Consider the following 45,659-nt stretch of genomic DNA (forward strand, 5'->3'; position numbering starts at 1 on the left):
CGAGGTCTGCCACAGGACTTCACCGCGGTCCGCTACCACTCGCTGGCCGTGTCCGAGCCGCTCCCGGAGACGCTCGAGGCCACCGCCTGGGCCGAGGACGGGGTGCTGATGGGGCTCAGACACCGCAGTCGGCCGCTGTGGGGCGTGCAGTTCCATCCGGAGTCCGTGCTCACCGACTACGGCCACCGCATGCTCGTCAACTTCCGCAACCTCACGGCGGAACGGGCCCGCAGGACACGGACGAAGAACACCGCCGTGCCCCCGACCGAGGCGGCGGTCCCCCGGTCCGCGTCGATCATTCCGCGCCCTCGGCGAGCCACCCCCGCCTACCGGCTGCACACCCGGCGCATCGCCGGCGCAGTCGACACGGAGGCCGCGTTCACCCGGATGTACGCGGCGTCGCCGCGGGCGTTCTGGCTGGACAGCGCTCTGGTCGAGGAGGGGCGGTCACGGTTCTCGTTCTTCGGTGACGACAGTGGTCCGCTCGCGGAGTTCGTCCGCTACGACGTCGAGAGCGGCCGGTGCGAGATCGAGCGGGAAGGGCGGCCGACGCGAAAAGTCGCGGCGAGTGTCTTCGACTATCTCGGACGGCAGTTGACGAGCCGTCGGGTGGACGGTTCAGGACTGCCCTTCGACTTCACCGGGGGCTACGTCGGCTACTTCGGCTACGAGACGAAGGCCGACTGCGGTTCTCCGAACCGGCACACCTCCGAAGTGCCGGACGCCTGCTGGCTGTTCGCCGACCGGCTGATAGCCGTGGACCATCTGAAGAGGTTCACCTACGCGGTCTGTCTGGCCGAGGACACCCCGCAGGCCGCGCTGGAGGCCGAGGACTGGCTGGAGGGCGCGCTGGCCCAACTGACCTTCGTCGCCACCGAGCCCGACGGGAACCCCTTGCCCGACGGTGCGCCGATGTTCGGCGGTGGGGCGTCGTCGGGCGGTACGGCGTTGCCCGGCCGTACGGCGTCGTCCGCTCGGCAGACGGTGTCCGCGCGGTCCGCGCTAGATCTCGGCGCCGCCGAGCCGTGGCTGGTGCGGGACCGGGCGGCCTATCTCGCCGACATCGAGTCCTGCGCGCGTGAACTGCGGGCGGGTACGAGCTATGAGATCTGTCTGACGAACGCGGCGCGGTTACCCGCCCCGCCGGACGCATACGAGTTCTACCGGACGCTGCGGCGCGTCAATCCGGCGCCCTACGCGGCGTTTCTGAGGTTCGGGGACGTCGATGTGGCAGGTTCCTCGCCGGAGCGGTTCCTGCGGATCACCGGGGACGGGGTCGCCGAGGCCCGGCCCATCAAGGGCACCGCGCCGCGTGGGGCAGGGCCGGAGGAGGACGCCCGGCTGCGGGACGCGCTCGCGGCGGACCCCAAGACGCGCGCCGAGAACCTGATGATCGTCGACCTGCTCCGCAACGACCTGGGGCGGGTATGCCGGACCGGGTCCGTGCGGGTGACACGGCTGATGGCCACGGAGACGTACGCGACCGTGCACCAGCTCGTCTCGACCGTGGAGGGGCGGCTGCGCGAGGGGATCGACGCGGTGGACTGTGTGCGCGCCTGTTTTCCGGGCGGCTCGATGACCGGGGCGCCGAAACTGCGCACGCTGGAGATCATCGACTCCCTGGAGACCGAGGCCCGCGGTGTCTACTCCGGCGCCCTCGGATACCTGGGGTGCGGAGGGGGCGCGGATCTCAACATCGTGATCCGCACGGCCGTCTTCGCCGACGGGCTGATGCACCTGGGCGCCGGGGGCGCCATCGTCCTCGACTCCGATCCGGACGCCGAGTACGACGAGATGCTGCTGAAGACGGCGGCCCAGATGAGAGCGCTGCATCTGCACACCGCAGACCGGACAGCGGAGCAACGACAGCAGCAGAGGGTCCGCGGGGGACATACCGCCACTGAGGAGCCGGCCCGATGACGATTCCGCGAACCATGCCGCCACCGCCCCCGTCTCTGTCACCGCCTCCTGCGCCGTCTCCCTCACCACTTCCCTCACCGTCTCCTTCGCCGTCACCGGCCGGCTTCGACGCACCCGGCAACCTTGCCGCCCAGCTGGCCGATCTCGCCGAGCGGCGTGGCTGGGTCGACCGGCCCGCATTCCATCAGGGCCACCGGGCCTGGACCCACGGCGAGGTGCACGCGCTCGCGGCCAGGGCGGCCACCGTGCTCGCCGGTCATGGCGTCGAGCCGGGCGACCGGGTGGTGCTGGCGCTGCCGGACGGGATCGCGTGGGTGACGGCCTTCCTCGGCATCGCGCGTCTTGGGGCGGTCGCCGTTCTCGTCAACCCCGAACTCCCCGCGGCGGACCACGCGTTCATGGCAGCGGACACCGGGGCCGCGCTGTGTGTGACAGGACCGGGACTCGAGGACCGGTTCACCGACCGGGCCCGGCTCGGTGCCGACCAGTTGCTCGCACTCACCTCCTCCGCCGCGCCGGCCCCCGCCCACCCGGTCGACGCGCACAGCCCGCTCTACGTGCAGTACACGTCCGGTACGACAGGCCGGCCCAAGGGGGTCGTGCACACGCACAGCGATCCGAAGGCGTACCACGACCTGATCGGCAGGCGGCTGCTGCGGATCACCGGGGACGACGTGGCCCTGTCGGTGTCGAAGCTGTACTTCGCCTACGGATTCGGGAACGCGTTCGTCTTCCCGTTGTTCTCCGGCTCGTCCGCGGTGCTGGTGGACCGGCGCCCCACCCCGGCCGCCGTGGACGAGCTCGTGGTCCGGCACCGGGTGACGCTGCTCTACTCGGTGCCGTCCGCGTACGCCGCGCTGGTGGCCGACCGGGGCCGTGGGCACGAGGCCTGCTTCGCCTCGGTGCGGGCCGCGGTGTCGGCCGGTGAGGGACTGCCGGAGGAGCTCGGCGGGCGGGTCACGGAGCTGCTCGGCGCGCCGGTGCTGGAGCAGATCGGCTCCACCGAAGCAGGTCACGCCTTCTGCGCCAACAGCTTCGACCACAACCGGCCCGGCACCGTCGGCCGTCCCGTGCCCGGCTTCGAGGTGGAGCTGCGTGACCGCGCGGGCACACCGGTTCCGGACGGAACGGAGGGCGAGCTGTGGGTGCGCGGACCGACGGTGACCCCCGGTTACCTGAACCGGCCCGACGAGACCGCCCGCACCCTGGTCCGCGGCTGGCTGGCCACCCATGACCGGGCGGTCCGCGAACCCGACGGCACCTACCGGCATTTGGGCCGCGCCGACGACATGGAGATGGTCGGGGGCATCAGCGTCTCCCCGCTGGAGGTCGAGGCCGTACTGCGCACCCACCCGGCGGTGAAGGAGGTCGCGGTCGTGGCCGTCACCGACGGGGCCGGGGTGAGCCGGCTGCGGGCGTTCGTCGTACCCGCGGCCCAGGACGGCACCGTTCTCCAGTGCCTCCAGGAGGACCTCCTGCGGCTCGCCCGCGAGCACCTGGCCGCCTACAAGGTGCCCAGAAGCGTCAGCCTCGTCCCGTCCCTCCCCCGCACCCCCACCGGCAAGCTCCGTCGCCATCTGGTCCGCGGAGGCGCCTGGTGACCACGGCGAGAACACCCCACAAGAACGCAGAAGACGCACCGCGCAAGAACCGCAGACGCACCGCAGAAAGGAACGGCCCCATGCGAGAGCAGCAACCTCCCTTCGCCGACCGGGGGTTCTACCTGGGCCCGGTGTTCCGCCGGGCGGCCGACCGGCACGGCGCCGTCTTCGTCACCCTGGACCAGCCCCTGGACACCCATCCCGCCCTCGGGGTCGACCTCACCTACCCGGCGCTGGCGGACGTCGTCGAGGAGCTGTCCGGACAGCTGTGGGAGGCGGGCGTACGGCCCTCGGAGCAGGTCGTCGTACACAAGACGGACAACGTCGACATCGTGCTGCTGACCTGCGCGGTCTCCCGTATCGGCGCGGTGCCGGTGCTGCTCTCCCCCGGTCTGGCCGGTGAGGTGGTCGGGGAGCTGGTCGAGCGGCTCAGGCAGCCGTGGCTGGTGACGGACCGGGCCAAGCTGGAGGGGCCGCTCCAGGGCGTCGGGCTCCGGGTGCGACAGGTCCTCTCCGTGGACGACGGGCCGGGAGCCGAGCCCCTGTCGAAATACTCCGGCGCCGAACCCCCGCCCGCTGTGCGCCTGCATCCGCGTGAACCGGCCCTGATCACCCACAGTTCGGGTACCACCGGCCTTCCCAAGCTGGCCGTGCACTGCGCGAACACCATGTGGAACCGGCTCGTTCCGCAGAAGGCGATGGGCTGGCCGACGCGTGGGGAGACGGCGGCGCTGCACATGTCGTTCGTGCACTCGCGCTTCTACCATCTGCTCGGCGTCCTGCTGCACTTCGGCAGCCCGCTGGTGCTGATCACCGACCCGGACCCGGCCGCCGTGGGACCGCTCCTCACCAGACACCGGCCCGGCATCGTGGAGACGCACCCCAACACCTTCGTGCTGTGGGAGGAGTTGGCCGACGCGCCCGGGGCGCCGCTGTCGCGGGTGCGGTCGTACGGCTCGACGTTCGACGCGATCCATCCGCGCACGGTACGGCGGCTGCTGGACGCCTCGAAACGCCGTACGCCCTGGCTCATCCAGTTGTACGGGCAGAGCGAGACGGGGCCGGTCGCCTTCCAGTGGTTCACCCGGCGCAGTGCCGCACGCGCGGACGGGCGGCGGGTCGGGATCGGGATACCAGGCTTCACGCGTGTGCGGGTCACCGGGCCCGACGGGCGGCCCGTCCCGGCGGGCCGGACCGGGCGGATCGAGGCCCGGACCAGGGGCCGCATCCTCACCTATCTCGGCATGCAGGACCGCTACGACCGTCAACTCCACGACGGCTGGTGGGAGATGGGCGACATGGGCTACCGAAGCCGTCTCGGCGGCCTGCACCTGATCGACCGGGAGATCGACCGGATCGACTCCGTGCACAGCAACCTGGAGGTCGAGGACACCCTGATGGAGCGGCTGGAGGAGCTGCGGGAGGTGGTCATCGTGCCGGGCGCCAACCGGGAGCCGGTGCCGGTGGTGTGCGTGCGCGGGGAACAGCCGCTGGACCCGGAGCGCTGGCGGGACGCGACGGCCGATCTGCCGGCGATGGCCGAGCCCCGGCAGTGGCGGTTCGAGGAGCTGCCGATGACGGCGACCTGGAAGGTGAAGCGGGTCGAGATCACCCGGATGCTGGCCGAGGGTGCGCGCGCGTGACACCGGTGGTGGTGGTCGGTGCCGGGCCCGTGGGCCTGTCGGCGGCGCTCGCGCTGCGGGCGCGGGGACTGCCCGTCGTGCTGCTGGAGGCGGATCCGCGGGACCGTGAACGGCCGGGCAGCCGGGCCCTGTTCGTGCACCGGGAGACCCTCGCGCTGCTCGACGGGATGCTGCCGGGGCTGGCCGACGAGATCACCTCGTACGGGCGGACCTGGCAGACCCGGCGGACCCTGTACCGGGGGCGCGAGGTGTACTCCCGCACCCATCCGCCGAAGCCGGGCCCACCGCCCTTCACCAGCCTGCGCCAGGTCGACACCGAACGCTTTCTGCGGGCCGCGTGCGAGCGGGCGGGCGTGGAGTTCGAGTGGGAGGCGCGGGTGCTGGACGTCCGCGCGACGGCGACCGGAGTCCGGCTGACCTGCGGGGACGGACGGGAGTGGAGCTGCGCGTACGCCGTGGCCGCCGACGGCGCCCGGTCCGCCGTCCGGGGCGTGCTGGGCATCGCCATGGAGGGCGAGCGGGGCGAGGGCTTCCACGTGGTCGTCGACGTGGCCGATGCCCCCGGTGCCGGGCTGCCGCTGGAGCGGGTCTTCCACTACGAGCATCCGGGTGTCGGCGGGCGCAGTGTGATGCGGGTGCCGTTCACCGGGGGCTTCCAGGTGGACCTGCAGTGCCGGGACGGCGATCCGGAGGAGGAGTTCGGGACCGAGGAGGCCGTACGGCGTTGGCTGCCGGGGGTCGTGGGCGAGGGGTACGGCGAGCGGATCCTGTGGGTGTCGACGTACCGCTTCCTGCGCAAGGTGGCGGCCTCGTTCACCGATCGGCACCGGCGGGTGCTGCTCGTCGGGGAGGCCGCGCACCTCTTCCCGCCGTTCGGCGCGCGCGGCATGAACAGCGGCATCGCGGACGCGGTGGCAGCGGCGGAGGCGATCGCCGGTGGAACGGCCGGGACGGTCGAGGCGTTCGCAGACGTACGGCGGTCCGCCGCGCTGTTCAACAGTGCCGCCGCCGGTGCCGCGTTGGACCATCTGCGGCCCCGGCGCCGGATCGTCCGGGCCGGACAGCGGGCGGCGGCGGCGCTCGCACCCGTGCTGCCGTGGTGCGGGTCGTGGCTGGAGCACGCGCCGTACGGTCCACGGCACGGAGCGCCGGTGAACGCCGGCGGCAAGTACTGAGGGAGAAAGGAACGGCTGTGACACAACCGGTCGTCGCGGAGGGCCTGTTGGCATGGTCACCGAGTCGGGGGATGACCCCGTCCACGGAGCCGACGGCACCCCTGCTGGTCGCGGATTCCTGGCTGGTACGGGACGGCAGGGTGCGCGGTCTCGAACGGCACCGGGAGCGGTTCCTGAGGTCCTGCGGCGAGGTGGGCGGACCACCGTTGCGCCGGCTGCTGGAGTTCTGGCGGGACATGACCGGCACGCTGCCGCGCACGGGCGAGTGGTTCCCGAGGGTCGAACTCGCGCCCCGTTCGCTGGAGTTGCGGCTGCTACTGCGGCACGCGCCGCCGCTCGGGGCCGGCGTTCGGGTCTGGGCGGCGGGCCAGTCCGATCCGCGGACCGTGCCCCGGCGCAAGGGACCGGACCTCCCCACCCTCGCCCGGGTACGCGAGCGCGCGTCCGGACAGGGCGCGGAGGAGGCGGTGCTGGTCGCGCCCTCCGGCACCGTGCTGGAGGCGGCCACGGCCAGCGTGCTGTGGTGGGAGGACGACACCCTGTGTCTTCCCCCGCCCCGGCTGCCGGTCCTGCCCGGAGTGACCGTCGCCCTCGTTCAGGAGCGGGCCCGGCGCGACGGCATCACCGTCGCCCACCGCGAGCGGACCGTGGCCGAGCTGGACGGCCGTGAGGTGTGGCTGGTGAACGCACTGCACGGAATCCGACCGGTGACGGAATGGGCCGGCGGGCCGCTGCGGGCGGCGCCTGCGAGACGCGCCCCGGAATGGCGGGCGTGGCTGGACGACATCATGGAGCCGCTGCCGAGCTACTGAATTCCCTCGACGGAAATACCGATGGAAATACACCGATGAAAATGCGCCGCGTCGAACAGGACGCGGCGCATTTGGAGCTGACTGCATTCAGGTCATTTTCTGGTCTTCAGCTCTTCGGCTTCGGCTGATAAGCCCCCGGTACCATTCGGGTCGCGATGGCGATCCGGTTGTACGCGTTGATGACGGTGACCGCCCAGATCAGTGCGGCGATCTGCGTCTCGTCGAAGACCTCCGCGGCCTCGGCGTAGACCGCGTCCGGCACATGACCGTCGTGCACGAGGGTCACGGCCTCGGTCAACGCCAGTGCGGCACGTTCGCGGGCGGTGAAGAAGGGGGTCTCGCGCCAGGCGTTCAGGGCGTAGACGCGCTGTTCGGTCTCCCCCGCCGCGCGGGCGTCCTTGGTGTGCATGTCGAGGCAGAACGCGCAGCCGTTGATCTGTGAGGCGCGGATCCGGATCAGTTCCAGGAGTTCCGGTTCGACCTTGGCGTCCTCGGCCGCGGAAACAGCGGCGCCATGCAGGGAGCCCATGGCCGCGGACACCTCGGGGGTGACTTTCTTCAGGGCCACACGGGATATGGATTCACTGTTACTCATGAGGTGACTCTATCCGCGCGAATGCATTTCGGAACAGGAAACTACTGAAACAGGTCCGCGTTATTCGGGCAGCACCGCGCACAGCGCCTTGAGCGCTCCCGACCAGGCGTGGTCCGGCGGTGTCCCGTAGCCCACGACGAGCGCGTCGCATCGCTCGACGGTCGCCTCGGGGTGCTGGTAGCGGTGCAGGCCGTGCACCGCGAGGCCGTGCCAGGCCGCCGACCGCAGCGTCGCCTGTTCGGTGCCCGGCGGCAGCCGAAGCACCACGTGCAGGCCGGCCGCGATCCCGGTGGCGTGGACCTGCGGGACCCGCCGTGCGAGTTCGGCCATGAGGGCGTCGCGGCGGCGCCAGTACCGCAGCCGGGCGGCGCGCACATGGCGGTCGTAGGCGCCGGACGTCAGGAACTCGGCGAGGGTCAGCTGGTCCAGGGAACCGCAGTTGTCGACGCCGCCCTTGGTCCCGAGCACCTCCGCCATGAGGTCCGGCGGCAGCACCAGCCAGCCCAACCGGAGGCCGGGGGCGAGGGACTTGCTGGCCGTTCCCGCGTAGACCACATGATCGGGGTCCAGGCCCTGGAGGGCGCCGACGGGCTGACGGTCGTAGCGGAACTCGCCGTCGTAGTCGTCCTCCACGACCAGGCCGCCCGTGCGGCGCGCCCAGTCGACGGCGGCCGCCCGACGGTCGCGGTGCAGGGTGCCGCCCATCGGGAACTGGTGGGCGGGGGTGAGCAGTACCGCGCCCTGATCGGTCAACTCCCCCGGATCCGTGCCGCGTTCGTCGAACGGCAGCGGCACACTCCGCAGACCTGCGCCCGCCAGCAGGTTCCAGTGCGCGTCGAGGCCGTACGACTCCACGGCGACCGTGCTCGCACCGCGGGCCCGCAGCACCGCGCCGAGGAGGCGCAGCCCGTGCGAGAACCCGGCGCACACCAGGATGCGGTCGGGGTCGGCGCGCACACCGCGGGCACGGGCGAGGTAGTCGGCGAGGGCGGTCCGCAGCTCGATGCGGCCGCGCGGGTCGCCGTAGTCGAAGGCCTGGTAGGGAGCGGTGGCGAGAGCACGGCGGGCCGCCTTGAGCCACTGGGTGCGGGGGAAGGAGGCGAGGTCGGGGGTGCCGGGGACCAGGTTGTAGGCGGGCCCGGTCGGTGGGTCAGAGACCGAGGAGGCGGATGCAGGCACCGGTGGCGGACCGGACACCGAGGAGGCAGATGCAGACCTCGGCGGCGGGTCGGCCGGGGCCCAGAGGTGCGAGGTGGGCCCGGGGGGCAGCGTGACCGTGCGTTCGGCGACCCGGGTGCCCGAGCCCTGGCGGGCCGTGAGCCAGCCCTCGGCGACCAGGTCGGCGTAGGCGTCCGCGACCGTGTTGCGGGCGATGCCGAGGTCGGCGGCGAGGGTGCGGGAGGAGGGCAGCCGGGTGCCGGGGGTGAGGCGGCCGGTGCGGACGGCCTCGCGCAGGGCGTCGGTGAGGCCCCGCCGGATGCCCGGCCCGCGAGGTTCCAGGTGCAGGTCGACACCGAAAGTGGCCCAGGATTTCGCCATGGAAGTGGACCATACTCCTGGGCTGCCTGGCTCCTAGGGTCGAGACATGACCACTGAGGAGACCGTCCGTCACGCCCCCGAACACACACCCCGTCTGGCCTGGGCCCAGCACGCCCCCGAGGTCTACAAGGCGATGCTGCGCCTGGACACGGCCGCCCGGAAGGGCCTCGACCCGAGGCTCCTGGAGCTGGTGAAGATCCGGGCCTCGCAGCTGAACCACTGCGCGTTCTGTCTCGACATGCACTCCAAGGACGCCCTCGCGGCCGGGGAGAGTGTCGAGCGGATCATCCAGCTCGGCGCCTGGGAGGAGTCGAGGCACTTCTACACGGAGAAGGAGGCCGCGGCCCTCGAACTGACCGAGGCGGTCACGGTCCTCACCGACCGGTTCGTGCCCGACGACGTGTACGCGCACGCGGCCAAGTACTTCGAGGAGGCCGAGCTGGCCCAGTTGATCGCCGCGATCACGGTGATCAACGCGTGGAACCGGTTCGGCGTGACCTGCCGTATGGTCCCGGGCCACTACGAGGCCGGGAAGCACCAGTGAGCCGTACGGACCTCCTCGACCCCGAGGTCGGACGAGCCCTGTCCGCGCTCAGCGCGGCCGCGAAGAAGGGACTCGGCGACCCCGCCCTCGCCGAACTCGTCGTCATCCGGGCCTCGCAGCTCAACCACTGCGCGTTCTGCCTGGACATGCATCTCGCGATCGCCCGGGAGCACGGGGTGAGCGAGCAGCAGCTGGACCTGCTGGCCGCCTGGGAGGAGGCCGAGGGCGTCTACGACGAGCGCGAGCGGGCCGCGCTCGCGCTGACGGAGGCGGTGACCGTCCTGACGGAAGGCTTCGTGCCGGACGCGGTCTACGCCAGAGCCGCCCGACACTTCGACGACCGTCGACTCGCCCATCTCATCGGCCTGATCGTCGCCATCAACAACTGGAACCGGGTGATGGTCAGCCGCCGCATCCCACCAGGGGGGCGCACGCCATGAGGAAAGTGGACGTCTTCCGCGCCCTGCACCGCAAGCGCCTCCCCGGCGACCCCCTCGTCCTGCCCGGTCCCTGGGACGCGTCGAGCGCGCGGGTGATGGAGGAGGCCGGGTTCCCGGCGCTCGCCACGCCCAGCGCGGGGATCGCGGCCTCGCTCGGGTACGAGGACGGGTCCACGCCGGCCGACGAGATGTTCGCTGCGGTGGCGCGCATCTCACGGGCCGTGGACATCCCCGTGTCGGCGGACGTCGAGGGCGGGTACGGGCTGGCGCCGAAGGAGCTGGTGGAGCGGCTGCTGGAGGCCGGGGCCGTCGGCTGCAACCTCGAGGACTCCCACGCGGGTGTCCTCAAGGACCCGCACGAGCACGCCGAGTGGCTCGCCGAGGTGCGGCACGCGGCCGGTGACCGGCTGTTCGTCAACGCGCGCGTGGACACCTTCTCCTACGGCGACGGCGACCCCGAACAGGCCATCGAGCGGGCCGCGCTGTACGTCGCCGCGGGCGCCGACTGCGTCTATCCGATCGACGCCCCGGCGGACGTACTGCCCCTGCTGCGGTCCGGTGTGGAAGGGCCGGTCAACGTCTTCGGGCACCTGAACGGCGAGGGCCCCTCGCCCACCGCGCTCGGTGAACTCGGGGCCACTCGCGTCACGTTCGGGCCGGCCCTGCAGCGCCGGGCGGCGCGGGCGCTGCGCGGGACGGCCGACGAACTGAGGCGCTGAACGCGGTCAGGACAGCCACGTCTTCCAGGTGGACGCGTGGCTGTCCACCCACTTCTTTGCCGCCTTCTCCGGCGTCAGCTTCTGGTCGGCGATCATCAGGGAGACCTGGTTCTGGTCCTCGGTCGTCCACTTGAAGTTCTTGAGGAAGGCGGCCGCCTTGCCGCCGCTCTTCGCGAAGTCCGTGTTGAGGTACTTCTGCAGCGGGGTGTGCGGATAGGCGCAGGTGATCTTCGCCGGGTCCGCGTCGCAGCCCTCCTTGTAGGCGGGCAGCTTCACCTCGGTCATCGGGACCTTCTCGAACAGCCACTGGGGGGCGTACCAGTAGGTCAGGAAGGGCTTCTTCTCCTTGGCGAACTGTTTCATCTGGGTGATCTGCGCGGCCTCCGAACCGGCGAACACCACCTGGTAGTCCAGGTCCAGGTTCTTCACCAGCGCCTTGTCGTTGGTGACGTAGGACGGGGAGCCGTCCATCAGCTGGCCCTTGCCGCCGCTCTCGGCGGTGCGCAGCTGGGAGGCGTACTTGTTGAGGTTCTTCCAGTTCGTGACGTCCGGGTGCTGCTTGGCGAAGTACGTGGGGACGTACCAGCCGATGTGCCCGGTCACGCCGAGTCCGCCGCCCGGCGTGATCGTCTTCTTGTCCTTGACGTACCGCTGTTCCTGCTCGGGGTGGCCCCAGTCCTCCAGGATCGCGTCGACGCGGCCCTGGCTGAGCGCGTCCCAGGCGGGGACCTCGTCGACCTGGACGGTGTCGACGCGGTAGCCGAGCTTGTGTTCGAGGAGGTACTGGGCGACGGCCACGTTGGCCTGCGCGCCGACCCAGGACTGGACGGACAGGGTCACCGACTTGGCGCCCTGGGCGTTGGCGAAGGGCGAGGCCTGCTTGGTCATGTCGGCGGCTCCGCAGCCGGTGAGCAGCAGCAGGGCGCCGCCCACGGCGATCGCGCGTGCGCGCATGTCAGGCTCCCTTCCTCGTGCGGCGTTCGGTCGGCTGGGTGACCCGGTCGAGCATCAGGCCCAGGCACACGATGGCCGCGCCGGCGACCAGTCCGGTCGCCAGGTCGCCCTGGGCGAGGCCGAAGACGGTGTCGTAGCCGAGCGCGCCTCCGCCGACCAGGCCGCCGATGACGACGACGGCGAGGACGAGGACCACGCCCTGGTTGACGGCGAGCAGCAACGCGGGCCGGGCCAGCGGGAGTTGGACCTGCCGAAGCTGCTGCCAGCTGGTCGCGCCGAGCGACCTCGACGACTCCATGGCGGCCGGGTCGACCTGGCGCAGGCCCTGCGTGGTGATGCGGACGACGGCGGGCAGCGCGTAGACGACGGCCGCCGCGGCGGCGGGCGCGCGGCCCACGCCGAACAGTGCGACGACCGGGATCAGGTACACGAACTGAGGCATCGTCTGGAAGACGTCCAGGACGGGCCGGAGCAGCCGTTCGACGCGGTCGCTGCGGGCCGCGGCAACGGCGGTCGCGAAACCCAGGACGAGGGTGACGGCGACGGCCGCCAGGACCTGCGACAGAGTGTCCAGCGCGGGCGTCCACACCCCGAGCACGCCGATCGCGGCCATGGCGAGGACCGCGGTGAGCGCGGTGCGCCAGGTGCCGATCAGCCAGGCCAGGGTGGCGACGATGAGCAGGACGGACCACCAGGGCAGCCCCTGCAGGCCGTCGCGGACCGGGTCGAGGATCCAGGTGGTGAAGTGGGCCGCCCAGTCGGCGGTGCCACCGATCACGGGAACACCGGAGTAGAGGTGGTCCGTCATCCAGTCGACGGCCCGGTTGACGGGCTCGGCGATGTTCAGGGTCCAGGAGCCGGGCCAGTCGAGGCGGCCCACAAGGCGTCCGACGACCGCCACGGCCACGGCGGCGACGAGGGCGTACGCCCATCCCGCGCGCCCGGGCCGCTCGATCCCGTCGCCCGCCGCGGCCGTCACCCGGTCCAGGACGACGGCCAGCAGCACGATCGGGATGCCGGCCGCGAGGGCCGCGCCCACGTCGACCGAGGCCAGCGCCTGATAGACGCGGTCCCCGAGGCCGCCGGCGCCGATCACGGACGCGATGACGGCCATCGAGAGGGCCATCATGATCGTCTGGTTGAGGCCGAGGAGGAGTTCCTTGCGGGCCAGCGGGATACGAGCGGTCAGCAGCCGCTGCCGGGCGGTGGTGCCGAGCGACTCGACCGCTTCCAGCACCTCCTTGTCCGCACCCTGCAGGCCGAGCGCGGTGAGACGGGCCATGGGCGGGGCGGCGTAGACGACGGTCGCGAGGACGGCGGCCGGGACGCCCATGCCGAAGACCAGGACCACCGGGAGGAGGTAGGCGTAGGCGGGCATGACCTGCATGGTGTCCAGGACCGGGCGCAGGATCCTGTCCATACGGCCGGACAGTCCGGCGGCGAGCCCCAGCAGGGCGCCGACGACGACCGAGGCGAGCACGGCGACGACCATCAGGGCGAGGGTCTGCATGGTCGGGACCCACATGCCGAGCAGACCGCAGGCGAGGAACGCCGCCGTCGTGCCCAGGGCGAGCTTGACGCCGGCGACACGCCAGGCGACGAGGGCGCCGAACGCGGTGACGCCGACCCAGCCCGCGCCGAGCAGGACGAGGTACACGGCGTGCACGGAGAGCACGACGGCGTTGCTGACGTAGCCGAAGAAGTAGAGGAACAGCGGGTGGCTGTCCCGGTTGTCGATGATCCAGTCGCTCACCCTGCCGAGCGGACTGGTGAGGTCGACGGTGAGAGCGTCCGGCCAACTGCCGCTGGCCCACTGGGCGTTGGCGAGCGGGACGAGAACGGCCGCGGCGAGGGCGATGAGCAGCAGCTTGTGGACCGCCCGGTGCTTCAGCAGGCCGGTGGGAAGGGTGCGCGGTGTGGACGCGGTGACGGTCGCCATCAGACGGCCTCCTTGCGGAGCTCCGTTCCGGCCACGACGTCGATGAGACGCTCGTGGTCGACGACGCCCAGACAGCGCCCGTTCTCCACGACGCACACCGGCCGGCCGCTGCGGGCGACGACCTTGATCGCGTCGGCGACCACGGCGTCCGGGGCCAGCGCGCCCGGGTGGCCCGGGCCCGCGCAGCCGCCCGGCCGCATGGCCCTGCGGACCGTCATGACCTGCTCGCGCGGCACGTCCCGGACGAACTCGCGGACGTAACCGTCGGCCGGGGAGCCGACGATCTCCTCCGGGGTGCCCAGCTGGACGACCTTGCCGTCCCGCATCAGGGCGATACGGTCGCCGAGCTTGAGAGCCTCGCTGAGGTCATGGGTGATGAAGACCATCGTGCGGCCCTCCTCACGGTGCAGGCGGACGACCTCCTCCTGCATGTCCCGCCGGATCAGCGGGTCGAGCGCGCTGAACGGCTCGTCGAAGAGGAGGACCTGCGGGTCCACCGCGAGCGCCCGCGCCAGGCCCACGCGTTGCTGCTGGCCACCGGACAGCTGGGAGGGCTTGCGCTGTTCCATGCCCTCCAGGCCGACCTTCGTGACGACCTCGGCGGCCCGCGCCCGGCGCTCGGCCCTGCCCATGCCCTGGATCTCCAGGCCGTACGCCACGTTGTCGAGGACCGTGCGGTGCGGGAGGAGACCGAAGTGCTGGAAGACCATCGCGGCCCGGTGGCGGCGCAATTCGCGCAGCCGGGACTTGTCCATCGCGCGGACGTCCTCGCCGTCGATGCAGATCGTGCCGGCCGTCGGCTCGATGAGGCGGGTCAGACAGCGCACCAGCGTGGACTTGCCGGAGCCGGACAGGCCCATGACGACGAAGACCTCGCCCTTGCGGACATCGAAGCTCACGTCGCGGACGGCCGCCGTGCAGCCCGTCTGCGCGCGCAGATCGGCGGGGTCGAGGGCAGACAGCTCGGCGTCCTCCGGAACGCGTTCCGCCTTGGGGCCGAAGACCTTCCACAGGCCGTCGACGGAGAACACGGGATTGTCCGTCGTCGGCGGCTTCTCCATGGTCGCGGTCGTACTCATCACGCACCACCTCCCAGCAGGTCTACGGCTTTCTCGCCGACCATGAGCACCCCGATCATGGGGTTCACGGCGGTCATGGTCGGGAACACGGACGCGTCGGCGATCCGGATGCCGTCCAGCCCGCGGACCCTCAACTCGGGGTCGACAACGGCCTGTTCGTCCTCGGCGGCACCCATGCGGCAGGTGCCGGCCGGGTGGTACACGGTGTGCGCGACCTTGCGGGCGTACTCGCTCAGCTCCTCGTCACCGGTGACGTCGGGGCCCGGGCACACCTCCCGCTTCAGCCAGCCGGCGAGCGGTTCGGTCCGCGCGATCTCGCGGGCGATTTTGATTCCGTCGACGAGGGTGCGGCCGTCGTAGTCGTCCTCGTCGGTGAAGTACCGGAAGTCGAGGGCGGGCTTGACCTCCGGGTCCGCACTGGTCAGGTAGAGACGGCCGCGGCTCTTCGGCTTGGGGATGTTCGGGGTCATCGAGACGCCGTACGCCGGGCGTTCGTAACCCAGACGTTCAGGGTTGTCCGTGAAGGGGACCTGGTAGAAGTGGAACATCAGGTCAGGGCCCGCGTGATCGGGGTCGCGGCGCACGAACAGGCCCGCATCGGAGTCCATCGCGGAGTTCTCGGGGATCGGTCCGTTCGTCTCCCAGACGATCACCGACTCGGGGTGGTCGAGAAGGTTCTCGCCGACGCCCGGCAGATCGTGCACGACGGGGATGCCAAGCGCTTCGAGGTCCTCGCGGGGGCCGATGCCCGAGTGGAGCAGCAGCCGGGGCGAGTCGACCGCGCCCGCACACAGGACGACTTCGCGGCGGGCCCTGATCAGGGTCTCCTCGCCGTCCTTGGCGCGCACGTGCACGCCTTGCGCGCGCGTGCCGTCGAGTTCCAGCCTGTAGGCCCAGGTCTCCAGCAGGATCGTGAGGTTGGGCCGCTCGTCCATCACCGGGTGCAGATACGCCACCGACGCCGAGGAGCGCTTGTTGTTCTCCGGGTGGTAGGCGAGGTCGAAGAAGCCGACGCCGTCGTCGAACGGCTTCTTGTTGAAGCCCTCGACACGGGGGACGTCCAGCGCCTTCTGGGCCGCGTCGACGAAGTCGCGGGCGATGGCGTTCCGGTCCTTCTCGTCGACCGGGACGATGTTGTTCTTCAGCCGGGCGTAGTACGCCTCCATCGGCACCGCGCCCCAGCCCTTGGCGCCGGCCTCCTCCCACTCGTCCCAGTCGGAGGGCAGCGGCTTGAAGGCGATGAGGGTGTTGTGGGAGGAACAGCCGCCCAGGACCCGGGCGCGGCTGTGCCGGATGTGGGAATTGCCGCGTGGCTGCTCGGTGGTGGGGTAGTCGTAGTCGAGCTCGCCGCCGAGGAGGCCCATCCAGCGGCGCAGGGTGAGGACGTCGTCTCTGCCGACGTCGCTGGGGCCGCCCTCGATGACGGCGACGGTGACGTCGGGGTTCTCGGTGAGGCGGGAGGCTATGACGGAGCCTGCCGTTCCGCCGCCGATCACGACGTAGTCGTATTCGTTCTCGTGCATGGGGGGTACTCCAGGAGGTCTCGCGTGGGGGGAGACGGTTCGGTGGGCCAGCGGCTGGGTGGCTTGAAGGCCCGGTGGCTTGGTGGCCCGGTGGCTTGATGGACGATTGGCTCAGCCTCTGTACCGACCGGCGTGTTTGGCGGCCGAGTGGCTGGGTGGCCGAGTGGCTCAGTGGCTGACTGGCCCAGTGGCTGACTGGCTCAGTGGTCGACCAGCCAGGTGGCGGACCGGCCAGGTGACCAACAGGCCGGGTCACCGGCCGACCAAGTGGCCGACTGGCTCAGCCTCCGAACCACCGCACCGGCTTCGGCGCCAGGTTCTGGTAGACGTGCTTGGTCTCGCGGTACTCGGCGAGCCCGGCGGGACCGAGTTCGCGGCCCACTCCGCTCTTGCCGAAGCCGCCCCACTCCGCCTGCGGAAGGTAGGGGTGGAAGTCGTTGATCCAGATGGTCCCGTGACGCAGCCGCCCCGCGACCCGGCGGGCGCGTCCGGCATCGGCGGTCCAGACGGCGCCGGCGAGGCCGTACTCGGTGTCGTTGGCGAGGGCCACGGCCTCCTCCTCGGTCCGGAAGGTCTCGACGGTGAGAACCGGCCCGAAGACCTCCTCCCGGACGACCCGCATCTCGCGGTGGCAGCGGTCGAGGACGGTCGGCTCGTAGAAGTAGCCGGCGTCGGGGCGTTCCGGGGCCGGCTTGGGCCGCTGACCGCCGGAGCGCAGCACCGCGCCCTCCTCCAGTGCGGAGGCGACATACGACTCGACCTTGGCGCGCTGCTGCTCGGAGACCAGGGGCCCGCACTCGACGCCGTCCTCGGTGCCGCGGCCGAGGCGGATCCGCCCGGCCCTGAGCGCGAGTTCGGCGACGAAACGATCCCGCACGGACTCCTCGACGATGAGGCGGCCGCCCGCCGAGCAGACCTGGCCGCTGTGGATGAACGCGGCGTTCAGGGCCTGGTCGACGGCGGTGTCGAAACCCTCGGGGGTGGTGCAGGCGTCGGCGAAGACGACGTTGGGGTTCTTGCCGCCGAGTTCGAGGGCGACCTTCTTGACGCTGGGGGCGGCTGCCTGGGCGACCTTGGTGCCGCTGATCAGGCCACCGGTGAAGGAGACGAGGTCGACGTCGGGGTGCTCGGCGAGCCGGGCGCCGACAGTGTGGCCCGGCCCGGTGACGATGTTGGCGACACCCTCGGGCAGACCGGCCTCGGCCAGCAGCTCGATGAGCGCGATCGTCGTCATCGGGGTGATCTCGCTCGGCTTCACCACGAAGGTGTTACCGGCGGCGAGCGCCGGGGCGATCTTCCAACTGGCCTGGAGAAGCGGGTAGTTCCAGGGGGTGATCAGCGCGCACACGCCGACGGGCTCGTGCACGACGACGCTGTGGATGTCGGGCGAACCGGCGTCCACGACCCGGCCGGGGGCCTCGGCGGCGACGAGGTCGGCGAAGTAGCGGAAGGCGTCGGCGACACAGTCGATGTCGACCCGGCCCTCCTCCACGGTCTTGCCCGCGTCCCGGCTCTCCAGCAGACCGAGTTCTTCGCGGTCGCGTACGAGAAGATCGGCGACGCGGCGCAGCAGCGCGGCGCGTTCGGCGACCGGAGTCAGCGGCCAGGCGCCCTGGCCGCCGTCGAAGGCCTGGCGGGCTGCGGCGACCGCCAGGTCGGTGTCCTTCTCGTCGCCCTCCGCGACCACGGCGAACGGCCGCGCGTCGGCGGGGTCGAGGATCTCACGTGTGGCTCCGGAGACGGCTGCACGCCATTCGCCGCCCGCGTGGATGGTCTGCGGCTCCTGCCGCGCCTGCTGTCCGGCCATGATCGATGTTGCCTTCCGTTCCAGTTCAGTGCCCCTGCGTCACAGACGTGTCACTCACCGGGACCGTCATCGCCTGCCCCCGACCCTCCATTGCATGCGCAATCGATGGCCGAAAGTGTGCTGAGTCACTGAGCATGCGGCCAAATGGGGTAAATCGTACGCTGGTCGTGGCCCCATGGAGGTGACGCCATGGCACGGAGAGCGCTGCTCCGCACGGCGGTGAGTGCCGCCACCCTGCTCCTGCCACTGCCCCTCGTCCCGGTCGCCGCTGCCGCTGCCGCTGCCGCTCCCGATCCCGATCCGAGCGCACGCCGGCTCGCCGACCAGGCGAAGAAGAACCTTCTCGCCACCGAGTCCGTCCATCTGAAACTGACGGACCGCGGTGCGGACACCAAGACCAGCAAGACGCAGCCCACCTCGATGGACCTCACCCTCGACCGGGACGGCAACTGCACCGGCTCGATGAGGATGGGCTCCGGAGGCGGCAGCGTCGCGATCATCAAGCGGGGCGACGAGGTGTGGATGAAACCGGACACCGCGTTCTGGAAGGCGCAGGTGCCGGGCGGGCAGGGCGCCGCGGTGGCCGAGCTCTTCAAGAACCGTTACATCCACGGCTCCACGAACGACGCCATGCTGCGGGGCATGGCCGACACCTGCGATCTGACGTCCTTCCAGAAGGACATCACCGCCGACTCCTCCGACGAGGGGCGGCTGACGAAGGGCAAGGAGACGAGGGTCGACGGTACGGACGTGATTCCACTGAAGGGCACGTCGGAGGGCAACCACGTGGTCCTGTACGTCACTTCGGACTCACCGCACCGGCTGGTGCGGGCCACGCAGAAGGGTGCCGGGACCGACACGACCCTTTCTCTGTCGGACTACGGCGAACCGGTCCCGTCGAAGACTCCGTCGGCGGGCGACAGCGTGGACGTGGGGAAGCTGCAGGACGAGTTGCAGGGCGTGTGACGCGGCCGGACGCCTGCGCTTCAGTCGATCACCGCGGGGTCGCAGGCGTACGGCACACAGAAACCCGAGAGCGCGGTGGTCAGGTCACGTCTACGGCGATCACCGGTTCGGCAAGCGGCTGCGAAGACTCGCGCACTATCGCGTTTCGCCGGAAACGAGTACTGTCGCGTTCGGCCCGTCACTGAACCAACCGCCCCGGACCGCATGCGAGTTGACCCGAGGAGCCGCTGTGCCCTCCCTCCTGAACCCGATCGTCGGCCTGCTGATGCTCCGCGCGCGCATCGAGGACGACACCGTCGCCGGGCCCGACGTCCGCACCGGACGAACCGGACGACAGGTGAGCGCCCTGGCCGGTCACGGCTCCGGCTCGATCCGTCGGCGTACTCCCCGTGTCGCCACGGCCCTTCCGGTGCCGTCGAGTTGTGTGCGCCGGTACACACCGGGGCGGCGCGGGGCCGCGAGGCCGCGGTCGACGGGCAGGTGCGCCTCGGCAGACCCGGGGTGCGTTCGCGCTCCGCCCCGGCACCGCCCACCACGTCTGCGTGAGGGTGGCGACGCCTCACCGGAAAGAGGAGCCGGGTTCAGTCGCACTCCGTTTCGGCCGGGCAGAAGGAACCCAGCGCCCTGGTGAGCGGCTCGCGCACCAGGGCGGGCGTGAGGGACGCGGGGCCGGTGGCGCGGATCGCGTACAGCGTGCCGTCGGCGGCCTCGAAGCGGTGGTCGACGACCTGGCGGGCCCCGAGGTCGGAGTCGTCGTAGCGGTAGGCGAGTTCGGCCCAGGTGGTGCCGGAGGCCCGGTCGAGGACCTGGTAGCCGGGCTGACGTGAGAAGCCGTAGCCGGGGTCGTTCTCGGCCAGGTCGAGGGAGCGGGCCGGGGTGTCCTCCGCGAGCCGGAAGATCTGCAGCCGTCGGCCGTCGGCGGGGGCATCGTAGACGACGACGGGAGCGAGTTGCCCCTGCTTCTCGGTGCGGGTCCAGCCCTTCGGGACGTCGATCGTGTAGCCGACGGGGTCCTGGGCGCGGCGGTACCCGGTGGCCGTGGACGAGGAGGAGGCCGTAGAAGAGGAAGAAGGCGAGGGGGACGGGGACGAGGCGGCTGTGACGCTCGGGGTCGGACCGGCTCCGGAGCCGAGGCCGGAGCCGAGGGAGGTGTCCCGGATGAGGAACCAGACTCCGACACCGACCGACACCCCGACCAGGACGGCCACGACGAGGGCACCGAGCACGCGTCGGACCCGATGAGGCGCGGGCGGCACCCCGGGCGGAGTGGGCGGGGCCGTTCCCCAGGGAGACACCAGCGGCGACGCCTGCGTCGGCGCCGAGGACCACGGCGGCGCGACTCCCGCCCGGGGCGGGACGAACGAGGTCTGCGTCTGCGCGGACGCCCACGGCGGTGCGGTCCCCGTCTCCCCCGAGCTCCAGACCGCCCGGCCTCTCTCCTCGCTCGGTTCGTGTTCCGCTCCGGAACCGGAGCTGTCGCCGTTCCAACCGTTCATCGCGAAACCCCCGAATCACCCCACCGGGTACGGCTTCGACCGTAGGGCGAAAAACGGCCACGGGCCCCGCTCCGGAAGGAACCGGAACAGGGCCCGCGCAAGGTCGTGACAGAGCCGTCGAGAAATCTCGGTGGCGAGAACTGCTCGGTGGCGCGAACTGCTCGGTGGTGAGAACTAGATGAGGCCGAGGGCGCGGACCGCCTCGCGCTCCTCCTCCAGCTCCTTCACCGACGCGTCGATGCGGGCGCGGGAGAACTCGTTGACGTCCAGGCCCTGGACGATCTCGTAGACGCCGTCCTTGGTGGTGACGGGGAAGGACGAGATCAGGCCCTCCGGGACGCCGTAGGAACCGTCGGACGGGATGCCCATGGAGGTCCAGTCGCCGTCCGCGGTGCCGTTGACCCAGGTGTACACGTGGTCGATGGCGGCGTTGGCGGCGGACGCGGCGGAGGACGCGCCACGGGCCTCGATGATCGCGGCACCGCGCTTGGCGACGGTCGGGATGAACTCCTCGGCCAGCCACTTCTCGTCGTTGACGGTCTCGGCGGCGTTCTTGCCGGCGACCGTGGCGTGGAAGATGTCCGGGTACTGGGTGGCCGAGTGGTTGCCCCAGATCGTCAGACGCTTGATGTCGGCGACCGTGGTGCCCGTCTTCTTCGCGAGCTGGGTCAGCGCGCGGTTGTGGTCGAGGCGGGTCATCGCGGTGAAGCGCTCGGCCGGTACGTCCGGGGCGGCGGCCTGGGCGATCAGCGCGTTGGTGTTCGCCGGGTTGCCGACGACCAGGATCTTGACGTCGTCCGCGGCGTTGTCGTTGATGGCCTTGCCCTGCGGCTTGAAGATGCCGCCGTTGGCGGAGAGCAGGTCACCGCGCTCCATGCCCTTGGTGCGGGGGCGGGCGCCGACGAGCAGACCGACGTTGGTGCCGTCGAAGGCGACGTTCGGGTCGTCCGTGATGTCGATGCCCGCCAGGAGCGGGAAGGCGCAGTCGTCGAGCTCCATGGCGGTGCCCTCGGCGGCCTTCAGCGCGGGGGTGATCTCCAGGAGGCGGAGCTTGACCGGCACGTCCGCGCCGAGCAGCTGGCCGGAGGCGATGCGGAAGAGCAGGGCGTAACCGATCTGGCCGGCCGCGCCGGTGACGGTGACGTTCACGGGAGTGCGGGTCATGGCGTTCTCCGTATGACAGCTGGCGGTGGGGCGTCCCTGCCCCGGACGTTTGATCGATCTCTTGGCGTCAAGAGAGATCCAGCGGTCAGGCTATCGCGCATCCGGCACCCCGGACGTCCGGGTCCGTGTGGCCCAGCCCACAGACCCCTGTGAAAGAGGCGGCCGCCCGTCCGGGAGAGGGGGGACGAAGGCGGCCGCCGTATGGGGGTGCCGATTTTCCGGACTCCCGTGGGGGTAACGGTTCGCCTGCCCCCGATCCGGGAGTCCATGCGCACTCCCTGAAGTTTTCACCGCCCGCGGGCGCGGGGGCGTCCCGTCAGCCGGTGCACCCCTGCTGCCCGGAGGCCAGCGTCACGCATGCCTTCGCCGCGCCCGCGGCCTTCACGGCGACCATCGGCGTGTAGGCGATCGTGTCCCCGACCTCGGTGATGCTCCCGCTCTGTTCGGACACCTTCCCCGCGCTGACCTCGACCTTGTCGCCCTGTCCGGCCTGGGTGATCCGCCCCCAGGCCGCTCCGCAGGTCTTGCTGTACCGCACCTCGACGACGGTCGCGCCCACGGTCGCGGTACTGGCGGTGGTCACCAGATCCCCGCTGCATCCCATGGCCTCGGCGTCCTTCCCGGTGCATCCGGCACCACTGCACTTGACCCCGGCGGGCAGCGGGACGGACGCGCTGGCGGACGGCGACGGGGACGTGTCGGCCCGCTGGTTGCCCTTGTCCCGGCCCGGGTCGGTCAGGTAGAACACGCCGGCGACCACCACCAGCACCCCGACGACGCCCGCGAGGAACATCGTCAGCCGCCGCTTCCCCGAGCCGCCGGAACCGTCACCGGGACGCGCGTCCTGTGGTTCGCCGTACGGCCCCGGCGTCCCCGGCGTCCGCCCCGGACCGTCGGAGGAGACATCGGAGGAGACGGACGGGGGCGCAGGCGTGGGCGTGGGCCCAGCGGTCCCCGACGGCCCCTGGTACCCGGCGATGCCCCAGGAGTTGCCGCCACCGGAGGAGCCTGCGCGTGCCTCGGCGCTCTCGGCGTCCCGAGCCGGCCGGGTCTGCGCAGACGCCGCTTGCGGCGGCACCGTGGGGGCGACTCCCGCCGGCCCCGCCACCCCGGGTGTCGCCGTCGCGCTGCCGCTTCTGCGGGCCGTCCTGCTGCCCTTGGCGTTCGCGGGCGGTGCCCCGAACTCGCCGAGCGCGGCCCGCGCCTGGGAGATCCGGATGGCCTCCATGGTCATGTCGTGGCGCATCTCCGAGCGGCTCCAGGCGCGTTCGGCGAGCTCCCACATCGTGGTCAGGTGAACGGGATTGGTGCCGGTCACCTCGGCCAGGGCGACGATCGCACCCTTCGGCGCGAGCAGCCGGCCGTTGAGATACCGCTCCCAGGACGTCTTGCTGTAACCCGTGCGGTCGGCGACGGCCGCGATGCTCAGGCCGCTGCGGTCCACGAGCCGCCGCAACTGGCTGGCGAACTCCCTGACCTGCGGATCCAGTTCATCCGGCAAGGTCCTCCAACGAGGCATTGCTCCCCCCTCTTTTCCCCCGGTCGGTGCTGGCTGTTCCCCGCTCTTCCCCGTGCGCGGTGCCCTCTGCCGAGTCCCCGTTGTGGCTACCCACAAGGATGCGTCCCCTAAGGATCCCAGTTCCGTGGGTGGGGGGGCGCACTGGAGCATCGACGCGTTCGACACGTTAGCTTCGGCGTCGAACAGTCCCGTATCAAATACGCAAACTTGTCAATACATCACCACACGAGGAACACAGAGGAACACACCGGGAATAACGCCCGTCACGGCAGTTCCCGGCTCACCCTGAGATCACGGCCCCGGCGACCCCGACCACCAGCACCAGAAGAAGCAGCAGTACGGCGGAGAGCAGCAGCCGGTTCATCCCGCCGCCCTTCTCCGGAGGCGGCTCGTCCCACCACGGCAGGGTCGGGTCGTCCTCGTATCCCTCGCCCCCGGCGGCGGGTGCGGGCACCGCGGCCGGACGGGGCCAGGCCTGGACCGCCAGTTCCCAGCGCACGGCGAGACGTTCGGCGTCGGTGCCGTCGAGACCCGCGATCCGGGACAGTGCGGCGACGGCCTGGCGGGGCGGGGGCTGGGTGGCGTTGAGATAGCGGTGCCAGGAGGACTTGCTGTACGCCGTGCGGGCGCCGAGCGCGACGAGACTGAGCCCCGTGCGGTCCTTGAGCCGCCTGAGCTGCTCGACGAAGTGCCGCACCTCCGGCGGCAGATCGTCGGGCAGCGCCTGCCAGCCACTCATCGCCCACCTCCACGGCGTCCACACCTGTTCCCTGGCGATTGACGACGTCAGAGGGCTGATCGGTTCCTGGGACCGGGCCGGCTGTGGCAGGTCCCGCACACCGTGCCGGAACCGTCACCGCTGTGACACAGCCCAAGGGCAGCGGTTGAGCGGGCGGTTCACGGCGCGGGAGGCTGGGTGCTGCCGGCGGCCCGTCCCTCATCGGGGGTGGGGGCGGACCGCCGTCGTACCCGGCAGTTCAGTTGCTGCTGACCGTGAAGTGCAGGGTGTCCTTGAGGAAGGGGATCACCAGCCACGGGTTCGGCTGCACCATCATCGCCAGCAGGACGATCGCGGTGCCGAGCCCGCCGTAGGTGGCGATGTCGGTGAAGCGGGAGCGCACGGCGAGCATGCCGACGTCCGGCAGCAGCCAGCGCAGCACGGCACCGGCGAGCAGGGCGACGCCGATGAGGAGGGTGCCGACGCGGAACTGGTCCAGGGCGGTGAGCAGCAGGCCGACTCCGACCGCGGCGAGCACGGCGAGGATCGGCCACTGCCGGGCGGGTGCCGGCGCGTCCCGCGGTGCGGCCCGGCCGCCGCCCTCGGGCCGCGCGGTGTCCCGGGTGAACAGCGGAAAGCGCCGGGTCGCCCGGCGCGGCCGCCCGTCGACGTCGGGCGCGCTGATCGCGTCCCGTACGACGAGCTCGGCCTGCCCCTCGGGATCCTGCTCCTCGCCGACGCCTGGCTCCTGGGGCTCCTCGGCCCCGGCCGCCTCGGCCGCCTCCGTACCCGGTTCCCGGGACCCGCTCACGTCAGCCGACACTGCGCTCCGCCGCCTCGACCACGTTGACGAGCAGCTGGGCGCGGGTCATCGGGCCGACGCCGCCGGGGTTCGGGGAGACGAAACCGGCCACCTCGGCGACGCCGGGGTGGACGTCGCCGACGATCTTGCCCTCGGCGTTGCGGGAGACGCCGACGTCGAGGACTGCGGCGCCCGGCTTCACGTCCTCGGGGCGGATCAGGTGGGCGGAACCGGCGGCGGCGACGATGATGTCGGCGCGCTTGAGGTGCGAGGACAGGTCACGGGTGCCGGTGTGGCACTGGGTCACGGTCGCGTTCTCGCTGCGCCGCGTGAGCAGCAGGGGCATCGGGCGGCCGATGGTCACGCCACGGCCGACGACCACGACCTCGGCGCCCTTGATCTCGACGCCGTAGCGACGGAGCAGGGTGAGGACACCGTTGGGGGTGCAGGGCAGCGGCGCGGGCTCGTTCAGGACGAGACGGCCGAGGTTCATCGGGTGCAGCCCGTCCGCGTCCTTGTCCGGGTCCATGAGCTCCAGGATGCGGTTCTCGTCGATGCCCTTGGGCAGCGGCAGCTGGACGATGTAACCGGTGCACGCCGGGTCGTCGTTCAGCTCGCGGACGACGGCCTCGATCTCCTCCTGCGTGGCCGTTTCCGGCAGTTCGCGCTGGATGGAGGCGATGCCGACCTCCGCGCAGTCGCGGTGCTTGCCGGCGACGTACTTCTGGCTGCCGGGGTCGCTCCCGACGAGGATCGTGCCGAGGCCGGGCGTGACGCCCTTCTCCTTCAGCGCCGCCACGCGGGCGGTCAGATCGGACTTGATCGCGGCTGCGGTGGCCTTGCCATCGAGAATCTGGGCGGTCATGTCCCCATCCTCGCGGATGAACCGGTCCCGGTTCCAATCCGGGTGCCACCGGAGCCCTGTCCAAGATCGGCCAGGTTGCACTTGCACAACACATATGGAATGCCGCTGGACAACAACACACCGCCCTAGAACGATGTGTGGCGCAGTGTCGCGGTGGGTGTTCGGGGGCAAACCGCTCAGACCATGACGTTCCTCCGCGCAGTCCGCATTTTGTCCCCAGCTCGGTCGACGGAGGATCACCATGAGTTTCGGCTCGCCCAACAACCCTTACGGACAGCCGCAGGACCCCAACCAGCAGCCCCAGCAGCAGCCCGGCTACGGCTACCCCCAGCAGCCGCAGCAGCCGCAGCCCCAGCAGCCCGGTTACGGCTACCCGCAGCAGGCCCCGCAGGGTGTGCCGCCGCAGCAGGGCTACCCGCAGCAGCCCGGTTACGGCTACCCGCAGGCGCCGCAGGTCCCGGCCTCGGCGTACGGCTACCCGCAGCAGCCCGGCTACGGGGCGCAGCCCCCGTACGCGAACTGGGGCCAGCGCTTCCTCGGCACCCTGGTCGACGGGCTCGTCTTCGCGGTCCCGTACATCCTCGTCATCGTCGGCAGCAACGCCGAAAACGGGGCCCTGGTGGCGATCGGCGGCATCGCGCTGTTGGGTCTCGCGATCTACCAGCTGATCATCGAGGGCAAGAACGGCCAGACGCTCGGCAAGAAGGCGCTCGGCATCCGGCTGGTGCGGGAGAGCGACGGGCAGCCCCTCGGTGTCGGCATGGCCTTCGTCCGCCGTCTCGCGCACTTCCTGGACAGCATCGCCTGCTACCTCGGCTGGCTGTGGCCGGCCTGGGACGCCAAGCGTCAGACCTTCGCCGACAAGGTCTGCTCGTCCATCGTCATCCGGACGAACTGAGCGCCGCTTCACCACAATTGACGGCGGATCGCCACGTCGCCTTCTCGCCATACTTTCCCCGGGGCCGTGTCACGTCGTGACACGGCCCCGGGGCGTCACCCACCCTGGCTCCTAGAAAAGCGGGGACGGGGAGACGAGCCGTGTACAGCATCATCGTGGTACCTCCGCCGACCACGGAGGACCGGAACCGGAGTACGCCCACCCAGGTGCGGCTCGCCCCCGGCGAGCGGCTGACCTTCGGACGCGGCACCGCCTGCGCGGTGCGCATCCCCCATGAGGGGGTGTCCCGCAGAGCCGGCGAGATCACCGCGCAGGGCGCGTTCTGGGCACTGAGCAACCTGTCCGGGCGCCAGACGTACGTCGTGGAGAACCCGGAGGGCGCGGGCGAGCACATCAAGGTCGGGCCGGGGCGCCTGGAGGCGCCGGTCCCCTTCGAGTTCTCGCGGATCGTGCTGCCGGCCTCGGGCGACCTGATCGCCATCGACGTGTGGGCGCCGCGCCACGACTACCTGCGCGACGCCGGCGACATCGAGGGGACGGCCACCGCGCCCGCCTTCTCCGTCGACCGCTCCAAGCGGTACTTCGCGGTCCTGGCCGCCCTCTGCGAACCCCGGCTGCGCGGCGAACCGCACGCCCCGCTGCCCACCGTGGACCAGGTGGTCGAGCGGCTGCGCCCCAACTGGGCTGCCGCGTCCCGCACTTCCGTGCAGTGGAACATCGACTACCTGGCGGTGAAGCTGCGCCTCAAACCGGGCCCGGACAAGGCCGACCCGGGCCCCCGGCTGAACGGCAAGAAGGAGTCCCTGGTCTCCCTCGCGCTCCGCTTCGACCTGGTCCGCGAGGAGGACCTGACGGTGCTGACGGGACCCGGCGGGGTGGCCCGGTGACCGAGCCGTACGCCGTGCCGGTCCCCCGGGGCTACCGGGTCGGCGGCTGGGAGGTGCGCGAGCCGATCGCCACCGGTGCCTTCGGGAGCGTGTACGAGGGGCGCCGGCGGGACGGCGAGCCCGCCGTGGCCGCCCTGAAGTTCCTGCCGACGGGCACCGGGACCCCCCGCCAGCTGACCCACCTGCGCGAACTGGTCGAGCGCGAGGTGGCGTTGTACCGCCGGCTCAGACGCCCCCGGCTGATCCGGATGTACGACACCCTCGTCGTCGACGACCCGGAGCGCCCGGAGCTGGACGGCGCCACCGTCCTCGTACTGGAGAGGGCGCAGACCTCCCTGTCGGCTCTGCTGTCCACCGTGCCCCGTCCGCCGGCCGGCCCCGCCCTGCTAGCCCAGATCTGCGAGGGACTGGCCCAGCTGCACCGCGCGCACTGGGTGCACGGCGACCTGAAACCCGCCAACGTGCTTGTGATGCCGGACGGTTCGGCCCGGCTCGCCGACTTCAACATGGCCGCGGAGCTGGAGGGCACCCACGCCTACACACCCGCCTTCTCCACACCCGACTACACCCCGCCGGAACTCCTGTGGGCGGAGATCGGCGAACGCGGCCGCCGGATCCGCCCCTCCGCCGACATCTGGGCCTTCGGCGTCCTCGCCCACCTGGTCCTCACCGGCAGCTTCCCGCTGCCCGGCGGCACCCCGACGGCCCGCAGGGACGCGGCCGCCGCCTACGCCCGCGGCACCGACGACCTGCGGCTGTCCCCCGAACTCCCCGACGACTGGCGGGAGATCATCCGCGACTGCCTCACCCGCACACACGCCGAACGCGTCAGTGTCGAGCCCCTGCTGCGCCGCGTCGAGACCGCCGCCGGGACCGCCCGCTCGCCCCGCCCCCTCTTCCCGGGCCGCCCCCGCCGTACGACGGTCGCGGCGGCCCTGCTCGCCACCGCCGCGGTGGCCGGCCTCGGGTACGGCATCAGCGCCTGGACCTCCGGCTCCGGCGACGACGGCCGTGCCGCCTCCGGTACGGCGACGGTCTCGCCCGCGGCCTACGGCGCCGCCGAACTCCGTACGGACCAAGGTGTCCCGGCCGCGTTGCGAGTGCTGATCGTCGAGTCGGCGCACGACTGCGCCCAGCAGGACGTCACCCCGGCCCTGATCGCCGCCATGCTCAAGACGGAGAGCGACTTCGACCCGGACCTCTCGGATCCGGTCAACGACGAGTACGGCATCGCCCGTTGGACCCCGCGGGTACTGCGGTTCTGGATGAACGCGGACGGCACGCCCGCGGACACCGTCCCCGCCCCGCCCTTCCCGCCCGCCGAGTCCATCCCCGCGATGGGCCGTTACCTGTGCTGGATCGCGCCCCGCCTGGACGCCGGTCTGCGGGGCGACCGGCGGGTGCTGATCGCCGCCGCCTACCGGACGTCGTACCAGAAGGTGAACGAGGCGGGCGGGGTGCCCGCGAAGAACCACGACTACGCGACCCGGATCGCGCGACACCTCAAGGAGTACACGCCGCCCGGCGCGAAGTGACCCTGAGACCTCTCAGGTACCCCCGCGCGGGCCGGCCGGGGACGGTGGTGGACACACCGCTTCGGCGGCACCACCGAGATCCACCTGGGGGTATCGACGTGAACATCACCAAGCCCGCCGCACTGCTGCTCGCGGCCGGGGCACTGGTCGCCGGCTCCGCCACCGCGGCGACCGCGGCCGCACCCGACTCACGGGAGGGCGCCGCACCGGCCGGCACCCGCGTGACCGCCGTCGCGGACGGCAACCGGGACTGGGCGGCACCGGCCGACCGGGACCTCTCCACCCCGGACGGCACCCGCGTCACCGGCGTCCGGCCCGACGGCACCCGGGTCACCTGACCCGGCCCACGAACGCGCGGTCTCCGGCCCTTTCGGGGGAGGGCCGGAGACCGCGCCCGCCCGGGCCGGCGACAACAAGCCGCGCGAAGTGGCTGATTCCGGTGATGATCCACGCCGTGATCGGTACGAGGTGCAGGGCCGGGTTCCGCACCCCGGTACCGCCGTATTCCGACCGCTCCCCCGCACCGGGCGATAGCCTCTCCCCGTCAACTGACGTGACGTGAGAGCACGTTGTGAACGAAGAGGCAGGTCGGGGGCCGTGAACGACATATCGGCGGTCGGTGACACCGCGCTACGGCAGGTGGGTGCGGCCCCGCTGCTGCCCGCCGATCCCGGGCGGATCGGACCGTACGTCCCGCTCGGGCTGCTCGGCAGCGGCGGCATGGGGCGGGTCTACCTGGCCCGGCACGCCGACGACAGCCCGGGCCTCGCCGCCGTGAAGGTGATCCGGCCCGAGTACGCCGAAGGTCCGGACTTCCGGCGGCGGTTCGAGCGGGAGGCCGCCGTGCACGGGCGGGTCCGGACACCGCGCGCACCGCACCTGATCGGCACCGGATTCGACGACACGCTGCTGTGGATGGCCACCGAGTACCTGCCCGGCCTCGGCCTCGGCGACGCCGTCCGCGAGTGCGGGCCGTTGGAACCGGCCGGGGTGTGGCGGCTGGTGGCGGAACTCGGTGAGGCGCTGTCGGCGCTGACCGCCGCCGGGGTGGTGCACCGGGATCTCAAGCCGTCCAACGTGATCCTGTCTCCGCGGGGCGCGCACGTCATCGACTTCGGCATCTCACGCGCCGCCGACAGCAGCGCGATCACCACGACCGGCAACCGGGTCGGCACGCCCGCGTACATGGCGCCCGAGTATCTGCGCGAGGGCCGCTGCGACGCCGTCTCCGACGTCTTCTCCCTCGGCTGCACCCTCGTCCACGCCGCCACCGGGCACGCCCCCTTCGGTGACGGGACCGGCGTGGACGTCATGCACCGGGTCGCCTTCGAGGCCCCCGATGCCGAGGTCATGGCCGAACTCGCGGACATGGACCCCGCGTTGGCCACCCTGCTGGCCGCCTGCCTCGACAAGGACCCTGCCCGACGGCCCGCCCCTCGGCAGCTGACCGACGCCGCCACGGCCGCCGGGCACGACCGCGCCGCCCACTGGCAGGAACCACTGGCCTCCCGGCTCCTGGACCGGCAGCAGGGGTGCGCGGTGCTGGAGGGTGTGTCCGTGCGGCGGAGCGGCGAATCCCGCACGCCCATGGAGCCGGTGATCGCACCTGTTCCCGCCCCGGCGGGCGCCGGGAACGGCAGGCGGAGGAGGCCCTTGCTGGCCGCCGTCGCCGGCATCGCCGTCGGGGCCGTGGCCGTCGGGGCCTTCCTGCTCACCCGGCCGGGCCTCGACTCCCCGGCCGCCGCCGCCCCGACGTCCGTAGGCAGCAGCAGCGCCGCCGCATCCGCCTCTCCCCGGCCCAGCGTCTCCGCCTCGCCCTCCGGCAAGGACGACGGCAAGGGCGACGGCAAGAAGAAGGACGCGGGCGAGAAGGACACCGGCCGGGGAAGCGGCAGCGAGCCCGGGAGCACTCCGTCCGCGACCGCCACCCACGCCGGCGGCAGCACGGGCGCGAACACGGGTACGGGAACAGGTACAGGCAGCAGCACCGCTCCCACCCCCACCGCCACGGTCACCAAGACCGCGGCGCCCCCGGCCACCCCCGCCTGGATCTCCGGCTGCACCTACTACTCCGGCACCGAACTCACCGACTACGGCGACAAGGGCCAGCGGGTCGTCCAGGTGCAGTGCATGCTGACCAAGCGCGGCTACAGCGTGGGCGGTTCGGGCGTGGACGGCGAGTTCGGCAAGGACACCCAGTCCGCGGTCAAGCAGTTCCAGAGCGCCAAGGGGCTCGAGGTGGACGGCCAGGTGGGGCCCAACACCTGGGCGGCGCTACGCAGTTCCACGTAGCGCCGCCCAGGTCGGTGTTTCCGGTTCCGTCAGTGGAAGAAGTGCCGCGTCCCCGTGAAGTACATGGTGACGCCCGCCTTCTTCGCGGCCTCGACGACGAGTTCGTCGCGGACCGAACCGCCGGGCTGGACAACGGCCTTCACACCGGCCTCCAGGAGGACCTCCAGACCGTCCGGGAACGGGAAGAAGGCGTCCGACGCGGCGTACGAGCCCTGCGCGCGCTCGGCACCGGCACGCTCGACGGCCAGCTTCGCGGAGTCGACCCGGTTGACCTGCCCCATGCCGACGCCCACCGAGGCGCCGTCCTTGGCGAGGAGGATGGCGTTGGACTTGACGGCCCGGCAGGCCCGCCAGGCGAAGGCCAGGTCGCCGAGCTCGTCCGCGCTCAGCGCCTCGCCGGTCGCCAGGGTCCAGTTCGCCGGGTCGTCGCCCTCGGCCTGGAGGCGGTCGGTGACCTGGAGGAGCGCGCCGCCGTCGATGGGCTTGACCTCGGCGGGGTGCGCGGGCGCGGCCGGGGCCTTCAGGACGCGGATGTTCTTCTTCCTGGCGAGGGCTTCGAGGGCGCCGTCCTCGTAGTCGGGCGCGACGATGACCTCGGTGAAGATCTCGGCGACCTGCTCGGCCATCTCCTTGCTGACGGGCCGGTTGACGGCGATGACCCCGCCGAACGCCGACAGCGGGTCACACGCGTGTGCCTTGCGGTGTGCCTCGGCGACGTCCGAACCCACCGCGATACCGCAGGGGTTGGCGTGCTTGATGATCGCGACGGCCGGCTCGGCGTGGTCGTACGCGGCACGGCGGGCGGCGTCCGTGTCCGTGTAGTTGTTGTACGACATCTCCTTGCCGTGCAGCTGCTCGGCCTCGGCGAGACCGACACCCGTGCCGTCGACGTAGAGCGCGGCGGGCTGGTGCGGGTTCTCGCCGTAGCGCAGGGTGCTCTTGCGCTCCAGGGCCGCGGCGATGAACTCGGGGAAGGGAGACTCGTCGGCGGGGGCGTAGGCGCTCGCGAACCAGCTCGACACCGCGATGTCGTACTCGGCGGTGTGCCGGAAGGCCTCGGCGGCGAGCCGCTTGCGGACGGCGAGGTCGAAGCCGCCGTCCTTGACCGCGGCGAGGACGTCCGCGTACCGGGCGGGGCTGGTGACCACGGCGACCGACGGGTGGTTCTTGGCGGCGGCACGCACCATGGACGGGCCGCCGATGTCGATCTGCTCGACGCACTCGTCGGGGGCGGCACCGGAGGCGACGGTCTCGCGGAAGGGGTAGAGGTTGACGACGACGAGGTCGAACGGCTCGACACCCAGCTCCGCGAGCTGCTCACGGTGGCTTTCGAGGCGCAGGTCGGCGAGGATCCCGGCGTGCACCCGCGGGTGCAGGGTCTTGACCCGGCCGTCCAGGCACTCGGGGAAGCCGGTGAGCTCCTCGACCTTGGTGACGGGGACACCGGCGGCGGCGATACGGCCCGCGGTGGACCCGGTGGAGACGAGTTCGACGCCGGCTTCGTGCAGCCCGCGGGCGAGCTCTTCGAGGCCGGTCTTGTCGTAGACGCTGACGAGCGCGCGACGGATGGCCCGCTTGCCGTTCTCGATGCTCTCGGCGGTCACTGGATAACTACCTTTCGTCCCTCAATGCGATAGCCGTTGCGGGCGAGCCGCCCCACGACCTCGACGAGCAGTCTTCGCTCGACTTCCTTGATGCGCTCGTGCAGAGCGCTCTCGTCGTCCTCGTCCCGGATCTCCACCACGCCCTGGGCGATGATCGGACCGGTGTCGACGCCGTCGTCGACGAAGTGGACGGTGCAGCCGGTGACCCTGGCTCCGTACGCGAGCGCGTCGCGCACTCCGTGGGCCCCCGGAAAACTGGGCAGCAGCGCGGGGTGGGTGTTCACGAACCGCCCGCCGAAGCGCGCGAGGAACTCCTTGCCCACGATCTTCATGAACCCGGCGGACACCACGAGGTCGGGTTCGTGGGCGGAGACGGCCTCGGTGAGGGCGGTGTCCCACTCCTCGCGGCTGCCGTGGTCCTTCACCCTGCACACGAAGGTCGGCAGCCCGGCCCGCTCGGCCCGCGCGAGCCCCTCGATGTTGTCGCGGTCGGCGCCGACGGCGACGATCTCGGCGCCGTACGCCTCGGGCCCGGTCGTCGCGATGCCGTCAAGGAGCGCCTGGAGGTTCGTACCGGATCCGGAGACCAGCACGACCAGTCGCTTGACCGGCTCGGCCTGCTCGGCCACGGGCTTGGCGGCCACGGCGGGGCCCTTTCTCGGGGGAGCGTTTGTAGGGTCGTACGAATGCTTCGGGCCCCGGGATACGGGGAAGTCTACGAAGCGGCCGAACGTCAGCAACGATACCGGCACACCGGAAGGCCCCCACGGGACGGGGGCGTGGCCGGAAGGTAGCGTCTGGGAGGGACCGGTCCGGGAACGCGGGTGGCGTGCGCTGCGTTCACGGGATGACGGCCCGCGTCGGCGGGCCGGTCGAACCGTTCCCGTTCGATGCGCGTAGCCATGCAAGTCACATCCTTCAAGGGGAAGACGCTCACTTGATGTCGGACCGCAGCCTGCGACTCCTCACGCTCCCCCAGCAGTCGGTGCAGGGAGGGGAGCGCAGCGGCATGCTGCTGCGGGAGCAGCCCGCCTCGCCGCCGGACGCACCCTCGGAGCCTTCCGGCAAGAAGAACGGCGACGGCCTGGGCGGTACGGCCGACGAGGACAACCCCTTCGCCCCGCCGCCCGAGGGCACCCCGGACCGCCCGTGGCAGCCGCGGCGCCCCGAGGGCTCGGACGGCTCGGACGGCGGTCAGGGCGGCGGAAACGGCGGCTACACCCCGTGGGGCAGTCAGTGGAGTGACCGCCAGCCGGGCCGGTCCGGCGGCGGCTTCGGCGAGCGCCCGGGCGCCGGTCCCGGCGGCGGTCCGGAAAGCCAGGGCAACGCGGGTCCGAGCCAGCGCTGGGATCCGACGGACCCCGCCCAGCGTCACGCCCGCTACGCACTGCTCTGCGGTATGTGGGCCTTCTTCTTCGCTCTGTTCGGCTGGCCGTACGTGGCCCTGCTGCTGGGCGCTCCGGCCCTGTACTGGGCCATCAGCGCCCTGCGCGCCAAGCCCCCGGCCGCCGACCCCGACACCCCGGCCCCGCCCCAGTCGGCCCGCCCCCAGACCACGGCGGCGGTGAGCGGCCTGGTCACGGCCTCCCTGGCCATCGTCCTGGTGGCCAGCGGTTTCATCATGCAGCTCGTGTACAGCGACTACTACACCTGCCGGAGCGACGCCCTCACCAACGCGGCGCAGCAGTCCTGCTCGGACCTGCTCCCGAAGGGACTGCGCAACCTGCCCGGCATGGACAGCTGACACAGGGCCGCCGTCGGCGGCTCAGTCGGTGGCCGTGGGCTTGTGGACGGGCTCTTCCAGTGGCGTGGACGCCTCCTTCAGCGCCGCCCAGCGGTTCTCGCGTGACACGTCGTCGTACCAGGGCGCCGGCGAGGGCTCCGTCCCCGCCGAGGGCGTGATGGGCAGGAAGTCGTACGGCTCGTAGGCGTCGTCCTGGTCGAAGGCGTTGTTCCGGTCGTGGGCGTCGTCCTGGTCGTGGGTGGTGTCCGGGTTGCCGGAGAGGGTGTCCTGGGGGACGGGCGTCTTCGCCGTGCCGGTTCCGGGCGCGGCCGCCTTCTTCCGTCGCGGGAGCCGGTTCCGCACCCCGCCCCGGGTCCGGCAGCGCCAGGCCCGCACCCCCAGGGCGACCGGCACTCCCACCCCCGCGAGCCATGCCAGCACCGCCCCGCCCACCTGCCACCACACCGGTCCGAACCGGGCCAGCGCGCCCACCCCCAGCGGCCCTCCCGCCGACGCGGCCAGCACGGCGGCCCCCGTCGCGCACAGCACCGCCGCCCACCACGCGGTACCCGCCGTCCGCCCCCGCGACCAGGCAGCGCCTTCCCCGCCCGCGCTCCCGGCCTGCCCCGCGAACCAGCCCGCCACCACCCCGGCCAGCACCGGTACCACCCCGGCCGCCCAGTGCGCCGGCCCTCCGATCCCCGCCTGCGGCACCGCCGCCAGCAACGGGAACGGCGGCAACAGCGGCGCGGGATCCGACGACAGCGGTGCCACGACGTGCCCGGCGCCGAGGACGAACCCGGGGCCGGCGGAGTAGCCCACCGCCCATACCGCCGCGTTCGGCACCAGCGCCAGACAGAGGAGCAGTACGGCGAACCGGCCCGACCACCCCTCCGTCAGCTGGAGGAACGACCCGCGCGTGGCCCCACCGTGCACCACCAGCGAGACCCCCAGCAGCACCGCGCCGCCCCCGACGAGCACCGCCGCCCCGGCCCCCGCGGACCGCGCCGCGGCACCGAGCCGCGCTCTCGCCTCCGGCCCGAGGACGAGCCGGCGTGCTCCCGCGGGCAGCAGCACCAGTACGGCGTCCACCGCCTCGGAGGGGCGGCCGTACGCCGTCCACACCCCGGCCCCGGCCCCAGCCATGACGAGGGCCGGCAGGCACACGCAGGTCCACGGCCAGGAGGGCCGCAGCATCCCGCCGGACGCGTACAGGGCGGCGGCCGCGCCGACGGCGAGGTACCCGATCACGACCCCGGCCCACGCCGTCCGCGCCGGCACCAGGGGCAGCTCCTCGTCCCCGCCGGCCGCGTCCCGCGCCGCCCGGTGCACCAGCCACGACGGCAGCGCGAGCAGCAGCAGGGGGGTGAGGCCGACGGGCGCCGGAACACCGGAGAGCGTGTCCGCGCGGACCAGTTCGGCGCCGTGCGCCAGCAGCCACAGGGCCGCGGCCACGTGCAGCGCGCCGCCCGGACCGCTGTCGGGGTACGGCGAACTGATCCACAGCACGATCACGAGCACGGCGAACGAACCGAGCCCCAGCCCGGCGGCCACCGCACCACCCAGGAGGCCGGCGGCCAGGCCGGGAGTCCGGTCACGCAACCGGACGAGCAGGGGCGACAACGACGTGCGGCGAGCGGTCATCTGGGTCACGACCGCCATGCTCCCAACGACACGCGCTTTCTCGTCGTAACAGGCGAACCACCGAAGTGTCGCTCAATATACGACTATGTACTTTTTCGCACGGAGGGGCGTCCTGTGACGCAGGATCAGGTCGCGGAGGAGGTCGGTGTCACCGACGGGACGCGCCTGACGCCCGCTCAGGCCTTCGACGCGCTGTACGCGTTCTGCTCCCCCGCCCTCGTCCGGCAGGCGTATCTGCTCACCGGCCGCCGCGGACTCGCCCGCGAGTCGGTCGAACGGGCCTTCCAACTCGCCTGGGAGCGCTGGCCCGAGGTAGCGGTGGACCGTGACCCGGCGGGCTGGGTACGGGCGGCGGCGTACGAGTTCGCGCTCTCCCCCTGGCAACGCCTCCGCCCCCGCCACCGGCAACCGGAGGCGCCCGTCGCCGATCCCTCCGACCGCGCGCTGATGGCCGTACTCCTGAAACTCCCGCCGCCGCAGCGCCGCACGCTCCTGCTGTACGACGGTGTCGGCCTCGATCTCCCGGAGACGGCGGCCGAGACGGAGGCGAGCACCCCGGCGACGGCCGGCCGGCTGCTGCGCGCCCGCGAGTCGGTCGCGACCCGGCTGCCGGAGCTGTCCGACCCCGCTGAACTGCACCGGCGACTGGCAGAACTGGCCTCCACGGAGCGGCTGCTGCGGGCGGCGACACCGCGCACGGTGCGGACGGGCAGTGAACGCCGGGCTCGTTTCTGGACGCGTGCCGCCATCGCGGTCACGGTGGCCCTGATCGGCACGACGGCGCTCACGCTGCGGACGGCTCCGACGCACTACGAACCGCCGGTCGCGCCGGGGGCGGAGGTGCAGGGAGTGCCGGCACGGGTGGCGCAGGGTTCGCTGTCCGACGCGGAGGTCTCGCTTCGCGAGAAGCTGCGGGAGTCGATGCTGAGCGGTCCGGAGAAACTGGTACCGGTAGGTCGTTGAGCGCGGGCCGGTGGGGGCTAGTCGCGCAGTTCCCCGCGCCCCTGGGTCGGTACAGCTGGGCATGCTTCGACTGCACCCATCCAGGGGCGCGGGGAACTGCGCGACAAGCCACGACGCACCCGCACCCGGCAGACGACGTGCCTGTGGGCCCGCCCCCCTACCCGGGAAACGGGCCCACAGACATGCGGCTAGGTACTTCAGCCGGCCAGGATCTCGCGCGCGAGCTTGGCCGTCTCGGTCGGCGTCTTGCCGACCTTGACGCCCGCGGCCTCGAGGGCCTCCTTCTTCGCGGCGGCCGTGCCGGAGGAGCCGGAGACGATGGCACCGGCGTGGCCCATGGTCTTGCCCTCGGGCGCGGTGAAGCCCGCGACGTAGCCGACGACCGGCTTGGTCACGTTCTTCGCGATGAAGGCCGCGGCCCGCTCCTCGGCGTCGCCACCGATCTCACCGATCATCACGATCAGGTCGGTGTCGGGGTCGGCCTCGAACGCGGCGAGCGCGTCGATGTGCGTGGTGCCGATGATCGGGTCACCACCGATGCCGACGGCGGAGGAGAAGCCGATGTCACGCAGCTCGTACATCATCTGGTACGTCAGCGTGCCGGACTTCGACACCAGGCCGATACGGCCCGGCTTGGTGATGTCGCCCGGGATGATGCCGGCGTTCGACTGGCCCGGGGTGATGAGACCGGGGCAGTTCGGGCCGATGATCCGGGTCTTGTTGCCCTTGGACCCGGCGTACGCGTAGAACGCGGCCGAGTCGTGGACCGCGATGCCCTCGGTGATGACGACCGCGAGGGGGATCTCGGCGTCGATCGCCTCGACCACGGCGGCCTTGGCGAAGGCCGGCGGTACGAAGAGGACGGATACGTTCGCACCCGTCTTCTCGATGGCCTCGGCGACCGAGCCGAACACCGGGATGTCGGTGCCGTCGATGTCCACGGACGTGCCCGCCTTGCGCGGGTTCACGCCACCGACGATGTTCGTGCCGTCGGCGAGCATGAGCTTGGTGTGCTTCATGCCCGTGGAGCCGGTCATGCCCTGGACGATGACCTTGCTGTCCTTGGTGAGGAAGATAGCCATGGCTGTGTCTGTCCCTCTTCCCTTACTTCGCAGCCGCGAGCTCGGCGGCCTTGTCGGCCGCGCCGTCCATGGTGTCCACGCGCTGCACCAGCGGGTGGTTGGCGTCGGAGAGGATCTTGCGACCCAGCTCGGCGTTGTTGCCGTCGAGGCGGACGACGAGGGGCTTGGTGACTTCCTCGCCCTTGTCCGCGAGCAGCTGCAGCGCCTGCACGATGCCGTTGGCGACCTCGTCGCACGCGGTGATGCCACCGAAGACGTTGACGAAGACCGACTTGACGTCGGGGTCGCCCAGGATGATCTCCAGGCCGTTCGCCATCACGGCCGCGGACGCGCCGCCGCCGATGTCGAGGAAGTTGGCCGGCTTCACGCCACCGTGGTTCTCACCGGCGTACGCGACGACGTCCAGGGTGCTCATGACGAGACCCGCGCCGTTGCCGATGATGCCGACCTCGCCGTCGAGCTTGACGTAGTTGAGGTTCTTCTCCTTGGCGGCGGCCTCCAGCGGGTTCGCGGAGTCCTTGTCCTGGAGGGCCTCGTGGTCCGGCTGACGGAACTCGGCGTTCTCGTCGAGGGAGACCTTGCCGTCGAGGGCGATGACCTCGCCGGAGGCGACCTTGGCCAGCGGGTTGACCTCGACCAGGAGGGCGTCCTCCTCGACGAAGGTCTTCCACAGGGTGACCAGGACGTTCGCGACCTTGTCGGCCACCTCGGCCGGGAACTTCGCGGCCTCGACGATCTGGCGGGCGACCTCGGGGGTCACGCCCACGTTGGCGTCGATCGGCGTCTTGGCGACGGCCTCGGGGCGGGTCTCCGCCACCTCCTCGATCTCCATGCCGCCCTCGACGGACGCGATGGAGAGGAAGGTGCGGTTGGCGCGGTCCAGGAGGAAGGAGACGTAGTACTCCTCCAGGATCTCCGGGGCCGTCTCGGCGATCATCACCTTGTGGACCGTGTGGCCCTTGATGTCCATGCCGAGGATGTTGGTGGCGTGCTCGACGGCCTCGTCGGTCGAGGCGGCGAGCTTGACGCCGCCGGCCTTGCCGCGGCCGCCGACCTTCACCTGGGCCTTGACGACGGACTTGCCACCGAGGCGCTCGGTGGCTGCGCGGGCCGCCTCAGGCGTGTCGATGACTTCACCGGCCAGCACCGGTACATCGTGCTTGGCGAAGAGGTCCCTCGCCTGGTACTCGAACAGGTCCACGCGCTTCCGTCCCTATCAGTGATCTCGCGGTTCGTTGTCTGCGTGGGCGTGCCGCGAGGGCAACGTGACGTCCGACCGTGTCTGTCACAAGGGAGGCGCACACGGTGTCCGAGCGCGCGGCATGTCCGTCTCGCAGGTTATCGCTGCTTGCGGGAGGCCCCTAAATCGAGGGTCACACCTGAGCGGTGATACCTGTCACATGATGCCGCGCTCACTGGCACGGCGTGCCGTATGTGAGGGGCGGAGGGTGAGGGGGCGCGGTCCGCGTGGGGGCCTGCGGAGGCCTGCGGAGGCCGTAGGGAAGGGCCTCACCGGGTGGGGTTTCCCGGTGAGGCCCTTGAACAGCCCCGGCGAGGGGGCCTGGGGCGGTCGATCCCCACCCCAATGGGGACCTCTTCGCCCCGACCGTGAGGTTCCGGCAGGACAGACCGACGGCATTCGGCCGTCCGGGGCCCTTCGCCTCACGGAGTCGGTTGGCCGCCGCGGGATGCCCGTGGCGGTGGGGAGGTCAGACGCCGTACGTCGGCGTGGTGACGTCGCCGGCGACCGGATGGACCGGTCGGGTGACGGCGGCGGGGATGTCCTTGTTCATGGGTGCGTCAGATCCCTGGATCTCGGGGTCCTGGAGAGGCCTGGGGACATGTGGAGCCATGAGGCTCCGAGAGCCGTCCGCAGGTCAGCAGCGGGAAAAGCGCGCCCTAGCCGGGGAAGACGGGGATGTCCCGGTGCCTGTCCCGGGTTCCGGCCGCGTCGACGCCGACGGCGGCACCGGGTACGAGCCGCAGCGGCGCCCGGTGGTCGAGGGTGATGGCATGTGCGTCGCCGTGCCGCGACGAGCCGTTGTCCACCGCCGACTTGGCGCCCAGGGCACCGCGCGGTGTGTCGGAGGGCGTCCGGTGTGCGGGGGCAGGGGCGGCGGCGGACGAGGTGGTGCGGTGGGCGGAGGTGTGTGCGACGGCCTCGGCCACGGTGTTCCGGTCGGCAAACCTCGGCCCGTACACGGCACCGCTGCCCGCAGAGCCCTCGTCGTCGGCCGGCGTCGCCACCGCGTGACCGCCCGGCCGCGGTGCCGAGGCGATCGGCGTCCGTGCGGGCAGGGTCTGGGCCGGGGCCCCCGGCAGGTTCGGCACTGTCGGAAGAGCGGGCACCGCGGGCACCGCGGGCGGGGTCGGCCACGACGGGGTCTGCGGGAACGACGGCAGCGTCGGCAGTGCCGGCAACTCCGCGAGGTCCGGCAGCGAGGCCGGCAACGGTATGTCGACCGCCTCGGCCAGCCCCGTGGTCACCGTCCCGACCAGATCACCGACCGGCCGCACGACCTCGGGCGTGCTGAGGTGTGGGGCAACCGCCTTGAGAACGCCGCCCGTTGTCAGGTCGGTGCCCGCCCCTGCCCCTGCCTCTGCATTCGCCGTGATCGTCTCGACCGGCGCCCCGAGACCGTCCGCCGCCTGCGCCTTCTCCCCGCAGAGGAAGCCGAGTACGAACAACCCGCCCACCAGCAGTGCCACTTGCAGCGCGCGCCGCACTGCCGCCACGCGCAACACGCGCACAGCGGCACCGGGAAAGGCTGCTGACAAGGTCAAGAGAGGGCGGGGCCTTCCATGCGACGAAACCAAGCGAAAGGGAAACGAAAGGGAAGCGAAAGGAAAGGGGGAAGAACGGAACGGAAACGTGAAGACTGTGGAGGCGTCGATCCTCGCACGGTGCGCCCGCGGTTGCGCAAGCCCCCTGTTACCGATGCGTGGTCATGTCCGTTTTGCCGACCGGCGTCGCAGGTCACCGGGTCGACAAATCACCAACGGACACCCCGGGTTCACACCGTGTCCGGTATCGGGAGCGGCCGCTTCTCGATGGCCGCCGCCATCACCTCCGGGAACAGGTCGGGCGTGCAGGCGAAGGCGGGTGCGCCCAGCGCGGCGAGCGCGGTCGCGTGTTCCCGGTCGTAGGCGGGCGCCCCCTCGTCCGACAGCGCGAGCAGCGTCACGAACTGCACCCCCGACGCCTTCATCGCCGCGACCCGCTTGAGCATCTCGTTGCGTATCCCGCCCTCGTAGAGGTCGCTGATCAGCACCATCACCGTCTCCGCGGGCCGGGTGATCTGCGACTGGCAGTACGCCAGCGCCCGGTTGATGTCCGTGCCGCCGCCGAGCTGCGTCCCGAACAGCACGTCCACGGGGTCGTCGAGCTGGTCGGTGAGGTCGACGACCGCCGTGTCGAAGACGACCAGCCGTGTGTCGATCGACCGCATGGACGCCAGCACCGCCCCGAACACGGACGCGTAGACGACGGACGCCGCCATGGACCCCGACTGGTCGATGCAGAGAACGACCTCCTTCTTCACCGACCTCGAGGCCCGGCCGTACCCGACCAGCCGCTCCGGCACGATCGTCCGGTACTCCGGCAGATAGTGCTTGAGGTTGGCCGAGATCGTGCGGTTCCAGTCGATGTCATGGTGGCGCGGCCTGTTGATCCGTGCACTGCGGTCCAGTGCTCCGGTGAGCGTGGCCCGGGTGCGGGTGGCGAGCCGCTTCTCCAGGTCCTGGACGACCTTGCGCACGACGGCCCGTGCCGTCTCCTTCGTCGTCTCCGGCATCGCCTTGTTGAGCGACAGCAGCGTGCCGACGAGGTGCACGTCGGCCTCCACCGCCTCCAGCATCTCCGGCTCGAGGAGCAGTGTGGACAGCCCGAGGCGGTCGATCGCGTCCCGCTGCATGACCTGGACGACGGAGGACGGAAAGTACGTCCGGATGTCTCCCAGCCACCGCGCCACGGACGGTGCCGACGCCCCGAGCCCGGCCGAACGGTCCCTGCCCGCCTGCCCCTTCCCGTCCCCCCTGCCGTAGAGCGCGCTCAGCGCCCCGTCCATCGCGGCGTCCTGCCCACTCAGCGTGCGCCCGGTCCCGTCGGCCGACTCCCCGCCGAGCACGAGCCGCCAGCGTCGCAACCGCTCGTCGGCCGGGTCGCCCCCGCCGCTCGCCGCCCGCGGTACTTCGGTCGTCATCCCGCCACCCCCGCAAGGTCGTTGTCGTCGGCGTTCGCCAAGTCGCCGCCCTGGCCGCCGCGATAGCCGCCATGGCTGCCGTAGTCGTCGTGGTCGTCGTCGGGGCCGAGCAGCAGACGCATCACTGGCAGCACGGCGTCCGCGCGGCCGATGTCGAGGTCGGCTGCGAAGCCCGGTATCCCGGAAGCGGTCCCCGCCGCGCTCCCCCCGCGCCCCGGGCCCCGCCGGACCAGCTCGCCCAGAGTCCGGCGCACTCCCGGCTCGTACGCCGAGAACGTGCGCCGCAGCAGAGGCAGCACATCCGTGAACGCCTCCGCCGACACCCCGCTGAGCCAGGCGTCGACCAGGCCGAGCAGCCGCTCGTCGTGCACCAGTAGCATCCCGCCGCCGGAGCCGCCCCCGACGAAGCCCTCGATCCAGGCGGCCGCGTCCCCCGGCGGCGTCCCCGGAGACAGCACGAGCCCCATGAGCCGAGCCACCTCGTCCTGCGCCAGTTCCCCGTCGTCCAGAAGCAGCCGCACAGCCCGCCCCCGCACCACACCGGGCACGGTGTCCCGCCCGGAAAGCACCCTGAGCACCGCGAACCAGCGGCCCCGCAGTCCCCCACCGTCCACCACCGGCACAACAGTGACGTTCGGGACACCCTGCACCGGTACGGCCGTGGGGTCGTCCTGGCTGTCCCGTCCCGGTATGCCGGCGGGCGGGGCACTCCCGTCGCCTTCCCGCCCCCGTGCCGCCGTCTCACCCAGCAGTCCCACCGCGCCGTGCACCGCGTCCACATGGCGCCGCATCTCCTCCGCCGCCTCCGCGTCGAGTGCGGCGCAGGCCGGGGGCAGACCGACGAAGACCCGTTCGGCGAGGCCCGCGGCGACCTCCGCCAGTGCCCCGGTGTCGGTGCCGCGCACATCGCCGTACCGGAGGGAGCGGACGAGCGCCGGCAGCGCCTGGGCGAGGTGACCGACGTCCGTGTCGAGCGCGGCGCGGTCGGCGAGGATCTGCATCACCGTCGGGAGGGCGCCCGGGAGTTCGGCCAGCAGACAGCGCTCGGCGAGGGCGGTGACGTCGGCGAGGCCCGGCGCGGCGACGGCGTCCGTCTCCGCCTTGGCCGTCGCGGCGGCCAGCACGGTCGTGCCCCACACTCCCGCCTCGGCGACCCGCACGGACAGTTCCGGCTCCCACCGCAGCCGCCATGTCTCCCGGAACGTGCCCGTGCTCCCTCGCGAGAGCGCCGGCTCACCCCACGCCACGCCCAGCAGCCGCAGCCGGTGCAGCAGCCTGCTGCGCTCGGCGTCGTTCTCCTTGCGCAGGTCGAGCTCCAACTCCCGCTCCAGCGCCTCCGGTTTGAGCCGCAACCGCCGCTGGATCCGGTCGAGGTCCCGCTGCAACGGCACCGCGGGGGCCGCCTGCGGCACCTCTCCCAGGACGTCACCCACTACGAGCCGGTCGTGCACCAGCGCCAGCGGCACGTCCGAGCCCTCGCACATGACCGCCCGCACCGCGTCGGTCGTCTCGCTCAGGCCGGGGAGCGGCCGGCCGCGCATCGCCGCGAGGGTCTCGGCCAGCCGTACGGCCTCGATCACATGCGCCGAGGACACGATCCGGTCCTCGGCCCGCAGCAGTCCCGCCACCTTGGTCAGCCACCGCTCGACGGGGCGGTCCGGGGCGCCGAACAGATGCCCGTACCAGCCGGGCGAGTCGATCCCCGCGCCGTAGCCGCTGTGCCGCGACAGTCTGCGGTACGTCCACGGCACCCACGTCAAGTCCGCCTTGACCTTGGGAAGCCCCTTGAGCAGGGCCCTGTCGGCGGCGACGGTGCTCTTCCGACGCAGTGCGGGCACGTGCCAGGCCCCGCACACCACGGCCACGTCGTCCCCGAACTCCCGCTGCGCCGCCCGTACCTGGAGCCGCATGTACGCCTCCCGCACGAGGTCCCGGTCGTGCCCACCGGTCCCGTACGTCTCCCGCAGCACCCCCATCGCCTCCTCCAGCACGGTGAACGGCTCGAACGGGTCCCTGTCCCCGGCGCCCCGGTGCTCCACGACGTCCTCCCACCACCGCTCCGGATCGTCGTAGCCGGCGGTCTCGGCGAGCACACCGAGCGGATCGACGCGGACGGCTCGGTGAGCGGCGTCCTCGTCGGTCGAAGTGGTGTGCTCACCCGACGGGTCGGCGCCTCGCGCGTCCGGGGCACCCTCGCCTTCCTCGTCCCTCCCCCAGGCCAGCGTGTGCGTGGCCGGCAGGTCGACGAAACGCGCCGCGACCCGGTGTTCCAGCGCCCAGCGGATCGCCACCCACTCCGGAGAGAACTCGGCCAGCGGCCAGAACGCCGAACGGCCGGGCTCGTCCACGGCATGGGCGAGGAGGGCGACCGGCGGCCGCATGTCCTCCTCGGCGGCCAGCGGAATCAGTGCGTCGGCCTCGGGCGGTCCCTCGATCAGCACGACCCGGGGCGAGGCCGCGTCCAACGCCGCGCGCACGGCCCGCGCCGACCCGGGCCCGTGATGCCGGACCCCGAGCAACAACGGCCCGGGACCGGCCCCCCGGCTCCCCCGTGCGTCGGCACCGCGCGCCCCACCGATGTCCGTCACCCCCTCGCTCCCACACCCTCCACTGCCAACCTCGTCAACGCCCATAGCTCAGTCCCCTCCCCGCCGACGCCACCTGGAGTACCCCTCACCGACCGTCCCGGTCCCGTCGCCCGCACTCCCTGGCACCATCCCGCGTGCCCGTCCCGGCGCCCTCTCACGGCACCCACCCAGGGGCGCGGGGAACTGCGCGACCAGCCCCCACCGACCCGCACCCGCCCACCGACACACGGCCGCACTCCCTGACACCGTCCCGCGTGTCCATCCTGACGCCCTCTCACAGCACCCACCCAGGGGCGCGGGGAACTGCGCGACCAGCCCCCACCAACCCGCACCCGCCCACCGACACACGGCCGCACTCCCTGACACCGTCCCGCGTGTCCATCCTGACGCCCTCTCACAGCACCCACCCAGGGGCGCGGGG

At 71.9% G+C, this 45,659-nt stretch carries 38 protein-coding genes (1 of these 38 cut by a window edge); 16 read left to right on the top strand and 22 right to left on the bottom strand.

Annotated features, from left to right (window positions below; all coding sequences use genetic code 11):
• The 5 genes from pabB to ACFYRX_RS03250 form a co-directional block, all read left to right on the top strand.
• On the top strand, positions 1–1,920 hold the 3' portion of the coding sequence (gene pabB / locus ACFYRX_RS03230; protein WP_389096125.1) for an aminodeoxychorismate synthase component I. 363 nt of this gene lie to the left of the window's left edge; only the last 1,920 of its 2,283 coding nucleotides appear in the window; its start codon lies off the left edge, out of view; it ends in the stop codon at positions 1,918–1,920.
• Positions 1,917–3,521, top strand: coding sequence for a benzoate-CoA ligase family protein (locus ACFYRX_RS03235; RefSeq protein ID WP_389096127.1), 1,605 nt, complete (start codon positions 1,917–1,919; stop codon positions 3,519–3,521). Before pabB ends, ACFYRX_RS03235 begins: the two co-directional genes overlap by 4 nt.
• Positions 3,522–3,601: 80 nt before the next feature.
• The gene (locus ACFYRX_RS03240; protein ID WP_389096129.1) at positions 3,602–5,164 is read left to right on the top strand and encodes an AMP-binding protein; all 1,563 of its coding nucleotides are present in this window, start codon (positions 3,602–3,604) and stop codon (positions 5,162–5,164) included.
• Positions 5,161–6,339, top strand: coding sequence for an FAD-dependent oxidoreductase (locus ACFYRX_RS03245; protein WP_389096131.1), 1,179 nt, complete (start codon positions 5,161–5,163; stop codon positions 6,337–6,339). The genes ACFYRX_RS03240 and ACFYRX_RS03245 overlap by 4 nt, the downstream gene beginning before the upstream one ends.
• 71 nt (positions 6,340–6,410) lie before the next feature.
• Positions 6,411–7,151: an aminotransferase class IV gene (locus ACFYRX_RS03250; protein WP_389096133.1), complete on the top strand. Its 741-nt coding sequence runs from the start codon at positions 6,411–6,413 to the stop codon at positions 7,149–7,151.
• A gap of 106 nt (positions 7,152–7,257) precedes the next feature.
• Here the strand turns inward: ACFYRX_RS03250 and ACFYRX_RS03255 are convergent, their stop codons facing one another.
• A complete protein-coding gene (locus ACFYRX_RS03255) occupies positions 7,258–7,746 on the bottom strand; it encodes a carboxymuconolactone decarboxylase family protein (RefSeq protein WP_389096134.1) in 489 nt (162 codons plus the stop codon).
• A gap of 60 nt (positions 7,747–7,806) precedes the next feature.
• Positions 7,807–9,285 (bottom strand): PLP-dependent aminotransferase family protein, encoded by a 1,479-nt coding sequence (locus ACFYRX_RS03260; RefSeq protein ID WP_389096136.1) that lies wholly within the window; start codon positions 9,283–9,285, stop codon positions 7,807–7,809.
• Between the two features lie 46 nt (positions 9,286–9,331).
• On the opposite strand from ACFYRX_RS03260, the gene ACFYRX_RS03265 reads away from it, so the two are divergent.
• The 3 genes from ACFYRX_RS03265 to ACFYRX_RS03275 are packed head-to-tail and all read left to right on the top strand — an operon-like array spanning position 9,332 to position 10,988.
• A complete protein-coding gene (locus ACFYRX_RS03265; RefSeq protein WP_389096138.1) occupies positions 9,332–9,829 on the top strand; it encodes a carboxymuconolactone decarboxylase family protein in 498 nt (165 codons plus the stop codon).
• Positions 9,826–10,269: a carboxymuconolactone decarboxylase family protein gene (locus ACFYRX_RS03270; protein ID WP_389096139.1), complete on the top strand. Its 444-nt coding sequence runs from the start codon at positions 9,826–9,828 to the stop codon at positions 10,267–10,269. Before ACFYRX_RS03265 ends, ACFYRX_RS03270 begins: the two co-directional genes overlap by 4 nt.
• Complete coding sequence (locus ACFYRX_RS03275) at positions 10,266–10,988, top strand: isocitrate lyase/phosphoenolpyruvate mutase family protein (RefSeq protein ID WP_389096141.1); 723 nt, start codon at positions 10,266–10,268, stop codon at positions 10,986–10,988. The genes ACFYRX_RS03270 and ACFYRX_RS03275 overlap by 4 nt, the downstream gene beginning before the upstream one ends.
• 6 nt (positions 10,989–10,994) lie before the next feature.
• Here the strand turns inward: ACFYRX_RS03275 and ACFYRX_RS03280 are convergent, their stop codons facing one another.
• From ACFYRX_RS03280 to ACFYRX_RS03300, 5 genes are all read right to left on the bottom strand, one after another.
• Positions 10,995–11,942: an ABC transporter substrate-binding protein gene (locus ACFYRX_RS03280; RefSeq protein WP_389096143.1), complete on the bottom strand. Its 948-nt coding sequence runs from the start codon at positions 11,940–11,942 to the stop codon at positions 10,995–10,997.
• A 1-nt stretch (position 11,943) separates the two neighbouring features.
• Positions 11,944–13,881: an ABC transporter permease gene (locus ACFYRX_RS03285; protein ID WP_389096144.1), complete on the bottom strand. Its 1,938-nt coding sequence runs from the start codon at positions 13,879–13,881 to the stop codon at positions 11,944–11,946.
• Positions 13,881–14,960 carry a glycine betaine/L-proline ABC transporter ATP-binding protein gene (locus ACFYRX_RS03290; protein ID WP_389096146.1) on the bottom strand — a complete coding sequence of 360 codons (1,080 nt, stop codon included), beginning with the start codon at positions 14,958–14,960 and terminating at the stop codon, positions 13,881–13,883. Before ACFYRX_RS03290 ends, ACFYRX_RS03285 begins: the two co-directional genes overlap by 1 nt.
• The gene (locus ACFYRX_RS03295) at positions 14,960–16,483 is read right to left on the bottom strand and encodes a GMC family oxidoreductase (RefSeq protein ID WP_389096148.1); all 1,524 of its coding nucleotides are present in this window, start codon (positions 16,481–16,483) and stop codon (positions 14,960–14,962) included. Before ACFYRX_RS03295 ends, ACFYRX_RS03290 begins: the two co-directional genes overlap by 1 nt.
• Before the next feature lie 280 nt (positions 16,484–16,763).
• Positions 16,764–18,290, bottom strand: a complete 1,527-nt coding sequence (locus ACFYRX_RS03300) for an aldehyde dehydrogenase family protein (protein WP_389096150.1) — start codon at positions 18,288–18,290, stop codon at positions 16,764–16,766.
• 189 nt (positions 18,291–18,479) lie between these two features.
• Here ACFYRX_RS03300 and ACFYRX_RS03305 point away from each other — a divergent pair, with 189 nt between their 5' ends.
• Positions 18,480–19,256 (top strand): hypothetical protein, encoded by a 777-nt coding sequence (locus tag ACFYRX_RS03305; RefSeq protein WP_389096151.1) that lies wholly within the window; start codon positions 18,480–18,482, stop codon positions 19,254–19,256.
• A 581-nt stretch (positions 19,257–19,837) separates the two neighbouring features.
• Here ACFYRX_RS03305 and ACFYRX_RS03310 read toward each other — a convergent pair.
• The 6 genes from ACFYRX_RS03310 to ACFYRX_RS03335 all read right to left on the bottom strand — a co-directional run bounded on the left by ACFYRX_RS03310 (position 19,838) and on the right by ACFYRX_RS03335 (position 25,820).
• Entirely contained in the window at positions 19,838–20,482 is a 645-nt protein-coding gene (locus tag ACFYRX_RS03310; protein ID WP_389096152.1) for a hypothetical protein, read from the bottom strand.
• A 444-nt stretch (positions 20,483–20,926) separates the two neighbouring features.
• Entirely contained in the window at positions 20,927–21,916 is a 990-nt protein-coding gene (locus ACFYRX_RS03315) for a malate dehydrogenase (RefSeq protein ID WP_328749834.1), read from the bottom strand.
• A gap of 316 nt (positions 21,917–22,232) precedes the next feature.
• The gene (locus tag ACFYRX_RS03320) at positions 22,233–23,435 is read right to left on the bottom strand and encodes a DUF2690 domain-containing protein (RefSeq protein ID WP_389096154.1); all 1,203 of its coding nucleotides are present in this window, start codon (positions 23,433–23,435) and stop codon (positions 22,233–22,235) included.
• 280 nt (positions 23,436–23,715) lie between these two features.
• Positions 23,716–24,174 (bottom strand): helix-turn-helix domain-containing protein, encoded by a 459-nt coding sequence (locus ACFYRX_RS03325; protein WP_389096156.1) that lies wholly within the window; start codon positions 24,172–24,174, stop codon positions 23,716–23,718.
• A gap of 238 nt (positions 24,175–24,412) precedes the next feature.
• Complete coding sequence (locus ACFYRX_RS03330) at positions 24,413–24,838, bottom strand: DUF3017 domain-containing protein (protein WP_389096920.1); 426 nt, start codon at positions 24,836–24,838, stop codon at positions 24,413–24,415.
• Positions 24,839–24,965: 127 nt separating this feature from the next.
• Positions 24,966–25,820 (bottom strand): bifunctional methylenetetrahydrofolate dehydrogenase/methenyltetrahydrofolate cyclohydrolase, encoded by an 855-nt coding sequence (locus tag ACFYRX_RS03335; RefSeq protein ID WP_389096157.1) that lies wholly within the window; start codon positions 25,818–25,820, stop codon positions 24,966–24,968.
• 241 nt (positions 25,821–26,061) lie between these two features.
• Between ACFYRX_RS03335 and ACFYRX_RS03340 the strand changes: the two genes are divergently transcribed.
• From ACFYRX_RS03340 to ACFYRX_RS03360, 5 genes are all read left to right on the top strand, one after another.
• Entirely contained in the window at positions 26,062–26,718 is a 657-nt protein-coding gene (locus ACFYRX_RS03340; protein WP_389096159.1) for an RDD family protein, read from the top strand.
• A gap of 140 nt (positions 26,719–26,858) precedes the next feature.
• Positions 26,859–27,605 (top strand): FHA domain-containing protein, encoded by a 747-nt coding sequence (locus tag ACFYRX_RS03345; protein WP_389096161.1) that lies wholly within the window; start codon positions 26,859–26,861, stop codon positions 27,603–27,605.
• Positions 27,602–29,140: a serine/threonine protein kinase gene (locus ACFYRX_RS03350; RefSeq protein WP_389096163.1), complete on the top strand. Its 1,539-nt coding sequence runs from the start codon at positions 27,602–27,604 to the stop codon at positions 29,138–29,140. The genes ACFYRX_RS03345 and ACFYRX_RS03350 overlap by 4 nt, the downstream gene beginning before the upstream one ends.
• 98 nt (positions 29,141–29,238) lie before the next feature.
• On the top strand, positions 29,239–29,478 hold the full coding sequence (locus tag ACFYRX_RS03355; RefSeq protein WP_389096165.1) for a hypothetical protein: 240 nt from the start codon (positions 29,239–29,241) through the stop codon (positions 29,476–29,478).
• Between the two features lie 259 nt (positions 29,479–29,737).
• Complete coding sequence (locus tag ACFYRX_RS03360) at positions 29,738–31,432, top strand: protein kinase (RefSeq protein WP_389096167.1); 1,695 nt, start codon at positions 29,738–29,740, stop codon at positions 31,430–31,432.
• A 29-nt stretch (positions 31,433–31,461) separates the two neighbouring features.
• Here the strand turns inward: ACFYRX_RS03360 and purH are convergent, their stop codons facing one another.
• Together purH and purN are read right to left on the bottom strand one after the other, a co-directional pair.
• Positions 31,462–33,036 (bottom strand): bifunctional phosphoribosylaminoimidazolecarboxamide formyltransferase/IMP cyclohydrolase, encoded by a 1,575-nt coding sequence (purH, locus tag ACFYRX_RS03365; protein WP_389096168.1) that lies wholly within the window; start codon positions 33,034–33,036, stop codon positions 31,462–31,464.
• Complete coding sequence (purN, locus tag ACFYRX_RS03370; RefSeq protein ID WP_389096170.1) at positions 33,033–33,680, bottom strand: phosphoribosylglycinamide formyltransferase; 648 nt, start codon at positions 33,678–33,680, stop codon at positions 33,033–33,035. The genes purH and purN overlap by 4 nt, the downstream gene beginning before the upstream one ends.
• Before the next feature lie 296 nt (positions 33,681–33,976).
• Between purN and ACFYRX_RS03375 the strand changes: the two genes are divergently transcribed.
• The gene (locus tag ACFYRX_RS03375) at positions 33,977–34,780 is read left to right on the top strand and encodes a hypothetical protein (RefSeq protein ID WP_389096171.1); all 804 of its coding nucleotides are present in this window, start codon (positions 33,977–33,979) and stop codon (positions 34,778–34,780) included.
• A 21-nt stretch (positions 34,781–34,801) separates the two neighbouring features.
• Here the strand turns inward: ACFYRX_RS03375 and ACFYRX_RS03380 are convergent, their stop codons facing one another.
• Positions 34,802–36,421, bottom strand: a complete 1,620-nt coding sequence (locus ACFYRX_RS03380; protein ID WP_389096173.1) for a DUF6350 family protein — start codon at positions 36,419–36,421, stop codon at positions 34,802–34,804.
• Between the two features lie 96 nt (positions 36,422–36,517).
• On the opposite strand from ACFYRX_RS03380, the gene ACFYRX_RS03385 reads away from it, so the two are divergent.
• Positions 36,518–37,366 carry a sigma factor-like helix-turn-helix DNA-binding protein gene (locus ACFYRX_RS03385; protein WP_389096175.1) on the top strand — a complete coding sequence of 283 codons (849 nt, stop codon included), beginning with the start codon at positions 36,518–36,520 and terminating at the stop codon, positions 37,364–37,366.
• A 197-nt stretch (positions 37,367–37,563) separates the two neighbouring features.
• Here the strand turns inward: ACFYRX_RS03385 and sucD are convergent, their stop codons facing one another.
• The 6 genes from sucD to ACFYRX_RS03415 form a co-directional block, all read right to left on the bottom strand.
• On the bottom strand, positions 37,564–38,448 hold the full coding sequence (sucD, locus tag ACFYRX_RS03390; protein WP_389096177.1) for a succinate--CoA ligase subunit alpha: 885 nt from the start codon (positions 38,446–38,448) through the stop codon (positions 37,564–37,566).
• Between the two features lie 22 nt (positions 38,449–38,470).
• Entirely contained in the window at positions 38,471–39,649 is a 1,179-nt protein-coding gene (sucC, locus tag ACFYRX_RS03395) for an ADP-forming succinate--CoA ligase subunit beta (protein WP_389096179.1), read from the bottom strand.
• A gap of 508 nt (positions 39,650–40,157) precedes the next feature.
• The gene (locus ACFYRX_RS03400) at positions 40,158–40,301 is read right to left on the bottom strand and encodes a hypothetical protein (protein WP_389096180.1); all 144 of its coding nucleotides are present in this window, start codon (positions 40,299–40,301) and stop codon (positions 40,158–40,160) included.
• 46 nt (positions 40,302–40,347) lie between these two features.
• Positions 40,348–41,184 carry a hypothetical protein gene (locus ACFYRX_RS03405; protein WP_389096181.1) on the bottom strand — a complete coding sequence of 279 codons (837 nt, stop codon included), beginning with the start codon at positions 41,182–41,184 and terminating at the stop codon, positions 40,348–40,350.
• Between the two features lie 278 nt (positions 41,185–41,462).
• Entirely contained in the window at positions 41,463–42,650 is a 1,188-nt protein-coding gene (locus ACFYRX_RS03410; RefSeq protein ID WP_389096183.1) for a vWA domain-containing protein, read from the bottom strand.
• The gene (locus ACFYRX_RS03415) at positions 42,647–45,283 is read right to left on the bottom strand and encodes a DUF5682 family protein (RefSeq protein ID WP_389096184.1); all 2,637 of its coding nucleotides are present in this window, start codon (positions 45,281–45,283) and stop codon (positions 42,647–42,649) included. Before ACFYRX_RS03415 ends, ACFYRX_RS03410 begins: the two co-directional genes overlap by 4 nt.
• Positions 45,284–45,659 lie beyond the last annotated feature (376 nt).

The sequence above is a fragment of the Streptomyces sp. NPDC005374 genome (genome assembly GCF_042872225.1).
Lineage (GTDB): Bacteria > Actinomycetota > Actinomycetes > Streptomycetales > Streptomycetaceae > Streptomyces.

What these genes read in the sequence shown, in the direction of transcription:
- ACFYRX_RS03235 (WP_389096127.1), top strand. Translation starts at nt 1,917, where the DNA reads ATGACGATTCCGCGAACCATGCCGCCACCGCCCCCGTCTCTGTCACCG.
- ACFYRX_RS03240 (WP_389096129.1), top strand. Translation starts at nt 3,602, where the DNA reads ATGCGAGAGCAGCAACCTCCCTTCGCCGACCGGGGGTTCTACCTGGGC.
- ACFYRX_RS03250 (WP_389096133.1), top strand. Translation starts at nt 6,411, where the DNA reads ATGACCCCGTCCACGGAGCCGACGGCACCCCTGCTGGTCGCGGATTCC.
- ACFYRX_RS03255 (WP_389096134.1), bottom strand. Translation starts at nt 7,746, where the DNA reads ATGAGTAACAGTGAATCCATATCCCGTGTGGCCCTGAAGAAAGTCACC.
- ACFYRX_RS03260 (WP_389096136.1), bottom strand. Translation starts at nt 9,285, where the DNA reads ATGGCGAAATCCTGGGCCACTTTCGGTGTCGACCTGCACCTGGAACCT.
- ACFYRX_RS03265 (WP_389096138.1), top strand. Translation starts at nt 9,332, where the DNA reads ATGACCACTGAGGAGACCGTCCGTCACGCCCCCGAACACACACCCCGT.
- ACFYRX_RS03275 (WP_389096141.1), top strand. Translation starts at nt 10,266, where the DNA reads ATGAGGAAAGTGGACGTCTTCCGCGCCCTGCACCGCAAGCGCCTCCCC.
- ACFYRX_RS03280 (WP_389096143.1), bottom strand. Translation starts at nt 11,942, where the DNA reads ATGCGCGCACGCGCGATCGCCGTGGGCGGCGCCCTGCTGCTGCTCACC.
- ACFYRX_RS03285 (WP_389096144.1), bottom strand. Translation starts at nt 13,881, where the DNA reads ATGGCGACCGTCACCGCGTCCACACCGCGCACCCTTCCCACCGGCCTG.
- ACFYRX_RS03290 (WP_389096146.1), bottom strand. Translation starts at nt 14,960, where the DNA reads ATGAGTACGACCGCGACCATGGAGAAGCCGCCGACGACGGACAATCCC.
- ACFYRX_RS03295 (WP_389096148.1), bottom strand. Translation starts at nt 16,483, where the DNA reads ATGCACGAGAACGAATACGACTACGTCGTGATCGGCGGCGGAACGGCA.
- ACFYRX_RS03300 (WP_389096150.1), bottom strand. Translation starts at nt 18,290, where the DNA reads ATGGCCGGACAGCAGGCGCGGCAGGAGCCGCAGACCATCCACGCGGGC.
- ACFYRX_RS03305 (WP_389096151.1), top strand. Translation starts at nt 18,480, where the DNA reads ATGGCACGGAGAGCGCTGCTCCGCACGGCGGTGAGTGCCGCCACCCTG.
- ACFYRX_RS03315 (WP_328749834.1), bottom strand. Translation starts at nt 21,916, where the DNA reads ATGACCCGCACTCCCGTGAACGTCACCGTCACCGGCGCGGCCGGCCAG.
- ACFYRX_RS03320 (WP_389096154.1), bottom strand. Translation starts at nt 23,435, where the DNA reads ATGCCTCGTTGGAGGACCTTGCCGGATGAACTGGATCCGCAGGTCAGG.
- ACFYRX_RS03325 (WP_389096156.1), bottom strand. Translation starts at nt 24,174, where the DNA reads ATGAGTGGCTGGCAGGCGCTGCCCGACGATCTGCCGCCGGAGGTGCGG.
- ACFYRX_RS03335 (WP_389096157.1), bottom strand. Translation starts at nt 25,820, where the DNA reads ATGACCGCCCAGATTCTCGATGGCAAGGCCACCGCAGCCGCGATCAAG.
- ACFYRX_RS03340 (WP_389096159.1), top strand. Translation starts at nt 26,062, where the DNA reads ATGAGTTTCGGCTCGCCCAACAACCCTTACGGACAGCCGCAGGACCCC.
- ACFYRX_RS03375 (WP_389096171.1), top strand. Translation starts at nt 33,977, where the DNA reads ATGTCGGACCGCAGCCTGCGACTCCTCACGCTCCCCCAGCAGTCGGTG.
- ACFYRX_RS03380 (WP_389096173.1), bottom strand. Translation starts at nt 36,421, where the DNA reads ATGGCGGTCGTGACCCAGATGACCGCTCGCCGCACGTCGTTGTCGCCC.
- sucD (WP_389096177.1), bottom strand. Translation starts at nt 38,448, where the DNA reads ATGGCTATCTTCCTCACCAAGGACAGCAAGGTCATCGTCCAGGGCATG.
- ACFYRX_RS03400 (WP_389096180.1), bottom strand. Translation starts at nt 40,301, where the DNA reads ATGGCTCCACATGTCCCCAGGCCTCTCCAGGACCCCGAGATCCAGGGA.
- ACFYRX_RS03410 (WP_389096183.1), bottom strand. Translation starts at nt 42,650, where the DNA reads ATGACGACCGAAGTACCGCGGGCGGCGAGCGGCGGGGGCGACCCGGCC.
- ACFYRX_RS03415 (WP_389096184.1), bottom strand. Translation starts at nt 45,283, where the DNA reads ATGGGCGTTGACGAGGTTGGCAGTGGAGGGTGTGGGAGCGAGGGGGTG.